Raw genomic sequence first — 56119 nt, forward strand, 5'->3', positions numbered from 1 at the left:
CGTCCGGGTCGACGACGACCTCGTCGCGCGTCAGACGTACCGGACGGTCTGCTGCAGCCGGTCGCGGATGTCGAACACGTCGACGGACCCCTCGGGCGACCACGTGCCGTTCAGCACCTGGGCGAGTGCGCTCCGCCGGACGACGAGCGCGGTGGGCTTGCGGGCGGAGCCGACGAGCTGCACGTCCTCGTCCACCGCGGAGTCCGGCACGACCATGAGCCGCCCGGTGAACTTCACGCGGGTCTGCTTCTGCACGGCCCGGGCGGCACGGACGAGCTCCTTCACCGGCCGCTCCCCCGGAGCGAGGGTCTCCCCGACGACCTCGCCGTGCTCGATCCGGACCGGCGCACCCCAGTCGATCGACTCGACCGCCCACAGACCGCTCGGCGTGAGGACGGCGTGGTCGAGCTTGCCCTCGGCTCCCGCGTCGAGGTCGTGCCACACCGTCACACCGATGCCCATGTCGGACACGACCGCGGCCGTGGCCTCCTCGGCGAGCGCCTCACCGAGCAGCCGTCGGACGTGCCGGGGCGCCGACCGGACGAGCGCGGGGTCGTAGGGGTCCTCGACGGGGTCGCCGAGACCGACCCACTCGCGCTCGGCCTGCAGGAAGACCTCGCGCGACCGACCGCCCGGGTGGCCGTGCGACCGGGCGCGGGGGCGGGAGTCCCGACGCGCTGCCGGGGGTGCGTAGGCGTCGCGGCCGTCGCGTCCCCAGGCCGAGGAGCCGGACGGGCCCGATGCCCCCTGGGGTGCGGACGTCCGTGATCCCGCGTCGTACGCCCGTCGGGCAGCGGGGGTGCCGACACGCTCCCACGCGATCTGCACCTGGCGGAAGCGTCGGGCGTCGCCGCCGAGGTCGGGGTGCGTCTCGCGGGCGGCCCGCCGGTACGCGCGTCGGAGTTCGTCGTCGTCGGCGGTCGCGGGGACGCCGAGGACCTCGTACGGGGTGGCGTCGGCCGGGCTGTCGGTCATGGCCCTGCGACACTACCCGCTGCAGGATCGGAGTCCGCCGCGCGCGGGCTGGGAGCTGCCGGGCCCCACCGAGACGCCGTTCCGTCGTCGAGACGCCGTCCCGTCGACGAGACGCCGCCGGATCCGGCGGCGTCTCGACGACCCGGAGGTGTCACGCGCGGACGCCGGCGTCCCGCCCGGGTCGGGACCGGCGCCGGGACGCGCGGCTCAGCGGCCGGTGACCGCCTCGTGGATCGCCGCCGCGTGCGCCTCGATCCAGCTGACGTCCGCCCGGTACAGGTCGGCGTGCCCGTGCTCGAGGTCGCTGACGAACTTCGGGTTGCCCGCCGCCGCCTCGGTCTCCATCGTCGTCACGAGCGCGACGAGCGAGGCGGTCATCGTCTCGACGAGCACCGCGCGGGACCGCTCGTCGAGGCCGTAGGCGCGGCAGAACTCCGCCGCTCGGTCGAGTCGCTCGTCGAGGTCCGGGGCGGTGCCGCCCTCGACGAGCCCGGTGGTGAAGGGCGCGAAGCGGTAGACGGCACTCGCGACGTCCCACACCCGCGGCCCGGGGTGGGCGGTGTCGAAGTCGATGAGACCGACGGCGGCGATGCCGTCGTACACGCAGTTGTACGGCGCGAAGTCGCCGTGCACGATCGTCTCGACCGGCAGGCGCTCCGCCTGCGACCACACGTCGACCGCGGCGTCCCGGGGGTAGGAGGCCGCGGCGTCGTGGTAGTGCCGCAGCAGACGGGCGGAGGTGACGAGTGCCGCCTCGCTCCCGGTCTCGGCGCTCAACGGGTAGTTGCCGGCGGTCCCCGGCACGAAGGTGACCGTCTCGACCGATTCCCCGACGGCGATCGGTTCGGGCGCCGCGACGAAGCCCCGCTCGTGCAGGTGCGCGAGCAGCCGGTGCACCGTCGGAGTCCACGGCCCTGCCGGGCGGTGGACGCGGTCGTCGGCTCTGGTGACACGCTCCATCGTGACCTCCTGATCGGTACGTCTCCCTCGACGTGAGGGTCAGCGTAGCGACGCCGCGTCGGCGATGTCTCGATCTGGTCACGAACACCGTGTGACGTTTTCGCTCCCGACGGGATGCATCGTTGCATGCAAGCAGTAGGATCGCTTCGCGTGAGCGACACCACCTCCGAGGGATCCGCATCATCCCGGGCCTACGAGCACGTCAGGCGCGCGATCATCCGCGGCGAGCTGCCCGGCGGCACGGCGATCAGCGAGAACGCGCTCTGCCGGGAGATCGGCGTCTCGCGGACACCGGTGCACGAGGCCTTCCTCCGTCTCGCCGCCGAGGAGCTCATCGTGCTCGGCGCCCGCAGGGGCGCCGTGGTCCGCCCGATGTCCCCCAACGAGGCAGCCGACGTGCTGGAGATGCGGGAGGCGATCGAGTCGACCGCGGCGACCCGTGTCGTCACCGACGGCCGCGTGCCGGACCTGGCCCCGGGCCTCCAGGCCGTGCTGCTCGAGCAGGAGTCCGCGGTCGCCGACGGGGACGTCGACCGCTTCGTCGAGAGCGACGCGGCCTTCCACGGAGCCGTGATCGCGGCGTCGCGGAACGCGATCGCCGTGCTGTTCGCGCGCACCCTGCGCGACCGGCAGCAGCGGTTGCGCCACCAGCTCATGCGGCTGCGACCGGAGCAGCTGCAGGCCTCGCTCGACGACCACCGGGCACTCGCGGCCGCGCTCGAGGCCGGCGACGCCGCCCGGTACGCCGCGGTCCTCCGTGCACACGTGGCGTCCCACCGGGGCGCCCTGTGAGCGGCGCGACCGGCAGCGTCCCGACCACGGGGGCCGTCCCGGCGGCGGCGCGTCGGGTCGCACCCTGGACGATGGTCTGGGGCGCCGTCTTCGTGTGCTCGTGGGGCGGCAACCAGTTCTCGCCGCTGCTGCTCATGTACGAGGAGCGCGCGCACTACTCGTCCCTGCTCGTCAACGTCTTCCTCGGCGTCTACGTGCTCGGGCTCGCACCGGCCCTGCTCGTCGCCGGGTCGCTGTCGGACCGGCACGGACGGAAGCCCCTGATGCTCGTCGGCATCGCGGCGGCGGTCGTCGGGAGCGGGCTGCTCGCCCTCGGACCGCTCGGGCCCGGGTTCCTCGCCGCCGGGCGGCTGTTCTCCGGCGCGACCGTCGGCATCGCGATGGCGGTCGGCAACAGCTGGGTGAAGGAGCTGTCCCAGGGCCGGTACGACCCGGCGGCCGACGAGGGCTCCGGGGCGCGCCGTGCCTCCCTGGCGTTCACGCTCGGGTCCGGGATCGGCGCCCTCGTGGCGGGCGGCATCGCGCAGTGGGGCCCGGTGCCCGAGGTCCTGCCGTTCATCGTGCACGTCTGCGTCGCGGCACCCCTCGCGATCGTCGTGTGGCGGGCGCCGGAGACCGCATCGGACGGTGGCCTCGCCGGTCCCTGGTGGCGACAGCTCGCGGTCCCCAGCGCCGGGCACCGCCGGTTCACCCGGGTCGTCGTCGTCGCCGCGCCGTGGATCTTCGGCTCGGCCGCGATCGGGTACGGGTACCTGCCGACCCGGCTCGCGGGAGCCACCGGACCGTGGGGTCTGGTGTTCGCCACCGCCGCCACCGTCGTCGCCCTCGGGGTGTCGAGCGCCGTGCAGCCGCTGGCGAAGCGGGTGCACTCGGTGACCTCCGCGCGGGGCCTCGTCACCGCGGTCGCCGTGGTGACCGTGGGGATCGCCGTGGTGCTCGTGGCGATCGAGCTGCAGTCCGTCTGGATCGGCCTCGCGGCGAACGTCGTGATCGGTGTCGGCATGGGCACCGCGCTCGTGTCGTCGCTGCTCGAGGTGCAGCGCATCGCGGGGACCCGGGACCTGGCCGGGCTGACCGGAGCGTTCTACGCGGTGGCGTACAGCGGGTTCCTGGCGCCCGCGGTCATCGCGGCGATCGCGGGCGGGGCCGGGGTGCCGGTGTCGATCATCCTGGCGGTGGTCGTCGGGCTCGGCGCGGTGTCGTGGGTGGCGTTGCTCGTGTCGTCACGGCGGTACGTGCCGGAGGACTGACGCCGGCGGCCCGTGCCGGGGCTGACGCCGGCTCCCCGTGCCGGGGCTGATGCCGGCGACTCGTGCCGGCAGCTGACGCCGGCGCCGGCCGCCGGTCTACTGCTCGCGGAACCAGCCGGGGCCGCGCACCTCGGCGCCGAGCGCCTGGACGCGCGTCCGGAGCTCCCGGTCCGCCGTCACGACGACCACGGGGCCGTCCCCGGAGCCGAGTGCTGCACGAGCCGCCGCGACGATCGCGTCGTCACCGGACCCCTCGGCCCGGACGACCTCGACCCCCGACGTGTCCGCCGCGTCCCGTGCCCCGCCCTCGAGCACCACGGTCCAGCGCGGCCACCACCGGGCGAAGGGCAGCGCGAGCTCCCCCGACGCCACACCCCGCTCGGCGAGCGCCGCCACGGACGCCAGCAGCCGCTCAGCGGCCCCCGCCCGGTCCCTCCACCAGCCGTCCGGCACGCTGCCGACGACGTTCGCCGCGTCGACCACAACGTGCGGCGTGGTCGTCATCGCGGCCCGGAGCGCGGGCCACGATGCGCCGAAGCCCGGGTGGAGCGGCAGGCCGTCCACCTCGGCGGCCGGCACCCAGGACAGCGCCAGGCTCTCACGGTCGGCGATGACCGGCTCGAAGGGCCGGCGGGCCCGCCCGACCACCGTCGTGTACGTCCAGAACCCGAGGTCGAGCACGGCGGCGTGCCGGAGGTCGATGCCGTCCTCGGGCACGCCCGCTTCCTCGGCGGACTCGCGGAGCGCGGCCGACACGGCGTCCTCGCCCTGGTGCCGCGCCCCGCCGGGGATGCCCCACGTCCCGCCGTGGTGGCTCCACTCGACGCGGTGCTGCAGCAGCACCCGCCCGGCACCGTCGTCGACGAGCAGTCCGGCCGCGCCGAAGCGGCCCCAGGCCTTCGTGCCGTCCGGCCCGACCGCCCAGGCGTCACCGGGGTCGCGGGGACCGGGCGGGGGTCCGGGAGGGGTCGCAGCAGGCACCCGTCAACCCTGGCACACGGCGCCTGCGTCGGGGCCGGAGCGGTCGCGGGACGTCGTGTACGGTTGCGTCCGAGACACGGGGTGCCGCACCGAGCGGCTGAGATCACACCCGTCGAACCTGCTCGAGCTCGTACTCGCGAAGGGATCGTCCATGCACACTGCTGCGCCCGTACCCGGACACACCGGTGACCCGTCCCCGGACTGGGCCGACCGCACCGCCGCACTGCTCGAGGGGGTGCGCGCCCGCGGTCCCCTCGTCCAGTGCATCACGAACACCGTCGTGCAGAACGTCACGGCGAACGTCCTCCTCGCGCTCGGGGCCTCTGCCGCGATGGTCGACGTCACCACCGAGGCCGGTCCGTTCGCCCGTGTCGCGGACGCCCTGCTCGTGAACACGGGGACACCGCACCCGGAACCGCGTGCCGCCTCGCTCGAGGCCGCGTCGGCCGCGGTCGACGCGGGCACCCCCTGGGTCCTCGACCCGGTCGCCGTCGGCTCGTTGCCGGTCCGCACGGCCCTCGCCCGCGACCTGCTCGCGCTCCGGCCGACCGTGCTCCGCGGCAACGCCTCGGAGGTCCTCGCCCTGCTCGGCGCCTCCGACGGTGGGCGCGGGGTCGACAGCACCGCCGGCACCGAGGACGCGCGGGAGACCGCGGTGCGGGCCTCGGACAGGAGGCTCGTGGGCGCCGTCGCCGTGTCCGGTCCCGTCGACCTGGTGGTCGCGCCCGACAGCGGCGTGGTCCGGGTCGCGAACGGCACCGAGCTGCTGACGCGCATCACCGGTGGCGGCTGCGCGCTCGGGGCCGTGGTCGCGGCCTTCACGGCGGTGTGCCCGGACGACCCGGGCGCAGCGGCCGTCGGTGCGACGGCGGTCCACACCATCGCGGCCGAGCTCGCCGCCCGCGACGCCGGCGGCCCGGGGACGTTCCAGCCGCTCTTCCTCGACCGGCTCGCATCCCTCACCCCCGAGGACGTCGTCCGGGAGGCGCGGATCACGACCGGGTCGACGGCGGACCTGGCATGAGCGCCACGACGGGGCTCGGCGTCTACCTGGTCACCGACGGGGTGCTCGCCGACCGGCACGGCAGGGGCGTGCTCGGGGTCGTCCGCGCCGCGGTCGACGCGGGCGTCCGGCTCGTGCAGGTGCGCGACAAGGAGTCGTCCGCCCGTGACCTCCTCGCACTGACCGCCGCGGTCGCCGACGCCGTGGGCGACCGCGCGACGGTGGTGGTCGACGACCGGCTCGACGTGGCCCTCGTCGCCAGGCGCGACGGGCACCGGGTCGCCGGCGTCCACCTCGGGCAGTCCGACCTGCCCGTCGAGGCGGCCCGGTCGCTCCTCGGACCGGACGCCCACGTGGGCCTCACCGCGAACACCCCGGAGCACCTCGACGTCGTCGCCGGGCTCCCCCGCGGCACCGTCGACCTGCTCGGCGTCGGGGTCGTCCACCCGACGACGACGAAGGCCGACCACCCGCCGGCCCTCGGGTACGACGGGTTCGCCCGGATCGCCGGCCTCGCCCGGTCGGTCGACGTGCCGTGCGTCGCCATCGGCGGGGTCGGGCTCGACGACGTCGCCCCGCTGCGCGCGGCCGGCGCCGCCGGGGTCGCCGTCGTCTCGGGCATCTGCGCGGCGGCGGACCCCCACGGCGCAGCCACCGCCTACGTCGATGCCTGGGACGCCCGGTGACCGGGGGCACCCCCCGCGTGCTCAGCATCGCGGGCACGGACCCGACGGGCGGCGCGGGTCTGCAGGCGGACCTCAAGTCGATCGCGGCCCACGACGGGTACGGCATGGGCGTCGTGACGGCGCTGGTCGCGCAGAACACCCACGGCGTGCGGTCGGTGCACGTCCCCGACGTCGCGTTCCTCCGCGAGCAGCTCGACGCGGTGTCGGACGACGTCGTCGTCGACGCGGTGAAGACCGGCATGCTCGGCACGGTCGAGGTCGTCCGCACGGTCACGGCCTGGCTCCGTGCGCACCGGCCGCCCGTGGTCGTCGTCGACCCGGTGATGGTCGCCACGAGCGGGGACCGTCTGCTCGACGGCGCCGCTGCTGCGGCGATGGGCGACCTGCTCGCGCTCGCCGACCTCGTGACGCCGAACCGGGCGGAGCTCGCCGAGCTGGCCGCGCTCGCCGGTGGGACGCCGTCGACGACGGTCGGTGCCGCGCAGTGCGTCGCGCGTCGCTGGGACGTCCTGGTCCTGGCCAAGGGCGGGCACGACGACGGGCCGACCTCGGACGACGTGCTCGTCGGACCGGAGGGTGTGCTGCGGACCTTCAGCGCGCCGCGGGTCGCCACGACGAACACGCACGGGACGGGCTGCTCGCTGTCGAGCGCGATCGCGACGCTGGCCGCCCGCGACGGCGACTGGGAGCTCGCCGTCGCGGGGGCGAAGACGTGGCTGACCGCCGCGCTCGAGGGCGCGGACGCGCTGCAGGTCGGGACGGGCAACGGACCGGTCGACCACGGCGCAGCGGTGCGTGCCGCGCTCCCCCCGGTGTCGTGGACGGACCGCTGGTGGGCCGACGTGCGGGAGACCCTCGACGCGACGATCGCGTGCGACTTCCTCGTCGGCCTCCGTGACGGCACGCTCGACGAGGACGTCTTCGCCGGCTACCTCGCCCAGGACGTCCACTACCTGCGGGCGTACGAGCAGCACCTGGCCCGGCTCGCGGAGGGGTCGACCGGCGACGACGCCGCGTTCTGGTCCGCCGCCGCCCAGGGCTGTGCGGACGAGGCCCGCGACCTGCACCACCGCCGGCTCGCCGGTTCGCACGCCGACGACCCGGTGCACCCGACGTGCGCCGGGTACCTCGCGCACCTGCAGGACGCCGCCGACAGCGGGTCGCCCGGGGTCCTCGCCGCCGCGGTGCTGCCGTGCTTCCGCGTGTACGCCTGGGTCGGCACGCAACTCGGTCACGCCCCCGAGGGGCACCCGTTCGCGGACTGGGTAGGCGCGTACGGCGACCCTACCTTCGCTGCGGCGAGCGCCGAGGCGACCGCGCGTGTCGAGGAACTCGCGGCGGCTGCCGGACCGGCGGAGCGTGGCCGGATGGCCCGTGCGCACCGACGGTCGACCGCGTGGGAGCTCGCGTTCTTCCGCATGCCGCTCGACGCCGAGGCACCGGCCGGGCGGCGGGACCCGTCGCCGGTCTGAGCGACGTCGCTGCCGGACGGTCGCGACGCGGGACGGACGGGAGGCGCGGCGCACGCCCGCACCGCGCCTCCCGTCCGCCACCGGTCGTGCACCCGTCGGCCGCCGACGGGACGTGCCGGGGTCGCACCCGTCGCGCGGGTCCCGTCAGCGCGCCGCCGGCGGCAGACGGACGAGCTCGACCGACAGGTCCCGCCGGTCGACGGTGCCGCGCATCCACGTGAAGTCCGGCTGTCGGCGGCGGTCCGTCGGCGATCCCGGGTTGAGCAGCCGCATGCCGGAGGGCGCGACGGAGTCCCACGGGATGTGCGAGTGCCCGAAGACCAGCACGTCGGTGTCCGGGTGTGCCGCGTCCATGCGTCGCTCCCGGCCCGTGGCGGCGCCGGTCTCGTGCACGAGCGCGAAGCGCAGGTCCTCGACGGTGAAGCGGGCGACGAGCGGGAGCCGGTCGTCGAACGCGGGTCCGTCGTTGTTGCCGCGCACGCCCTCGAACCGGCGCGACCGCCCCTGGACGGCGTCGAGCGTGGCCACGTCCACCCAGTCACCGGCGTGCACGACGAGGTCCGCCGCCTCGACGTCGGCCCAGAGCCCGGCGGGCAGGTCCTTCGCGCGCTTCGGCAGGTGGGTGTCGGAGAGCAGGACGAACGAGGTCGTCACGGCGCGGTGTGCCCCGGCATCGGCAGGCCGGCCTCGTCCGCTGCGCCGAGGCGTTCGAGCAGCCCGGCCAGGAGCGCGACGTCGTCGTCGGACCAGTCGGCGAGCCGTTCCTCGAGGGCGGCGCGGTGCAGACGCACGGAGCGTTCCAGGGCGGCGCGGCCCTCGTCCGTGGCCTCGAGCGGCTTGGCGTTGCCCGCACCGCCGTCGGTCGTGCGGACCAGCCCCGCGGCGAGGAGCCCGGACAGCTGCCGCGAGATCGTCGACCGGTTGAGGCGCAGGTACCGGGCGATGTCGATGGCCATGCAGCCCGGGTGCTGCACGACGAAGTCCACGAGTGACTGGTCGACCACGCTGAGCACGAGATCGTCGCCGCGCGCCCGGATGCTCGCCCGCCTCGTGATGCGGGCGAGTTCGGTGTAGGCGCGGCCGATGTCGCTGTTGCGGACGTCCGAGCTCGGGCTGCTCATCGCGGTCTCCAGCCTGTCACTGCGAGCGCCGGGGACTCGGCGCTGGTGGGTGCAGCCACCATACCGGCGGGCACGAGCTGCTCCCGCTCAATACCTGGCCGCCGCGGGCGGCAGCGCCGGCGAGCGGGACGTGGAGCACGTGGCGGCCTGCTCGGCCTGGCCGTCGGACCGGAGCAGGGGGGTGGTCGTGGGCACGGTGTCTCCCGGGCGGTCGGGCCCGGCGGCGACGCTGCCGCCGGACGGAGGGGGTCTCAGTCCGCGGCGCCGCGGCTGAGCAGGTCGGCCTTCTCCGGGTGCTCGTCGAACCACTTGCCGACGAACCAGCACATCGGGACGATGCGCTTGGTGGTCCGGGCCTCCACGTCGGCGACGGCGTGCTCGACGAGCGCCGCCGCGTAACCGTGGCCGCGGTGCGCCGGCACGGTGTACGTGTGCGGGAACGACACGGCGTCGGTCCCGTCCCGGTAGTCGAGCACGCTCACGAGCTCGCCGTCGACGTACATCGCGTAGCGGTCGCGGTCGGTCTCGTCGCGGAACTCGTGGGCCATGCCGCCATCATGCACCCGCGGGGAATGCGCCGTCCGCAACCGCGTTGGACGCACCCATGACCACCATCGGCATCATCGGAGCAGGCAACATCGGATCCCAGCTCGCACGCCTCGCGGTGCGGCACGGCCACGACGTCGTGATCGCCAACTCGCGCGGTCCCGAGACGCTGCGGGGGCTCGTCGACGAGCTCGGCGAGCACGCCCGCGCGGCGACCCGCGACGAGGCTGCGGCCGCCGGCGACATCGTCGTCGTCACGACCCCGCTCGCCGCGATCGAGACCATCCCCGTCGAACCCCTCGTCGGCAAGGTCGTCATCGACACGAACAACTACTACCCCCAGCGCGACGGCCACATCACGGCCCTCGACGAGGAGACCACCACCACGGCCGAGCTCCTGCAGGACCACCTGCGGGGCGCTCGTGTGGTGAAGGCGTTCAACCACATCGCCGCACCGGCGCTCACGGACGAGGCGACACCGGCCGGTACGCCCGGCCGCCGCGCGCTCGTGGTGGCCGGCGACGACGCCGAGGCGAAGCGCGTCGTGGCCGACCTGATCGACGCGTTCGGCTTCGACGTGGTCGACGCGGGCCCGCTCGCGGAGGGCTGGCGCATCCAGCGTGACACCCCCGGCTACGTCACGCGGTACACCGCCGACGAGCTCCGCACCAAGCTCGCCGAGGCGAAGCGCTACCGCGACATGTAGTCCCCGCGCCACGCGCGACCCCGGAACTGGGGCTGCGCGTCGGTGCATGCGCAGGGATAGAACTGACGATGGATCAGTAGACCGAGGGAGCACGAGTGGCGTCGCACCGCATGCCGGACCGGGACCGGCCGCGTCGAGCAGTTCCCGCATGGGTGGTCGCACCTCCGGAGGACGCCGCCACCGGCCTGGAGGCCCGTCCCGGCCCCGCCCCGCAGGTGCCCGCCGTGGAGACGGTCACGCAGGCCGGTGCGCCCGCGCCGGCCGCCGAGGTCGCCTCCGGCGCCACGGCGGCGTTCGCCCCTGCCGGTCCGCTCCCCGACGGCGACGTGCTCGTGCCCGACTACCCGCCGCAGGAGCACCTGCTCCCGCCGGCCCCGACCTCGCCGACCGTGCAGGTGCCCCCGTTCGACACGGCCCCCCTGCCGGTGTCGCCCACCGACGCCGCAGTCGACGGCACGCTCCGGTCCGTGCAGGAGCGCCCGCGGGTCCCGCTCGCGCCGCCGTCCGACCCGGCGCACCCCGCGGCGGCGCAGCCGACACCGGTGCAACCGACACCGGTGCAGTCGGCATCCCTGCAGCCCGTGCCCGTGCAGTCGGCACCGGCCCGGCCCGCCGCGCCGGTCGTGCCCGTGGTGGGGCAGCCCCGCTTCTCGGTCCCCGGGCTCGAGCACGTCCTGGTCGAGGGAACGGAACCCGAGCCGTCCGGTCCGATCGGCTACCGCACGCCGGCACGCTTCGCACGGCAGCAGGCACCGCGCCCGACGGTCGTCGAGCCCGGGCCGACGCCGTTCGACGCCGTCATCGCTCCCCCCACCTCGGTGACCCCACCGGCCTCGACGACGGTCTTCCCGACCGCGCACACCGCACCGGTGGGCCGCGAGCAGGCGCCGGCGGTCGGGGACCGTGCCGCCAGGACCGGTGTCGCGACCCCGGCACCGGTCGCGGACCGTCCCGAGGCAGCGGTGGGCGGTCCCGACGGGGGCGAGCCGGGCCTCCAGGCCGAGCGCCGGGCACGCCGCGACCGCAGCCGCAGCCGCACCGCGATCGGCGCCACACCGGCCGCCGTCCTCGGGGCGGTCACCGGGGTGGCAGCGCTCGGACTCGCCGCCTGGTGGTTCACCGCGCCCGCGACGGTGCACGCGACCGGCCTGGTGCTCGGCGTACTGGCGCTCGTGCTGTCCGGCACGGCGCTGCGGCACCCCGCCGCGACCTGGCAGCGACCGGCGGGGCTCCTCGGGGCGGTGCTCGGCGGTGTCGGCACCCTCGTGCTGCTCTGGGCGGTCGCCTCGGCGGTGCTGCCGCTCGCCGGTGTGACGCCGCCCGACCTCACGGGCACGGGAGTCACGCCGACGCTGGCTCCGTAGGCGGGTCGTCAGACCGCGCGGACGACCCCCCGTGACAGGATCGCGCTCGTCAGGGCATCGATGGGTTCCCGCTGCACCGTCGGGTTGGCGATGAGCACGTAGTCCACTGCGGGCAGGTCCGGCAGGGACAGGCGCTGGGACACCTTCACGAGGTCGGCCGGGATGAGCGAGTGCGGGAAGACCGCGACCCCGATCCCGGCACGGACCGCAGCGAGCACCCCGTTGACGTCACGTGTGTTGCAGGTGATCCGCCACGTGCGGCCGACGGACTCGAGCGCGTCGATCGCCATCTGCCGACTGATGCTCGGGGCCTGGTAGGCGATGAGCGGGACGGGCTCGCCCGCCTCGAGCGCGATGCCGTCCTGCGCCATCCACACCATCTGGTCGGTCGCCACCCGGGTGCCCTCGGCGGACTCCCCCGCGGCCTGCTTGATGAACACGAGGTCGAGCTGTCCCGCGTGCACGCGACGCAGCAGCGGAGCGGACTGGTTCACCGTGAGCTCGAGGTTCACCTGCGGGTGCAGCCGCCGGAAGTCGCGGAGGATGCGCGGCAGCTGCGTGATCGCGAGGTCGTCCGCCGCGCCGAACCGGAGTCGTCCCCGCGTCGCCGCCCCGGAGAAGTAGGCGTCGGCAGTGGCGTGTGCCGCGAGGATCGAGCGTGCGAAGCCGGCCATCGCGTCGCCGTTGTCGGTGAGGGCGACGCCCCGGGTGTCGCGGGCGACGAGGGTGCGCGCCACGGCGGTCTCCAGACGCCGCACGTGCTGCGACACCGTCGGCTGGCTGACGCCGAGCCGCTGCCCCGCGAGCGTGAAGCTGCCGGTCTCGGCGACCGCCAGGAACGTCCGGAGCAACACGGGGTCGAGCACGGCCACCTCATTCGACATCGCAATGGAGTGATAGCCACCATAGGGGTCTCGAATGGCGCCGCGCCACGTAGTTTCAGATGGGTACCGTTCCCACCAGCGACGAACCGGAGCCCCGCCACCGTGCGTGCGTCATCGACGACCCTCCCTCCGCCCACCGAACCGCTGCCGATCCAGGCCGAACGTCCGCCGTGGCGGCACACCCTGATCGCCCTCTCCGTGCCGAACTTCCGGCTGTTCACGGCCACGAACCTCGTCGCGATGACCGCCGGGTGGATGCAGCGGATCGCGCAGGACTGGCTCGTGCTGCAGCTCACGGGCTCGGTGGCGCAGGTGGGCATCACCGTCGCGTGCCAGTTCGCGCCGATGCTGCTGTTCGGGCTCTGGGGCGGGGTGCTCGTCGACCGGTTCTCGAAGCGTGCGCTCATGATGCTCACGCAGGGCGCCTTCGCGGTGCTCTCCGCGCTGCTCGCGGTCCTCACCCTGACCGGCGTGGTCGAGGCGTGGCACATCTGGGTGATCGCGTTCCTGGTCGGCATGGTCACCGTGATCGACAACCCGGCGCGCCAGGTCTTCGTCACCGAGATCGTCGGCCACCAGCACCTGCGGAACGCCATCAGCGTCAACTCCAGCGTGTTCCAGCTCGGCGGGATGATCGGCCCGGCGTTGTCCGGTGCGCTGCTCGTCGCCGTCGGGGCGGGCTGGTCGTTCGGCGTGAACGCGATCGCCTGCGTCGCCGTCGTGGTGACGCTCGGGTTCCTCCGTACCTCGGACCTGCACCGGACCCCGCCGGCCCCGCGTGCCAAGGGCCAGCTCGTCGAGGGGCTCCGCTACGCCGTCCGGAAGCCGACGATCCTGGTGCCGGTCGTCCTCATGGCGTTCTTCTCGGTCTTCGCCCTGACGATGCCGGTGCTGTTGTCGGCCTTCGCGTCCGAGGTGTACGACGTCGGCGCGGGCGGGTACGGCGTGTTCAACTCCGCCGTCGCGGTCGGGGCCCTCGCCGGGGCGCTCCTCTCGACGCGTCGGGCGGTGGTGCGGCTGCGCACGATCGTCGGCGGGGTGTTCTGGACGGGCGTGCTGCTCGTCGTGAGCGGGTCGATCCCGGTCATCGCGCCGTTCACCGCCGCGCTCGTCGCCGTCGGGATGTCCCAGCTGCTGTTCATGACGGCGTCGAACTCGCTCGTGCAGCTGTCGTCGAACGTCGCGATCCGGGGCCGGGTGATGTCGCTCTACGTGCTCGTGCTGCTCGGTGGCCAGGCACTCGGCGGCCCGCTCATGGGCCAGGTCGTCGACCACTTCGGTGCGCACGTCGGCATGATCGTCGCGGGCGGCGTCCCCGCTGTGGCCGCTGCGGTCGTGGCGGTCGTGCTCGCGCGGCGCGGCGGACTGCACCTGGCGATGCGGATGCGGCACCACGTGCCGGTCCCCGCGATCGTCGACCACCGCTAGCGCCCGGCGCGGCGCTGGGCACGCAGAACACCGGTTCTTCCCGAACGCACCCCGTCCTGCGGGTGTTCGACCGGGAAGAACCGGTGTTCGCGCAGCGGAACGACCGCGGCGGAGACGTCGTGCGGAGCGGAGACCGCGGTCGGGTCAGTACGCGACGCCGAAGCGGGCGCGGTGGTGCGCCGGACGCTCGACCTCGTCGACGAAGGCGATCGCGTAGTCCTCGCCCGAGATGTCCGAGTTGCCCTCGGCGTCGGTGAGCAGCAGGTCGTCCGTCGTCCGGTAGGTGCCCTTCCGCTCGCCCGGGTTGTAGCCGCCGAAGGCCGCTGCCGGGCTCACGTAGAACCAGTCGACGTCACCGGCGTACGCCCCGGAGCGCAGACGGTCGAGGATCTCGCCGTGGCTCTTCGCCTCGCCCTTGAACGCGTCGGGGAACTCGGCGGTGTCGTACAGCGCCGGGCCGCCCTCGGCGACGAGCAGCGAGCCCGCACCGCCGACGATGCCGAGCCTGGCACCCGCTGCCGCCGCGGCGTCGACGAAGTGCTGGAACCGGTCCTTGAGCTCGCTGCCGTCCGCCTGGACCGCGTGCAGCGAGACGACGACGACGTCGGTGCCCTTCGTGACGTCCGACACGAACGACTCGTCGAAGGCGTCGCCCTGGGCGAGGGTCAGGCCCTCGGCGGCGTCGAGCTTGGAGGTGTCGCGGGCGACGGCGGTGACGGCGATGCCGCGGGACAGGGCCTCGCGGACGATGGCGGAGCCGGCGTACCCGGTGCCGCCGAAGACGACGATGCTGGTCATGGGAGTCCTTTCGTGACTGGTGCCACTCACCGTACTAGCGTTACTCTCTTCCGGTAAGTAGGCACCTTCCAGTGCGTAACGGAGGTCACGATGTCAGCGCTCGAGTACAGCCCCTACGCGTCGGACTGCCCATCCCGGCAGTTGCTCGACCGGATCGGCGACCGGTGGAGCGTCCTGACGATCGGCTCGCTCGTCGACGGCCCGCAGCGCTACTCCGTGATCGTGAACCGCGTGCAGGGCGTGTCGCAGAAGATGCTCACGCAGACACTCCGGGCGCTCGAGCGCGACGGTCTCGTCACGAGGACGGTGTTCCCCGAGATCCCGCCGCACGTCGAGTACGAGCTGACCGACCGGGGGCGTTCCCTGCGTGCCGTGCTCGAGCCGCTCGAGGACTGGGCGACCTCGCACATGGCGGACGTGCAGGACTCGCGCGACGCCTACGACGCCCGCTGACGACAGCGGCGCAGCTCCGCGCCGCCGCGACGCGCGCGGGTGCCGGCCGGTGGCAGCCCGGAAGACCCGACGGCGCGCGGGTGTTGCCTGGGGACATGCGATCGATCGTCTACACGAAGCCCGGTGACAGCAGCGTCCTCGAACTGGTCGAGCGGGAGGTCCCGCAGCCCGGCCCCGGCGAGGTCCGCGTCCGCGTGGTGGTCTCCGGCGTCAACCCCACCGACTGGAAGGCCCGCGCCGGCGGCACCTACGGCGACGACCTGCCCTTCCCCGAGATCACCCCGAACCAGGACGGCGCCGGCGTGGTGGATGCCGTCGGCGACGGTGTCGAGGGTCTCGCCGAGGGCGACCGCGTCTGGCTGTACATGGCCGCAGCGAGCCGCCCGACCGGCACCGCGCAGGAGTACACCGTGGTCCCCGCCGAGCGCGCGGTCCCGCTCCCCGAGGGCACGAGCTTCGACGTCGGCGCCGCACTCGGCGTCCCCGCGATGACCGCCCACCGCGCCCTCACCACGCACGAGGACGGTCCGCGTCGCCTCGCCCCCGGAGCGCTCGACGGCCGCACGGTCCTGGTCGCCGGCGGTGCCGGAGCCGTCGGGCACGCCGCGATCCAGCTCGCCCGGTGGGCCGGCGCCACGGTCGTCACGACGATCAGCTCGGACGCCAAGGCCGCCCTCGCGACCGCGGCCGGCGCGCACCACACCGTCAACTACCGCGACGAGGACGCCGCCGCCCGCATCCGCGAGATCGCCCCCGACGGCGTCGACATCGTCGTCGAGGTCTCGATCCCGCAGAACGCGCAGCTCGTCGCCGACGTCCTGGCGAACCACGGGGTCGTCTCGATCTACGCGAACAACGGCGGGGACGACGCGACCCTCCCGATCCGCCCGAACATGTCGGTCAACGCCCGCTACCAGTTCCTGCTGCTGTACACGATCGGTGTCGACGCGCTGTCCGCGGCCGCGGAGGACGTCACCGCCGCACTCCGCGACGGTGTGCTGCCCGTCGGCGAGGACGCCGGCCTGCCCCTCGTCCGCTTCGCGCTCGAGGACACCGCCGCCGCGCACGACGCCGTCGAGGGCGACGCGGTCGGCAAGGTCCTCATCGACGTCGCGTCCGAGTAGGACCACCGGGCGGCCCGTGGTGACCGGGTGACGGACGGGAGGCGCGTGGCGGTCGTGCCACGCGCCTCCTGTCCGTCCGACGGTCACCTGGTACACAGGTGACATGACGGACTTCGCCAGCCCCACGCCCGGAACCAGAGCCCTCGTCCTCGGCGGAGGCGGCGTCGCCGGCATCGCGTGGGAGGTCGGCGTGCTCTCCGCCCTGCAGGACGCCGGCGTCGACCTCGACGCCGCGGACCTCGTCGTGGGCTCGAGTGCCGGGAGCGTGGTCGGGGCCTTCGTCCGCGCCGGAGCGGTCACGCAGGCGTTCGAGCAGCAGCACGCTCCGCTGCCGAGCACCTACGTCGAGCCGGAGCCGATCGCCGGCGAGGACTTCCAGGAGCGGCTCGCCCAGGTGCTGGCGGGGGCGACGTCGGAGCAGGACGCCCGCGCGCGGCTCGGAGCCGTCGCGCAGCGGGTCGTCACCGGTCAGTCCGACGACGAGCGCACCGCGACGTTCGCGGAGACGCTGCCCTCGACCGAGTGGCCGGAGAAGCCGCTCGGCGTCACCACCATCGACGCGGTCGACGGGACGTTCAAGGTGCTCACCGCGACCACCGGTGTGCCGCTCCCCCGCGCCGTCGCCGCGAGCTGCTCGGTGCCGTTCGTGTGGTCGCCGGTCCGGATCGACGGCGTGCCGCACATCGACGGCGGCCTGCGTTCCGCGACGAACGCCGACGTGGTCGCCGGGCACGAGCGCGTGCTCGTCGTCGCCTGCGGGCCCGAGGGGCCGTCCCCGCTCGGGCCGTGGCTCGACCTGGCCGTGGAGGCCCTGCGCGCCGGCGGCAGCTCGGTCGAGACCATCGTCGCGGACAGCGGCGCCCAGCACGCGTTCGGCGACAACTCGCTGTCGCTGTCGACGCAGGCGCCGTCGGCGACCGAGGGGCGCCGGCAGGGCGAGGCCGTCGCCGAGGCGATCGCGGCCTTCTGGGCCTGAGCCACCCGTCCCCGGATCCGACCGGGGCCTGTTGCAGACTGCACGTGTCGCCGTAGCGTGAGGTCATGACGACGCCGTTCTCGGACCTGGACCAGTTCATCGCGCTCCCCCGTGTCGACGGGATCGCGCTCAGCCCGGACGGCGCGCGCGTCGCACTGACGGTGAGCACGCTCCGCCCCGACGCCACTGCACACCACCGGGCCGTGTGGTCCGTGCCGTCGGCCGGAGACGGTCAGCCCGTCCGCCTCACCCGGAGCGCGAAGGGCGAGTCCGGCGCGGCGTTCGCCCGGAACGGCGACCTGTTGTTCGTCTCCGGCCGCCCCGACGCGGACGTCGACGACGACACCGCGCAGCTCTGGCTGCTGCCGGCCGCAGGCGGCGACGCCCGCCCGGTCACCCGGCTGACGGGAGGCGCGAGTGGCGTCGTCGCGGTGGCCAGCGACGCCGACGTGGTCGCGATCACCGCCGACCTGCTGCCGAGTGCGGCCGCCGGTGAGCGCGTCGGGGTCGTGACCCGTGACGCCGCGCTGCGGAAGCGCCGCGACGACGCGAAGGTGCACGCGATCCTGCACGAGACCTACCCGGTCCGGTACTGGGACCACGACCTCGGGCCCGGCGAGCCGCACGTGCTCGCGCTCGACCTCGGCGACCTGACGGAGCCGATCGCCTCGGAACCCGCCACCGGCGTCACCACCGACGCCAGCGCCGGACGACCGTCCGACGCCCCCGCCCCGTACCCGGCGCACCTGCCGGAACCGCTCGACGTCACCCCGGCGCCGGGCCGCTCGCTCGACCATGTCTCCGGCGCACTCACCCCGGACGGCCGGACGCTCCTCGCCGCCGTCGGGGTGCCGACCGCGCGCGGACAGCGCAGCACCATCGTCTCGATCGACGTCGACACCGCGGCACGGACGGTGCTGTTCGACGAGCCGGACGTCGACCACGAACTGCCCACGCTGTCGCACGACGGCACCACGATCGCCTGGGTCCGGACGGTGCGGTCCACCCCGGCCGGTGCGAATCAGCAGGAGGTCTGGGTCGCCGGGCTCGACGGCTCGGACGCCCGCCGGGTCGCGACCGACTGGGACCGCTGGCCCACCGAGCTCGTCTTCGCACCCGACGACACCGCCGTCCTCGCCGTCGCCGACCAGGACGGTCGCGCGCCGCTCTTCCGCATCCCCCTCGACGGCGGAGCCGTCGTCCAGCTGACGGACGACGACTGGGCGTACTCGGGTGTCCGCGTGTCGGCCGCGAGCGGTGTCGTGGTGGCGCTCCGGGCCTCCTGGGCGGCACCGCTGCACCCGGTCCGGATCGACGCCGACGGCACGGTGACCGCCCTGCCGACCCCCGCACCGCTGCCCGCGGTCCCCGGTCGCCTGGAGGAGGTCGAGACGACCGTCGCCGACGGCGCACGCGTGCGCGGCTGGCTCGTCCTGCCCGAGGGCGACGGGCCGCACCCGCTGCTGCTGTGGGTCCACGGCGGTCCGCTCAACTCCTGGAACCAGTGGTCGTGGCGGTGGACGCCGATGCTCGCGGCGGCCCAGGGGTACGCGGTGCTCCTGCCCGACCCGGCCCTGTCGACGGGCTACGGGCTCGACTTCGTGAACCGCGGGTGGAACGCCTGGGGCCGGGCCCCGTACACGGACCTCATGGCGATCACCGACGCCGTGGTCGCGCGGGACGACGTCGACGAGACCAGGACGGCCGTGATGGGCGGGTCGTTCGGCGGCTACATGGCGAACTGGATCGCGGGGCACACCGACCGGTTCCGGGCGGTCGTCACGCACGCCAGCCTCTGGGCGATGGAGCAGTTCGCCGGGACGACCGACTCATCCGACTACTGGCAGTCGATCTTCGACGAGCAGGGACTGCGCGAGAACGACCCGCACCGCTTCGTCGCGGACATCACGTCACCGATGCTCGTGATCCACGGCGATCGCGACTACCGGGTGCCGATCGGTGAGGGGCTCCGGCTGTGGTCCGAGCTCGCGGAGCACCACGCGGCGGAGGACGGCTCGATGCCGCACCGCTTCCTGACCTTCCCGGACGAGAACCACTGGGTGCTGCAGCCCCAGCACGCCGTGGTCTGGTACCGGACGGTGTTCGCGTTCCTCGGGCAGCACGTGCTCGGCGAGGAGTGGGAGCGGCCGGAACTGCTCGGCTGAGGTGCTCCTCGGCTGAGCGCTGCTCGGCCGACGTGGGGACGGGCGGGCGCTGGTGCACCCGCCCGTCCCGATCGTGCTCAGACGAAGGCGGCCTGGCCGGTGATCGCCCGCCCGACGATGAGCGTGTTCACCTCGCGCGTGCCCTCGTACGAGTAGATCGCCTCGGCGTCGGCGAAGAACCGCGCGACGCCCTTGTCGAGGACGATGCCGTTGCCGCCCTGCACCTCGCGGCACCAGCCGACGGTCTCGCGCATCTTCGCGGTCGCGAACGCCTTCGCCATCGCGGAGTGCTCGTCGCCGCCGACGCCCCGGTCCTGCATCGCCGACGCCTGTGTGCACAGGGCGATCGACGCGGTGATGTTCGCGAGGGACTTCACTAGCAGGTCCTGGACCATCTGGTGCGACGCGATCGGCTTGCCGAACTGGATGCGGGTCCTGGCGTAGTCGAGGGCCGCTTCGTAGGCACCGACGGCGATGCCGACCGCCTGCCAGGCCACCTCGGTGCGGGTCAGCCGGAGCACAGCAGCGGTCGCGCGGAACGAGTCGGCGCGCTGCAGCCGGCGCGCTTCCGGCACCCGGACGCCGTCGAGCACGATGTCGGCGTTCTGCACGCCGCGCAATGCGATCTTGTCCTCGATCTTCGTCGCGGTGAAGCCCGGCGTGTCGGTGGTGACGAGGAAGCCCTTCACCTGCTCGTCGGCGACGTCCTTCGCCCAGATGACGACGACGTCGGCGAAGGTCGCGTTCCCGATCCACCGCTTCTCGCCGTCGAGCACCCACGTGTCGCCCTCGCGCCGCGCGGTCGTGCGCAGCCCGCGTGCCGAGTCACTGCCGGACAGCGGCTCCGTCAGGCCGAACGCGCCGATGACCTCGCCGCGCGACATCCGCGGCAGCCACTCCTGCTGCTGCTCGTCGCTGCCCCCGACCGCGATCGCGTTCATCGCGAGACCCGACTGCACGCCGATGAAGGTCGCCACGCTGGCGTCCACACGCCCGAGCTCGAGCGCCGCCCACCCGCGGTACACGGCGGAGTTCTCGAACTGGCGCACGAGCGGGATGCCCGGACCGTACATGCCGAGCTCGGCGAGCGGCGCGATGGTCTGCGCCGGGAACTCGGCGCGGGCCCAGTAGTCGTCGGCGATCGGGCGGACCTCGGCCTCGAGGTACCTGCGCAGCTGCCCGAGCGACTCCCGCTCCCTGGGCGTGAGCCCCTCCTGGAACCGGTAGAAGTCGGATTCGAGCAGAGGCGTGTCGGTGATCGACGTTGACATGGCTCCGATGTTGCATCATTCTCGAAAACGTTGCAAGACCGACGACACCACTCAGGGGGAACGGTGAGGAACCAGTCACTCGGCACGCTCGGCTCGACGCTCGTCCCGAGCGCGCTCGCCGCCAGACTGGAGGCCCACGGCGACTCCCAGCGCGCCTTCCGTTCTGCACGACGTGCGTTCATCGACGGAGCCCGCATCGACATGGGCTCGCTCGCGACGTCGCTCGGCGTGGACCGCACATCGCTCTTCCGGTGGGTCGGCAACCGCGACCAGCTGCTCTCGGAGATCCTCTGGTCGCTGGCCGTCCCGACGCTCGACGCCGCCGGCCGTGCGGCGGCACCGTCCGGAGCGGCCCGGATCGTCGACGTCCTCGACCACTTCACGGCGGACCTCATCCGAGCGCCGTACTTCCGCGCGTTCCTGACCCGCGAGCCCGGTCGTGCCCTCCGACTGCTGACGACGACGGAGTCCGACGTGCAGCGTCGGTTCGTCGCGGTCGTCACGACGGTCATCGCGACCGAGCAGGCCGCCGGGACCTTCGACCCCGCGCCGCTGTCCGCCGAGGAACTCGCCCGCCTGCTCGTGCGGGTGTCGGAGTCCTTCACCTACGCGGACCTGATCTCCGGCGACACCCCGGACCCGGAGCGCGCCCGGACGACGTTCGAGTACATCCTGCGCCCGTGACGATCAAGGCACCCGCCGCTTACGGTTGAGGCTCGTCAGCGCGCGGCAACTGCTACGCGTTCGTTCCGTCGCCAGAACCGATATCGTGGAGCGGGCCATCGGCTCACCCGGGGGGGACCATGAACGACATAGCATTCGACGACGGCATCGCCGGCGCGGTCATCCGTGCCGCTGAGCGCGCGGCGGACGAGCTCCGTGCGCAGGGATCGGCACGACGCACCGCAGCCGAGGACGCGCACACCGACTACTCCGGCGCCTACGCCGACCGATTCATCGAAGCCATCTTCAGTGGTGCGCCTGGGGGCCTCGCATCACGATGATGAACACCAGCAACTCCACCAGATCGATCGCCGCACTCGCGATCGCCGCCTCGGCCGCGCTCCTTCTCGTCGGCTGTACCGGAGGGACTACCATGAACGCCACCCCGAGGCAGACCAGTGACGAAGCCAAGCAGATCGTCGTCGACATCGTCGACCGGTCGACGGCGGCGATCGGCGGGGAATGGACTGTTCGGAGTGGTCCGGCCGTCCAGGCTTGCGCCCTGCCATCCGGAGGCTCCGGTGCTGCCTTCGCCTACATCATCGACCGGGCGGCGGGTGGCGACCCGTCGGCGGACGTCGCGATACTCAAGGCTCTTTGGGAGCGGGAGGGCATCGCCACCGAGGTCTACAAGAACAGCGGTTCGGATCCCGTCGGAGGAATGCGCGGCACAGGCGGTCCGACGACCTCGATCGATCTCTACGCCGATCCGAAGGGCTACACGGTGGAGGGCCTGTCCGTCTGCACCGAGGGCGACGCAGCGGAGATGCAGCGCAACGGCGAGTAGGTTCATCTCGGCACGCCGCTGCAGCTCACCGTTGCGCGGCGAGTTCGAGGTCGGTGTCGTCCGGGTCCTGCACGGACAGGATCACCGGGCCCGCGGTGGAGGTCATCGACGCACCGGACGGAGCCCGAGCGTCTGCCCGTGGAAGGCGAACGAGCGACCGCCGTACGCCGTACGCCGTACGCCGGGCAGCTTCCGGGCGTCACGACGCACTTTCCTCCGCGCGTCCGACGTTCTGGAAAACTCACTGCCCACGCACGGCGGCGTACAGACGCCAGCGCGACGATCCTCGCGCATCGAATCAGGAAGACGACAGCCAACCAGCGCGCAGTGCTGGTTCGATGTCGTTTCCGTGGTTCAACGCGCGCCCACGTTGCCCGGCGGAGCGACCGGGCCGAGCGGCGCAGTGCAGGTCAGATCAGCGCGTCGGTGAGGTGGTTCGGCGTGCCGAAGCGGTGCGCCGTGATCGACACCGCCTGCTCGCGGAGGAACGGGAGCAGCTCGATGCGTCCGGCCTCGGTGACGGGCTCGCCGTACACCGCGACGTCCGGCCGACCACCGATCGCCGTCGTGAGCGCAGCGCTGTCCCCGCCCACGAGCCGGACACGCGTGGAACCGCCACGCTCGATCTGCTTCGCGAACGCCTCGTCGGACTGCCCCTCGGCGACGGAGCGGACGTTCGGCAGCGCCCGGATCGCCGTGGCGACGGAGGACGGCAGCGCAGCGACGGACGACACGTCCACCGTCGTGCCGGCACGGACCGACGCGGCGACCACGCGGACGAGGTCGGCGATCGCGGGCTCCTCGGTCGAGGCCAGTCGGACGTGCACACCCGGGAACGGCAGGTACCGCGCGATGTTCCGCTCGGCGGTCAGTGCGGACACGTCGACCGCGGCGCCGAACAGCGAGGTCCAGGCGTGCTCGTCGGACGACGTGGCCCGGTCGAGCGACTCGGACGAGACGCCCGCCGCCTGGACGAACGACCGCACGGGTGCCGACACGGACGAGCCCGCCGACGCGACCGCGGGCGACCAGGACCCGAGGCCGAGCAGGTAGTTCAACCCGCCGGCCTTCGTACCCGCGCCGACCGCGGACTTCTTCCAGCCGCCGAAGGGCTGCCGACGGACGATGGCGCCGGTGATGCCGCGGTTCACGTAGAGGTTGCCCGCCTCGATGCGGTCGAGCCAGGTGCCGATCTCCGCCGCGTCGAGCGAGTGCAGGCCCGACGTCAGGCCGTAGTCGACCTCGTTGACGATGTCGATCGCCTCGTCGAGGGTCTTCGCCGTCATGATGCCGAGGATCGGCCCGAAGTACTCGGTGCGGTGGAACGCCGAGCCGCGTCGGACGCCGTCGCGGACGCCCGGGCTCCAGAGCTTCCCTGAGTCGTCGAGGCGCTTCGGCGTGACCGCCCAGGTCTCCCCCGCGCCGAGCGACGTCAGCCCCTCGAGCAGCTTGCCTGCGGCGGGCTCGATGACCGGGCCCATCTGCGTCGTCGGATCGGTCGGGTAGCCCACCGTGAGCGACGACACCGCGTCGAGCAGCTGCGAGCGGAAGCGGCGCGAGGTCGCGACGGACCCGACCAGGACCACGAGCGAGGCTGCGGAGCACTTCTGGCCGGCGTGGCCGAAGGCCGAGGCGACGACGTCCTTCACGGCGAGGTCGAGGTCGGCGGACGGCGTGACGATGATCGCGTTCTTGCCCGAGGTCTCCGCCAGCAGCGGCAGGTCGGGCCGGAAGGAGCGGAACAGCTCGGCCGTCTCGTACGCACCGGTCAGGATGACGCGGTCGACCTGCGGTGCGGTGATGAGCTGCTGGCCGAGCTCGTCCTCGGCCACCTGGACGAAGGCGAGGACGTCGGCCGGAGCGCCGTGGGCGTCGAGCGCCGTCTCGATGACCGATGCCAGGACGGCTCCGCAGCGCTCTGCCGGCGGCGCGGGCTTGAGCACGACGGCTGACCCGGCGGCGAGCGCGGCGAGTGTCGAGCCTGCGGGGATCGCGACCGGGAAGTTCCACGGCGGCGTCACGAGCGTCAGCGCGGCCGGCGTGAACGCGGCCCCGTCGACCTCGTCGAGCTGCGTGGCGAGCTCGGCGTAGAAGTGCGCGAAGTCGATCGCCTCGGAGACCTCGGGGTCGGCCTGGTCGATGGTCTTGCCGGCCTCCGCCGCCATCACCTCGACCAGGGCGGCGCGGTTCGCCTCGAGCGCGTCGCCGACGGCGTGGAGCACCGCGCCGCGGGCCGCACCCGACCAGGTGCCCCACTCGGTACCGGCTGCACGGACGCGTCCGAGCACCGACTCGAGCTGCGGGGCGGAGGCGAGCCGCGCCTCCTGGACGGCGCGCTCCCCCAGCGTGGAGGAGGCGACACGGGCGGTGATCGCCGCACCCCACTCGCGCACCGCGGCGACCGAGGGGTCGCTGTCCGGCGTGTTGTCGAAGTGGCCGGGGCGGGGACGCTCGACCGCGGCGTAGCGGTCGGCCACACGGTGCGGTTCCGGGGCGTCGAGCCCGCCCGGCTGCGTGAGCGGCTCCAGCGAGTCACGGAAGCGCGCCTCTTCGCGCGCGAACAGCTCGGGCGACGACGCCAGCGAGAACACCGCCGACATGAAGTTCTCCTGCGACGCGCCCTCTTCGAGCCGACGGATCAGGTAGGCGATGGCGACGTCGAACTCGCCCGGGTGCACGACCGGCGTGTAGAGCAGCAACGAGCCGACGGTGCGGCGGACCGCCTCGGCCTGGCCCTGGGCCATGCCGAGCAGCATCTCGAACTCGATGCCGTCGCGGACACCGCGCTCCCCGGCGAGCAGCCAGGCGTGCGCGACGTCGAACAGGTTGTGCCCGGCGACGCCGACGCGGACGTTCGCGATGCGCTCCGGCGTGAGGGCCCAGTCGAGCACGCGCTTGTAGTTCGTGTCGGAGTCCTGCTTCGTGTGCCAGGTCGCGAGCGGCCAGCTGTGCACGGACGCCTCGACCTGCTCCATCGGCAGGTTCGCACCCTTGACGAGCCGGACCTTGATGTCGGCACCGCCGCGGGCGCGACGGGCGGCGGACCACTCCTGCAGCTGCTGCATCGCGGCGAGCGCGTCGGGCAGGTACGCCTGCAGCACGATGCCCGCTTCGAGGTCGGTGAACTCGGGCTCGTCGAGGAGCTCGGTGAAGACCGCGATCGTCAGGTCGAGGTCCTTGTACTCCTCCATGTCGAGGTTGATGAACTTGCGCGGGCTGCTCTGCACGGCCCGGCGGAAGAGCGGGCGGAGCTTCGCGATGATGTCCTCGACCGCGTGGTCGAACGCCCACGGCGAGTGCGGGTGCACGGTCGACGACACCTTGATCGAGACGTAGTCGACGTCGTCGCGGGCGAGCAGGCGCTCGGTGCCCTCGAGCCGACGCGAGGCCTCCTTCTCGCCGAGGACGGCCTCGCCGAGCAGGTTGACGTTGAGCCGGACGCCGTCCCGCTTGACCCTCGCGATCGCCGGACCGAGCTTCGCGTCGGTCGCGTCGACGATGAGGTGCCCGACCATCTCGCGGAGCACCCGGCGGGCGATCGGCACGACCACGTTCGGCAGCACCGGCGCCATGCCGCCGCCGAGCCGGACGAGCCCGCGCAGCGCCGCGGGGAGGAAGCCCGGAGCGTCCGGCGCGATGGCACGGAGCTTCCGCGCGGCGACCCCGAGGTCCTCCGGACGCACGACGCCGTCGACGAACCCCACCGCGAACGCCAGGCCCTTCGGGTCGGCCAGCACGCCGGCGAGCTGCTTCGCCGAGCCGTCGACCGGGTAGGTCTCGGCCTCGGCCAGCCACTGCCGGACCAGCGCGACGGACTGGTCGGCGAGGTGGTCGGGGACGCCGGCCCCGGCATCGGTGACGGGGTGCTCGTGCAGGTCGGTCATGGCACCAGTGTGGGGCGGCGGACCGTGTAGCGGAAGCGACTCTTCCTGATGCATACCGTTCAGTTCGTCTACTCTTTCTGCATGCTCGACGTCCGGCGCCTCGTCCTCCTCCGTGAGCTGTCGATCCGGGGCACCGTCGCCGCCGTCGCAGAGGCCATGAACTTCACGCCGTCCGCGGTCTCGCAGCAGCTCGCCGTGCTGGAGCGTGAGGCCGGCGTGCCGCTGCTGCGGAAGGCTGGCCGACGGCTGCAGCTCACCCCGCAGGCCGAGGTGCTCGTGCAGGCCGCGGGGCACGTGCTCGACGTGCTCGACCGGGCGCAGGCGCAGGTCGAGTCGTCGCTCCCGACGGTGCAGGGCCGTGTGCGGGTCGCGGTGTTCCAGTCGGCGGCACTCGCCCTGATGCCGAACGCCCTGCACGAGATGGCGGTCGACCACCCGGACCTCCGGATCGAGATGGTGCAGCGCGAACCGGAGACCGCCCTGCACGAGACCTGGGCACGCGAGTTCGACATGGTCATCGCCGAGCAGTACCCGGCGCACACGGCGCCGCACCTGTCCGGACTCGAACGGTCGGACCTGACCAGCGACGAGGTCCGGCTCGCCCTGCCCCCTGTCGAGACGGCCCTCGCCCCGGTGTCGTCGATCGAGGACGCCGAGGCGATGCCCTGGGTGATGGAGCCGCGCGGTACGGCGTCCCGGCACTTCGCCGAGCAGGTCTGCCGACGCTGGGGCTTCGAGCCCGACGTGCGTTACGAGACCGCCGACCTGCAGACGCAGATCCGTCTGGTCGAGTCCGGCAACGCCGTCAGCCTGATGCCGGACCTGATGTGGACCGGCCGGACGACCACGTGCCGGCTCGTGGACCTGCCCGATCGGCCTCGACGCACGATCTTCACCGTGGTGCGCGCCGCGGGATCGTCATCACCCGCCGTCCGCGCACTGCGTGGCGCACTCGGACGGGCCGCCGAGGCTGTCGACCGCTGACGGCACCGGCCGAGTCGTGTCGGGCACGCGCGGCGAGACCACTGCGCGAGACCGCACGCGTGGTGTGGCTCCCCCCAACTCGGGTCACAAGTGCTCGTCGACGGCGTGGTCCGCGCGCGGATACCCCTACTATCCGATCACGTCGAGATCTCTCGGCGGATTCTCACGTTCCGGCACCCGACCGGACACGAACCAGGGGGAAGACGTGCGCCGCAGCACATCCACCGTCCGACGCGCCTGCGCGGTCGGAACGACCATCGCCCTCGTCGGTCTCACGACCGGCCTCGGCATCATGACCGCGAGCACCGCCTCCGCGGCACCGGCCGAGGTCACCACGTCGGAGACCGCCGCCGCGACGACGGGTGGCCAGGCATCGACGGGCGCCCCGGCGACCGACGGTGGCCAGACGACGACGGACGGCCAGCAGCCTGCCGACGGCCAGGCGCCCGCCGGGTCCGACGCGACTGCCGACACCGGCGACGGGAGCACCGGCGAGGAAGGCACCGCGGGCTCGACGCCCGACGGCGCGGCGGAGCCCACCGCGACCGAGCCCAACAGCACCGAGCCCACCGGCACCGACACCCCGGGCGCAGACGCGCCGACCACCGACGCCCCCGTCTCCGCCGAGGCGACCGACCCCGCCGTGGCGATCGTCGGGGACGCGAAGGTCGGCAGCACCCTCGAGGCGAAGCCCACCGGCTTCGACGAGGACGGCGCCTTCAAGTACGTCTGGACGATCGCCAACGAGCCCGGCGCCGCGCCGCTCGCGAAGGTCGACTCGCTCACCCTGGGCGAGGCACTCGCCGGCAAGAAGGTGACCGTGACCGTCACCGGCACGCCCGCCGACGGCTCGCCCGTCCGCACGACGAGTGCGACCTCCGAGACGATCACGCAGACTCCGGTCTTCGTCGACGAGTCCGGGGAGCCGATCACCGAGGGCGCCGACATCGACGATCCGCAGTACATCGACGCCACCGCCGGCGAGCAGTTCTCGTACACGTTCCACGCCGACGGTTTCCCGGCGCCGACCTACCAGCTCGCCTGGTACTACGACGACGAGGAGCTGGACGGCACCGTCGTCTCGACGAAGGCCCAGGAGCTCGCGCAGCGGAACGCCTTCGGCGCGATCGGCGTCGGCTGGGAGGCGGACGAGGGCGACGAGGACGACTTCGGCCCCGAGGTCCAGCTGCCCGAGGGCTTCACCTTCGACGCCACGACGGGTGTCCTCAGCGGGACGACGGAGCTCGCCTCGTGGTACGACTTCGCGGTCACCGCGACGAGCGGCGACGTCACCACGAAGCAGTACGTCGAGCTCACGGTGAACCCGGGCGTCGCGGCCGGTTTCGCCGTCACGGCCGCCGACCAGGCCTCGCTCGAGTCGCGTGAGCCGGTCCTGTGGATCATCACCCCCGAGGGTGACATCATGACGATCCGGCTCGAGGTCGACGAGAACGGCGACCTCTCCGGCGTCTCCGAGCGCGACGGCGGCCGTCCGACGGTCCAGCAGGGTGGCACGCTCCTGGTCGTCGGCCAGCCCGTCGACCGCTTCGGCAACTACGTCGAGGACTACGACGAGGAGGGCAGCCCGCTGATCGTCCAGACGGTCACGTCGGACGTCGCGAGCGACGTCATCAAGCCCTACGACGAGGCAGAGGGCGGCACCTCCGTCACCTTCCCGCACGCGTCGATCCACACCCTGACGGTGTCGGCCGCGTCGCTCCGCAGCACGTCCTTCGCGGTCGAGGTCGTCCCCACCGCCGGTCCCGCCGTGGTCGCTCCGACCACGCCGGTCGCCGCCGCTCCGGCTGCCCGCCCCACGACGGGTCGCCTCGCCTACACCGGTGCAGACGAGACCGCACCGCTCGCCTGGGCCCTCGGCCTGCTCGTCGCCGGTGCCGGACTCGTCGGCGCCCGCACGCTGCGCCGCCGCGCCCGGCGCTGACCCACCGGCTCCCGCCCGGTCCGCCACACCGAGGCCGGACGGGAGGCACCTCCCACGGCCCCGTCGTCCCCTCCCCGGAACGACGGGGCCGTTCCACGTCCGTGCGGACACGGGCGCTCGACCCCACGCCCGACGGCCGCTCACGTCGGTAGCGTGGCCGCATGCCCACGCTGCTGCACATCGACTCCTCCGCCGATCTCGCCCACTCGCGGTCGCGCGCCCTGACCGCGGCGTTCGCGGACGCCTGGCGCGCCCGCGGCCCGGAGTACACCGTGGTGCGCCGGGACCTGCACGTCGACCAGCTGCCGCACCTCGAGACCTCGGCACTGCACTGGGCTGCGGCCGACCGCACCGCCGAGGAGACCGTCGCACCCGAGGCCGAGGCGCTCCGGCAGGAGGTCATCGACGAACTCCTCGCCGCGGACGCGGTCGTCGTGGGCGCCCCGCTGTACAACTACACGGTGCCGTCCACGCTGAAGGCCTGGATCGACCGCGTGCACGTCCCCGGGGTCCTGGCCGGCGACGTCCAGCCGCTCGCCGACCGCCCGGTGGTGACCGTGGTCAGCCGAGGAGCCACCTACGACGCCGGCACGCCGACCGAGACCTGGGACCACGGCTCGCCCGTGCTGCACCTGATCCTCGGCACCGCCCTGGGCATGAAGCTCTACCCGGTCGTCGTGAGCGCGACCCTGGCCGACCGGATCCCGGACCTCGCGCCGCTCGCCGAGCACGCCTCGGCCGAGTTCGCCGACGCCCGGACCACGCTCGAGCGTCTCGCCGCGACGATCGTCTGACCCCGACGACCGCCTCCTCCCGAGGGCGCCGCCGGCCGGCCCGGTCAGGCCGAGCGGATCTCGTCCGCCCGACCGAGCAGGTCGGCGTGGAAGGCCGTCTGCGTCAGCGCACTCGCGAGCAGGAACCCGGTCATCGATCCGATCCCGCCGCTGAACGGCACGCGTGACGCGACCTCGAACAGTGTCGGCGCCGACAGGGCGTCGAGCGCCTCGGCGACGTGCCGGGAGCGCTCCTCGCGGTGCCGGGCGAGGGTCCGAGCACGCGTGACGACGTCGCGGAAGCGGTACTCGTGACCCGGACAGACCTCGAGGTCCGCGTACGGCTCGAGCCGCACCAGGGACGCCAGGTAGTCGCCCAGCGGGTTGGACGACGTGCGCCCACCGAGGCCGATCCCGGGGTTGATCCGGGGCAGGACGTGGTCGCCGGTGAACAGCAGCCCCTCCCGCTCGTCGACGAGGCAGAGGTGCCCCGCGGTGTGACCGGGCGTCCAGAGCGCCCGCAGCTCGCGGCCTGCGACGGGCAACACGTCGCCGTCCTCGACGAACAGGTCAGCGAGCGGCTCCTCCGTCCGGCCGAGCCCGATGCGGCGACCGCTCCCCCATGCCGCGACGACCCCGGCGACGAGCTCCTCGGGCAGCCCCCACGTGGCGATGTCGGCGTCGTTCGCCTCGGCGTCCTCGCGCTCCCGACGCAGGGCATCGACCTCGAGCCGGTGCATCGCGACCCGTGCGCCGCTCGCGCGACGGAGCGCGGCGGCTGCGCCGAGGTGGTCGGCGTGCAGATGGGTCACGACGACCAGCCCGACCTCGTCGACGGAGCGCCCGATCGTCGCGAGGCCCGCGCGGAGGACCTCGAGCCCGTCGTCGGCCGCCCAACCCGGGTCGATGACCGTGAGCGCCCCGTCGGCACCCTCGAGCAGGTAGGACAGGGTCGCGTCGGGCACACCGCCGCGGAACGGCACGACGAGGGTCCAGGTGCCCGGACGGACCTCCTCGACGGGCGGCAGGACCCCGTCGCGGAGCGCGGTGGCCTGCACCGGACTGATCGGTCGCGGTGCCGGCGCTGCCGGCGGGGGCACGGTCGTCACGCCACCACCCTAGGACCCGCGCCCGGACGGGCAGCCGCGCCGCGCCTCCCGTCCGGACCGGCCGACGCGGCGCCCGACGGCGAGCGCGGACACGCCGAGTAGACAGGGCACATGGAGATCGCACCGATGCTCGCGAAGGCCGTCGCCACCGTCCCCGACCCGGACAGCGTCAGGGGCGGCCTGCGGTACGAGCCGAAGTGGGACGGCTTCCGCGGGATCGTGACGGTCGACGGCGACCGTGTCGGGATCGGCAGCCGCGGCGCCAAGCCGTTGACCCGCTACTTCCCGGAGCTCGTGGAGGCGTTCCGGTCCCAGTTCGGCGGACGCGACCACCCGGTGGTGCTCGACGGCGAGGTCGTGCTCCGCTCCGGTGAACCCGGTGCCGAGCGGCTCGACTGGGAGGCCCTGTCCCAGCGCATCCACCCCGCCGAGTCGCGCATCCGGAAGCTCAGCGCCGAGACCCCCGCGCAGTTCGTCGCCTTCGACCTGCTCGCCGTCGACGGGTCGGACCTCGTGGACCTGCCGTTCGACGAGCGGCGCGAGCGGCTCGAAGCGCTCGCGGCCGGCATGACCGACCCGCTGTTCGTCACCCGTACCACCCTCGACGTCGACCAGGCCCGCGAGTGGCTCACCACGTTCGAGGGCGCCGGTCTCGACGGCGTCGTCGCGAAGCCCCGGACGAAGCCGTACGAACCGAACAAGCGCTCGATGCTCAAGGTCAAGCACCACCGCACCGCCGACGTCGTCGCGATGGGGTACCGCGTGCACAAGAGCGGTACCGGTGTCGGCTCGCTGCTCGTCGGTCTGTACGACGACGACGGCGAGCTCCGGCAGGTCGGTGGCGTCTCCGCCTTCACCGACAAGCGGCGGGTGCAGCTGGTCGAGGAGCTCGAGTCCGTCGTGCTCCGCGATGCGGACGGGAGGCCCGTCACCGGCGACGGGGAACGCTCACGGTTCTCGTCGGGTCGCGACACGTCGTTCGTGCGGCTCGACCCGACGCGCGTGCTCGAGGTGCGGTACGACCAGATGGAGGGCGACCGGTTCCGGCACACGGTGCAGTTCGAGCGGTGGCGGCCGGACCGGGACGCCCGGTCGTGCGGGTTCGAGCAGCTCGATGTCCCATCTGCGTACGACCTGCGGGACGTGCTGTCCTAGCGCTTGCACCGTCCGCTGCTCGTCAATATGCTCGCAGTAGTTAGGCTAACTAGTGACTTGCGGACGGGGATCCGCAGCACGCAGGAGACGGGAGCGGGACATGATCATCGACGGCATCAGCGACGCCCACCGAGGCACCTGGTCGCGCCTGACCCGGTTGCACACGGCGAGCGTGACGCTCCCGACCCACACCACGCGCGTGGCGGAGACCGACCGGCGCGAGGACCTCACCGCGGCCTGACCCGCTCGGGCCGGTTCCGCTGGGGTTCAGGCCTTCCTGGCCCGCGACGGCTGGACGCGCGGAGGCTCGCCGGGCATCTTGGGGAAGTCCGGCGGGAACGGCAGCTCCCCGAGCCCGTGGGCGAGGTCGCGCTCCCACCGGTCGAGCAGCGGGGCGATGTCGCCCGGCTCCTCGTGCATGGTCTCCCATGGGTCGCCAGCCGCGGCGAGCCGATCCGGCACGGTCCGCACCGTGAAGGCCGTCGGGTCGGCGCCGTCGAGCTCGTCCCAGGTGATCGGGGTCGAGACGCTGGCGTGCGCGAGGGCGCGCGGGCTGTACGCGCCGGCCATCGTGCGGTCGCGGTTCGCCTGGTTGAAGTCGACGAACACGCGCTGCCCGCGCTCCTCCTTCCACCACGCCGTGGTCACCTGCTCCGGCATGCGCCGTTCGAGCTCCCGCGCGGCGGCGATGACCGCGTGCCGCACGTCGAGGAACTCGTGCTCGGGGCGGATCGGCGCGAAGACGTGCAGCCCGCGGTTGCCGCTCGTCTTGATGAACGCGGTGAGCCCGACCTCGGCGAGCACCTTCCGGAGCTCGTGCGCGACCGGCACGGTGTCGTGGAAGTCGGTGCCCGGCTGCGGGTCGAGGTCGATGCGGAGCTGGTCGGGGTGGTCGGAGTCCTCGGCGCGCGACGCCCACGGGTGGAACACGACGGTGTTCATCTGCGCCGCCCAGACCGCGACTGCGGGTTCGTCGATCACGAGCTGTGGGTGCGACCGGGCGCTCGGGTAGCTCACCACGACGTCGCGGACGTAGTCGGGGGCGCCCTTCGGCGGGTTCTTCGAGAAGAACGAGTCCCCGTCGATGCCCGAGCCGAAGCGCTGGAGCGAGATCGGCCGGTCGCCGTTCGCCCGGACGAACGCGTCTCCGACGGCGACGAGGTACTGCGCGAGCTCGAGCTTCGTGATGCCGACCTCGGGGAAGAGCACCCGCGACGGACTGCTGATCCGCACCTCCCGGTCGCCGTCCGGCCCCGGGACCGTCAGCGTCGTCGCCTCGCTCGCCATGCAGCGGACCGTACACGGACGCGGCGACCGCCGGCCGGAAGCGGGTCGGATCTCGTGCTGGCCCGGTTCCGTGGAGCAGAAGACGTCGAGTGAGCCGGCGGCACTCGACGTCTTCTGCTCCATCGACGGCGCGGCACGGGCGCACACGTGCACGATGGAGCGGTGACGGCGTACCTCGGTGTGGACCTGGCGTGGGGCCTCGGCACCGACCGGAAGCCCGCGAACGAGACCGGTCTCGTGGCGATGGCGGCCGACGGCACGATCACCGACGCCGGCTGGGCCCGCGGGGTGGGTGCCGTGACCGACTGGATCGCGGCGCACCTCGGGCCGCGGACCCTGGTCGCCGTCGACGCTTCGCTCGTCGTGACGAACCCGACCGGCATCCGCGAGGCCGAACGGCAGGTCGGGCAGCGCTACGGCCGGTGGAAGGTCGCCGCGAACCCGACGAACCTCGCGTCCGCCGCGAGCGCCGGTGCCCGGTTGCTCGACCGGCTGACCGGACTCGGCGTCGGGTACGTGTCGTCGACCGCTGCCATGCGGGAGCGCTCCGGGCCGGCGGCGTTCGAGTGCTACCCGTACACGACCCTCGTCGGCGTCGAGGAGCTCGGGTACGACGACGAGCGTCCGCGCTACAAGCGCCTCGACCCGCGGGTGCCTGCGGCCGAGGCCCGGGCGGCCCGCGCCGTGGCGTTCGACGACCTGGTGCGTCGGCTCCGGACGACGCCGCTCGACCCACCGCTGCTGCTCGACTCGCACCCGCTGACCGCCGGGCTCGCTGCACCGTCCGTGCTGCACGGACCGACGCACAAGCACCGGGAGGACCTGCTCGACGGTGCCCTGTGCGCCTGGACGGCCGCGTTCTGGGAGCGGCACGGCGACGACCGGGTGCAGGTGCTGGGTGGTGATCCGGCCCTCCCGTCCGACCCCGTGGACGAGGCGGGCCGCTTGCCCGTCGTGGTGGCGCCCGCGCGCCCGTCGCAGCGGCGACCCGCTCGGTAGGCTTGCCCGGTGAGCACCACCCCTGAACCCCTGCGCATCGGGCTGGTGTCGCTGCACACCTCCCCCGGCGACGAGCCCGGCTCCGGCGAGGTCGGCGGCATGAACGTCGTCGTCCGGCACCAGGCCGAGGCGCTCGCGGACCGCGGGCACCAGGTCGAGATCATCACGCGACGCTCCGCCCCGACGCAGCCGGACAGCGTGTCCCTCGTGCCCGGCGTGTGCCTGCGGTTCCTGTCCGCCGGCCCCGCTCAGCCGGTGCCGAAGGGCGAGCACGACGCGTTCATCGAGCCGTTCCGACGGGGGCTCGAGGCGCTCGGCCCCTACGACGTGCTGCACTCGCACCACTGGTTCTCCGGCGCGGCCGCGCTGCCCGTCGCCCGCGAGCGCGGCATCCCCCACGTGCAGTCCTTCCACTCGATCGCCGCCGACCCGGACACCCCGCTCTCCGAGGGCGAGCGCCCGGAGTCCGCCGGACGCGCAGCGGGTGAGCGGTTGCTCGCACGGGAGTCCGACGCGGTGGTCGTGGTGTCCGCGGCCGAGGCGGACACCGTCCGGAGCCGCCTCGGTGGTGACGACGCACGCACGTGGATCGTGCCGCCCGGCGTCGACGGATCGGTCTTCCGACCCGCGGCGGCCGGAGCGCGCCGCGCTGCGTCGCCCTACGTCGTCGCCGCGGCACGCGTCCAGCCGCTCAAGGGACTGGACCTCGCGATCGAGGCGGTGGCCGGCGTCGGCCGGGAGGCACGACCCACCCTCGTCATCGCCGGGGACGCCTCGAGCGAGGCGGGCGACTACGTGGACGAGCTGCGTCGGCTCGCGTCTGCGCACGGCATCGCCGACCGCGTGACCTTCGTCGGGCCGCAGTCGCGTGCCGACCTCGCGTTCCTGTTCCGCGGCGCGGCAGCCGTGCTCGTGCCGTCGCACTCCGAGACGTACGGCCTCGTCGCGCTCGAGGGTTCCGCGTCGGGGGTACCGGTCGTGGCCGCCGCGGCCGGTGGTCTGCGCGAGGCCGTGGTCGACGGGGAGACCGGGGTCGTGCTCGAGTCGCGGGACCCGGGCGTCTGGGCCGCCGAGATCGAGCACATCCTGACGGACCCGACGTACGCGTCCGGCCTCGCGGCGGCCGGTCGGGAGCACGCCGAACGGCTGAGCTGGGAACGGTCGGCCTCCGGACTCGAGGACGTGTACCGCCGGGTGCTCGGGCGCGCCTGATGGCCCACGGCGCTCGGGCCGGGGCGGGCGGCGCTCGCTTCGACGCGTTCTGGGCGGCGTTGGACGCCGTGCCGGTGGCGGAGGACGCCGAGGCGCTGTACTCCCCCGCGACGCCGGAGGGGCTGCTGCGCCGCGCGAACCTCGTCGCCTACCTCGAGCACGTCGGGGCGGCGGCGGACACCGTCCTCGTCGCCGAGGCACCCGGCTGGCGCGGCATGACGAACACGGGCATCCCGTTCACGAGCATGCGCGAGCTCGGGTCGCTCGGGTTCGACGTGCTCGTGCCACCGGAACCGTCCGCGCCGTGGGAGGCGTCGTCGCGTGTGGTGCACGCCGCGCTGCAGGACTGGAGGGGTCCACTCCCCCTGGCGTGGGCGATCTTCCCGCACCACCCCTTCGTCGCGCCGGACCGGCTGACGAACCGCACCCCGCGACCGTCGGAGGTCCGCGACGGCGCACCGGTCGCGCTCGCGCTGCTGCAGGCGCTGCAGGAGGCCCGTGGCGGCGTGGACTCCGTGCGCGTCGTCGCGGTCGGGCGGAAGGCGCAGGGTGCGCTGGCACTGGCGGGCATCGACGCGGTGGCGGTGCGGCACGCGGCGCAGGGCGGGGCGGCGCAGTTCACCGAGCAGGTCCGGGCGCTGCGATCGTAGCGTGGCCCGGGTCCGCACCCGGGGTCAGGCGGAGCGGACCTCGACGCCCTTCGCCGCCAGTCGTTCGGTCACGTGCGCGGGCAGCGGAGCCGCGGCGTACACGATCGACAGGGCCGGCAGGTCGAGCACGTCGTCCCAGTTCTGCGGGTCGTAGCGGTCGTCCGAGCCGTCCCAGCCCGGGTGCACGTCCTGCAGGACCTCGAGGTCCGAGTCGACCGTCAGCTCGGTGACCATCGCGAGGTGCGACGGCAGCAGGTCGAGGTCGTCGTAGTACTCGCGGGCGCGATCGTCCTGCCCGTCGACGTCGAGGTCCTCGCCGGCGTCCTCGTCGTCGTCGCCGTCGTACGGCTCCAGTACGTCGAGGTCGTAGCAGAGGACGTCGAGCACGAGCAGCTTGGCGTTGAAGTCGGCGAACTCGACGGGTTCTTCGGTGGTGTTGGACTCGTCGTACATGGGTCGGAGCGTAGCGACCGGTGCCCGTGAACGACCGCGCCCGCAGGACACGGGCGTGTTGCGAACAGCAGCGAGCCGCCTGTGGAAGTTGACAGCGCGGCGTCCTCCGGGAAAGGGTGACGCATGGCCACCACCAACACCGACCGACCGCAGCAGGAGCAGCCCACGCTCAAGCGCGTCATCGGCCCCAAGCTGCTGTTGCTCTTCATCGTCGGTGACATCCTGGGCACGGGTGTCTACGCGCTGACCGGCCAGGTCGCGGCCGAGGTCGGTGGAGCGGCATGGCTCCCCTTCCTCATCGCGTTCGCGGTTGCGCTGCTGACGGCGTTCTCGTACCTCGAGCTCGTCACGAAGTACCCGCAGACGGCCGGTGCCGCGCTCTACGTCCACAAGGCGTTCGGCGTCCACTTCGTGACGTTCATCGTGACCTTCATCGTGATGTGCTCCGGCATCACGTCGGCGTCGACCGCGTCGCGGGCGTTCGCGGCGAACCTGGGAGCGGGGTTCGGGCTGGAGCTGCCGAACGGGGTCGTGATGCTCATCGCGATGGGCTTCATGCTCGCCGTGATGGCGGTGAACTTCCGCGGCGTCAGCGAGAGCGTGAAGACGAACGTCGTGCTGACCCTGGTCGAGTTGTCCGGTCTCGTCATGGTGATCCTCATCGGCTTCTGGGCGATCGCCGGCGGCGACGCCGACTTCTCGCGGGTCGTGATGTTCGAGACGCCGGAGGACAAGACCCTGCTGCTGTCGGTGTCGACGGCGACGTCGCTCGCCTTCTTCGCGATGGTCGGCTTCGAGGACTCGGTCAACATGGCCGAGGAGACGAAGGACCCGTCGCGGATCTTCCCGAAGGTGATGCTCACGGGTCTGGGCATCGCGGCCGTCATCTACGTGCTCGTGTCGATCTGTGCCGTGGCCGTGGTGCCGATCGGCGAACTGGCCGGCAACGAGACGCCGCTCGTCACCGTCGTGCAGACCGCCGCGCCGGACTTCCCGATCGCCGACCTGCTACCGTTCATCTCCATGTTCGCCGTCGCCAACACCGCGCTGATCAACATGATGATGGCGTCGCGACTGCTCTACGGCATGAGCAAGCAGGGCGTGCTGCCCGGTTTCCTGTCGCGGGTCTCGCCGACCCGTCGCACCCCGTCGACGGCGATCGTCTTCACCACCGTGATCTCGCTGCTGCTCATCGGCTGGGTGTCGCTCGACCCGGAGTCGCCCATCGTCGTCATCCTCGGCGGCACCACGTCGTTGCTGCTGCTGTCGGTCTTCGCGGTCGTGAACCTGTCGGTGCTCGTGCTGCGCCGCGACCGGGTCGGTCACAAGCACTTCCGCGCCGGCGTCGTGGTCCCCGTGATCGGTGTCGTGACGTGCCTGTGGCTCGTGCTGCCGTTCTCGTCCGGTCGTGACCCGCAGCAGTACGGGATCGCGGGAGCCCTCCTGGCCCTCGGCGTCGTGCTCTGGCTCGTCACGTGGCTCACGCACGGCCGCAAGCAGACCGAGAAGGCGCCGACCGGTCTGGTCACGGAGCCGACCGCGGTGATCCGCCCGGGCACCGGTCACCGCCACCACGAGGACGGCTCGCAGGCGCCGGACCAGCACGCGGAGCCCCGTCGCTCCGACACGGGGCGCGAGGACGACACCCGCCGGGACCGCTGATGGAGGCGGTCGACGTGATCCTCGCCGTCGCCGTCGGGACGATCGTCGTGATCGCACTGTCGGCAGCGGGAGTGTTCCGCCGCCGCTGAGCCGCGGCCGGAAAGCTGCGGCCCCGACACACCCCCGATCGGGCGGGTGCGGTTCCCAGCAGGTGCCCGTACGCTCGTCGTGCTCCGCACCCGATCGTCCTCGGCCACGCCGTCGGACCGCCCCGCCCGGAAGGACCCCACCATGCGCCGCGCCGGCATCACCATCGCCTCGGTGTTCGGCGCCGGCGTGGTCGCGGCCGTGATCGGTGTCGTGGTGGTCGTCGTGATCGCGGTGCACTCGCTCACCGGAGCCGCGAAGACCGTCTCCGCTGCGCCGGCCTGCCCCGAGGTGGCCGCGAAGACGGTCGGCGGCATCGTCGTGCCCGCCGGCCCGGTCGCCGGGTTCTGCCAGGACCGCCTGGTGAACGCCGCCTCCGTCATCCGGGCCGCGCAGGACCTGGGCATCGGACCGCACACGCAGGCCGTCGGCGTGATGACCGCGATCGGTGAGTCCAGCCTGGTGAACCTCGACCACGGTGACGCCGCCGGGCCGGACAGCCGGGGGCTCTTCCAGCAGCGTGACAACGGCGCGTGGGGCACGTACGAGCAGCGGATGGACCCCTACACGGCGGCGACGATGTTCTACACGAAGCTCGTGAAGACGCCCGGCTGGAAGACGATGACGCCGACGCAGATGGCGCACACGGTGCAGATCAACTCGGACCCCGACCACTACGCGAAGTTCTGGCCCGAGGCCAAGGCCGTGGTCGAGGCACTCACCGGTCAGACCGTGCCGGACACCGCGCCGCAGGGCTGACGTCCACCACGGCACTGACGTCGGCCGCTCGGACGCCGCGGTCACGGCGTCACCGTGAGGTCGTGGTCGTGGTCGTGGGCCTCGTCCAGTTCGACCATCGCCGTCCCCGACGCGTGCACGACCACCTGTCCCCGCAACCGCACGGCACGCTCGGCGAAGGCGCACGCGCAGGCGTCGATCCACTCCCAGTCGACCGGGAACAGGTGCGTCTCGCCGGGGCGCTCCCAGACGAGGACGACCTCGGCCGCGGAGTTGTCGGCGCACACCTCGGCCACGAGGGTCGCGAAGTCCTCGACGTGCTCGTCCGGCTGCAGCGGCAGCTCGCTCACGGGCAGGACGAACGGCACGGGCAGCGCCCGTTCGTCGAGGAACAGCACCCAGCACTGCCGTCGGAGGGGTCGTCCGACGACCCCGGTGACGAGGGCGACCACGTCGTCGTCGGTGCGGGCGGGAGTGGTGAACAGACGGTCGAGCGCTTCGGTTCCTGACATGCTCCGACCCTCGCGCGCCGCGCACGCCGAGCGCAGGACGAACCGGCGGACTGTGGACCGTCGGTCCTCAGCACGAGGGTGTGCAGGAGGACGGTCAGAACCCGTGCCGCACAGCGCTGTCGACGAGCAGCAGGGCCGCCGAGAACACGACGACCTGCGCGGCGATCCCGAGGAGCGCGACCGGCCACGCCAGCCGACGCCGCACCAGTCGGAGGGTGCACCCGAGCAGCGTCACGACCAGCACGAGGGCGACGAGCATCGGCCCGACGTACGCGACCGCGCTGCCGAGCCCGACGTCGCAGGTGTTGCCCGGGGCAGCACACGAGTGGAACGCGAGCGACAGGAAGACGATCCCGCCCCCGGCCGCCACCGACTCGACGGCCAGCAGCACCAGCAGCAGGACCGTCGCGACCACGTCGGCGACGCGACGGCGCCCGTGGGTGCCGAGCCGTGCCTCCCGGCCGGCCGTCGCGGGTTCCGCGAGCCCGACCGTCCCGGCCGCGCCGACGGAACCGGACGGCCCGTCCGGGTCGCGTGGCACCGCCGGGGTGGCCATCAGCGCCCCGACGCCGCGGAGCCGCGCGTCGACCAGAGCGCCGCCCAGATGAGCAGGGGCTGCCCGAACAGCCGGGCCACGCGCTTCTCGTCCGAGTCGAGCCCGAAGGCATCGCGTCGGTTCACCCACTGCGACAGGTTGCCCGGGAAGATCGCCGTGAAGAACAGCGCAGCGATCGTGCCGACGGCCGCGCGGCGGCGACGCGGCGTGAGCAGGAGGGCGCTCCCGAGCCCGATCTCCGCGACGCCGGAGGCGAGGACCGTGGTGTCCGTGTCGAGGGGCACGAAGTCCGGCACCTGGGCACGGAAGTCGCGGCGGGCGAAGGTGAGGTGGCTCGTGCCCGCGAAGACGAGCACGAGACCGAGGAGGGCACGGACGAGGGAACGCATGGCTCCATCGTGCTCGCTGCCCGGCAGGGCCGCCCGGCGCGTCGCCCCGACGCGCGCAACGCGGAGGACCGCCCGCGGGAACGCGAGCATCCGTCGGTCGTGAGGGGCACGCGCTCCTCACCGCCGATAGGTTCGGACACATGGCCGTCGTCCGCGACCACGAACCGCCCGCCGCCCTGGCGACGGTCGCCGTGCTCCTCGCTCCCCTGTCACTCTGGATGGGCGTCATCGTGCCCGCCGCCGACATGGCCCGTCACGTCTTCCTCGGCGCCGCGTTCGGCATCGTGGGGGTGCTCTGCGGACTGCGGGCCACCCGGATCGCAGGACGGCGCCGAGCAGTCCGGGTGTGGGCCTGGATCGGGACGGTGCTCGCCGCGCTCGGCCTGGCCATGATGGCGTGGCAGCTGCTCACCTTCGCCACGGGCGGCGGCTTCCCGCCGCCGTTCTGGTCGCCCTACGCCCGACGGTGATCCGGACGGGAGGCGTGGATCGAGCCCGTCTCCCCGCCCCCGTCCGGCGGGTGGTCACCGCGCCACCGGTCGTCGCACGGCCCGGCGCGTGGTGCTCGTCACCACCCGAGCGTGCCCGGACCGCCCTTGAACGGACCGACGACGCGCGAGGTGATCCACCCGCCGTAGAAGTCGCCCTCCTGCGCCTGCACGACCTCGCCACCGACCTCGCACGAGTCCACCGCCGACGGGTAGACCGCCACCCGGTCGCGCAGGTCCTCGTACCCCGGCTCCGGCGTCGGGTAGTTCCACGCCGCCCGCGGCGCGACGACCCCGTCCCCGCCGACGACGTCGAAGTACCGGGCGCGGCCCTTGAACTCGCACATGCTCGACCCCTGCGCCGGCCGCAGGTCGAGCCCCGCCATCGGCACGTAGTAGACCGGCGGGTGCGAGGTCTCGAGCACCCGCACCGCATCGGTCGTGTCGACGACGACGGCCCCGCCGAGCCGCACGACGACCCGCTCCGGCACGGCCGCGACGGCGGGAGGACGCGGGTAGTCCCAGACGGACTCCTGACCGGGACCGGGTTCGACACGAGCGGCACGACGCATGCAGCCGGGTCTACCACCGCCGCCGCAGAAGGAGCAGAGTGAGCGCGTGACGACGACACAGGGGATCTTCCGACGGAAGCCGATCGACACGATCGACGACGAACCCGAGGGCGAGGGCGGCCTCAAACGCCACCTCGGCCTCTGGCAGCTCACCGCGATCGGCATCGGCGGCATCATCGGCGCGGGCATCTTCACCCTCGCCGGTACCGTGGCGAACGGCGTCGCGGGGCCCGCCGTCCTCATCAGCTTCCTGGTCGCCGGCATCGCCAGCGCCGCCGCGGCCCTGTCGTACGCCGAGTTCGCCGGGCTCATCCCGAAGGCCGGCAGCGCCTACACCTACGGGTACGCCGTGCTCGGCGAGGTCGTCGGGTGGTTCATCGGATGGGACCTGCTGCTCGAGTACACCGCGATCGTGGCGGTCGTCGCGATCGGCATCTCCGGCTACGTCGGCTTCCTGGTGGGACAGTTCGGCGTCGACCTGCCCGCTTGGATGCTCGGGGCGCCCGGCACCGGTGACGGCCACGTCGTCGACGTCTTCGCGATCGTGCTCTGCCTGCTCACCGCGTTCGTCCTGACCCGTGGTATCCGCAGCGCCGCGCGCTTCGAACTCGTGGCCGTCGCCGTCAAGGTCGGACTGGTCGTCCTCATCGTCGTGCTCGGGGTGTTCCACATCGACAGCGCGAACTACTCGCCGTACTTCCCGTTCGGGTTCGGCGGGGTGATGACCGGCGCCGCCACCGTGTTCTTCGCGGTGTTCGGGTACGACGCGATGTCGACCGCCGCCGAGGAGTCCACCGACGCCCGGAAGCACATGCCGAAGGCGATCCTGCTCTCGCTCGGCATCGCGATGGTGCTCTACGTGCTCGCCACCCTCGTCCTGACCGGCATGCAGCGGTACACCGACATCGACCCGGCATCGGGCTTCTCGTCGGCGTTCGCGGCGGTCGGGCTCGGCGGGGTCGCGAACGTCATCGCCATCGGGGCCATCGTCGGCATCGTGACCGTGCTGATCACGTTCATGCTCGGCGCCTCACGGGTCTGGTTCTCGATGAGCCGTGACGGCCTCATGCCGAAGTGGTTCGCGAAGACCGACCCGAAGCGGCACGTGCCGACCCGGGTCACCTGGATCCTGGGCGTCGCGTCGGCCGTGCTCGCCGGCGTGCTGCCGATCGGGGTCGTCGCGGAGCTGACGAACATCGGCATCCTGCTCGCGTTCGTCGTCGTCTGCTCGGCGGTGATCGTGCTCCGCTACCGGCAGCCCGACCTCGACCGGCAGTTCCGTCTGCCGTTCATGCCCGTGGTGCCGATCATCGGCGTCGTCGCATCCCTGTGGCTCGTGACGTTCCTGCAGTGGGAGACGTGGGTGCGGTTCGGGATCTGGTTCGCGATCGGGCTCGGGGTGTACTTCGGGTACTCGCGGCGGCACAGCGCACTCGCACGGCCCGCGCAGCCGACACGGTCGCGGTGACGACGACCGCGGGGCGCGACCCGGGCCGCGCTCGCGGGTGCCGCTACTCCGCGACGACCCACACGTGCTGGGCCTGCCACCCCTCCGGCACCGTGTTCCGGTACGCCGCCAGCGCCGCCTCGTAGTCCGGCCCGGACGCCTCGTGCTCCCGCGTCGCGGTCGACCGCGCGGTCGCCTTGATCGTGGTCTCCCCCGTCGCCTTGCTCTCGACGGCGTTGGTCTGCGTCAACGCGAACCCGTCCAGGTCGAGCGCGGCGACCGCCGCCTCCTTCGCCGCGACCACGGAGGTCGCGTAGCCCTCGGCCTCGCGGGTCTCGGTGGAGCGGATCGTGCCTCGCAGTGTCGTCACCGGACCAGTATGGCCCGGCCGCGACGAGCCTCCCGACCCGCTCAGGCGTCGCGCCGGTGCTTGCCCTTCGCCGCCGTCGGGTCGGCCATCGGGTGGTTCCGGAACCAGCGGAGCAGCTCACGCGGCCGGCTCTGGTCCGCGCTCTGGTCCCCCTCGTCGAGGAACGTGCTGAACCCCTCGGGCACCTCGACCCCGTCGGACTCGCGGTCGTACGCCATCGACCACTCCGGGAACCGCCGGGTGTGGACGGACTCCTCGACGAGCAGCCGGATCTCGTCGTGACGGGTGTCCTCGACGATGCGGGCGTACGTCGCCATCACGGCGTCGTACGGTCCCTCGAGCAGCTGCATGAACCGGCCGCCGCGGTGGACGAGCATCCCGGTCAGGCCGTCGGCGGTGTTGCGTGTGCGCGCGTGTTCGAGCACCGCGTCGAGCGCGTCGTCGTCGAACGGCTCCTTCGCGGAGCTCATGTACACCAGTGACTGAAGCATCCTCTTGATCCTGCCCTCGTCCGGCTGGGTCCGCCGCCCCCAGATGACGGGACGTGGCGACGGCGGGCCGCTGGCCGCGTTCAGGCGAGCGGGATCCAGTCGAGGACCTGGCCGTCCTCGGTGCAGTACGTCGTGTCCGAGTCCTCGGTGGTGGTCTTCGACCACGACGGCGACCAGTACGAAGCGTCGATTTCCCGCTGCTTCGGGAAGACCCCGACCACGGTGCCGGCCGACGTGTCCGGCTCACCGGGCACCGGATCGACGTCGAGGGTGTCCGGGTCGAACCACCCGTAGGTGGTCTCCCCGGTGATGCTGTCGAACTCGATGTACATCGAGATGTGGTCGTCCTGCGACTCGGTGCCGAGCTGCACCTGGTACTCCTGCCGCGCCCCGTCGTCGTCCGTCGGCACACCGGACCACTCGACGCGGTACGCGTCGGCGGTCTCCTCGAGCGTGACCGAGCCCGTGCCGGACGCCAGGTCGCAGGCTGCCCTGCCCGGCGTCGCGGTCTCCGTCGCGCTCGGGCTCGGCGCCTCGGCCGTGCGTGATCCCCCGCCGACGCACCCCGACAGGAGCACCGCCGTCACGAGTGCGCCCGCCGCCACGGCTCCGCCGCGTGTCTTCATCCCCATGCGATCCCCCTCGTGTCGTGCGCCCTCCGGCGCCCGTCCACGCTAGCAGCGGGGGTCGGCGGTGCCTGGCACGATGGACGCGTGCCCGCCGCCCCGATGATCGACGCCGTCGACGTCATCCGCTTCGTCGGGCCGCAGGCGTTCGGTCGTGCCCGCGACGTCGTCCGCGCCGGCCTGGTCGAGGACGCCGCCTGGCACGATGACGACGGCACCGTCACCGCGACCGTGTCCGGCTCCGCCGACGAGCCGTACGAGCTCCGCGTCGAGACGACCGTGGCCCGTGGCGAGTTCGTCCGCCCCGTCCGCAGTACCTGCGCCTGCCCCCTCGGCGGCGACTGCAAGCACGTCGCGGCGGCGCTCCTCACCATCAACGCGCGCGCCCTCGCCGCGGCCGCCGGTCCTCGCACCGCAGCGCCCACGAGCGCTCCACCCGCTCCGGACTGGAGGCACGACCTCGCCCGCCTCGCCGGCGACGACGCGCAGGTGCTCACCCCGCAGGGCACGCCGATGGGCCTGCAGTTCGAGTTGCGCGACGCGGTGCCCGCCGCGCTCGCCTCACGTGCGCGTGCGGCAGGCCGAGCGCTCCCGTCGCGCGCCCGCAGCGTCCGGCTCGGGGTGCGACCGGTCACCCGCAGCGCCGCCGGCAACTGGGTGCGCGGGCAGCTCACCTGGGGCACGCTCCCCTACTCGATGAACCGGCTCGGCATCGCACCCGAACAGCACGCCTGGTTCCTGCAGTTCTCCGCCCTGCACCGCGCGGGGCAGCTCGCCGGACTGCCGGGCGAGAGCGACTGGGTCCACCTCGACGAGTTCGGCAGCCCGCTGCTCTGGCCGCTCCTGCGGCAGGCCCCGGGACTCGGCATCGCGTTCGTCACCGGCAAGCGCGAAGGCGGAGCAGTCCTCGGTGCCGAGGCACGAGTCCTCCTCGACGCGGCCCGGCACGACGGCGCGCTCGTCATCGGTGCGAGCGCGGTCGTCGACGGCCGCCCGGTGCCCGAGGGCGCGGCTCGCACGATCGGCGACCACGGCGTGTACGCGTTCCGCGAGAGCCCGGAGTTCCACGTCTCCCTCGCCCCGTCGCCGGCGCCCGTGCCCGAGGACCAGCGCCGCATGCTCGTCGACGGTGCCCGGATCACGGTTCCGGCAGAGGCGGTGGACGAGTTCCTGGCCGACTGGTCCCCCAAGCTGCGCGGTGCCCTCGGACTGGTGAGCTCGGACGGCTCGGTCGAACTGCCCGAGCGGACTCCGCCGGAACTCGTCCTCACGGCGACGTTCGAGCCTGCCCGGGCGCCTCGGACCGACGACCGCGTGCACCTGCAGTGGCGGTGGCACGTCGACGGCCGGAAGGACCCGGTCGCCCTGCACGGGCCACTCCCCGACCTGACGGGCCTGCACGCGGCGGACGAGACCGAGACGTCGGGACCCGGCGGCAGCCTGGACTGGTTCGAGGACGGCACGTTCGACGGCGCGGACGTCGCCGTGTTCGCGCACGAGCTGCTACCGGCACTGCCCGGACTCGGCGTGCGGACCGTCGTGCAGGGCGAACCGGGCGACCACGAGCGGCTGACCGGCCGACCGCACGTCCGGGTCACGACGATGCCGTCCGACAAGCACGACTGGTTCGACCTCGGCATCTTCGTCACGGTGAACGGCAGGCAACTCCCCTTCACCCCGCTGCTCCGTGCGCTCGCGAACCGGGACCGCCGGATGAAACTCATCGACGGGTCCTACCTGTCGTTGGCGGACCCGGCGTTCGACCGGCTCAAGAAGGTCATCGAGGAAGCGCGCGAGCTCGACGAGTGGGAGCCCGACCAGCCCCTCACGGTGACGCCGCTGCAGGCCGGGATCTGGTCGGAGTTCGACCAGCTCGCCGACGAGACCGAGCACGACGAACGGTGGCAGCGGATCGCCGCAGGGCTCCTCGACGCGACGCCGCCGGCCGACGTCCCCGTTCCCGTTCCCGTTCCCGACACCGTGCACGCCGAGCTCCGACCGTACCAGCACGCCGGGTACACGTGGCTCCGGTTCCTCCGCGAGCACGGCATCGGCGGGGTGCTCGCCGACGACATGGGGCTCGGCAAGACGCTGCAGGTCCTCGCGATGGTCGCCGCCGCCCGGGCAGCGGAGCCGGACGCCGCCCCGTTCCTGGTCGTCGCACCGACGTCGGTCGTCGGCAACTGGGCGGACGAGGCGGCACGCTTCACGCCCTCGCTCCGCGTGACGACGATCACGGCGACGTCGCTGAAGGACCATTCGCGGGTCGGCCGTGCCGCGGCGGCGGCGGACGTGGTCGTGACCTCGTACGCCCTGCTGCGACTCGACGCGACCGAGTACACGGAGCTGCCGTGGTCGGCGCTCGTGCTCGACGAGGCGCAGTTCGTGAAGAACCCGCAGTCCCAGACGCACCGCGTGGCGGCCGAGCTGCCCGCGCCGGTGAAGTTCGCGATCACGGGCACGCCGCTCGAGAACGGGCTCACCGACCTGTGGGCGCTCTTCCACATCGTCGCCCCCGGGCTGCTGTCGTCGTGGTCCCGGTTCGGTGACGACTACGTCAAGCCGCTCGGCTCCCCCGACCTGCGCGGCGAGGCCCGCAAGGAGCTCACCGCGCGGCTCCGGCGGCGCATCCGGCCGCTCATGCTCCGACGGACGAAGGAGAGCGTGGCCGCCGATCTGCCGCCGAAGCAGGAGCAGGTCGTGCGGGTGACGCTCGACCCGGCACACCGGGCGCTGTACGAGACGACGCTCAACCGGGAGCGGCTGAAGGTCCTCGACCTCATCGACGACCTCCCGCGGAACCGCATGATCGTCTTCCGGTCGCTGACGCTGCTCCGGATGCTCGCGCTGTCCCCGGGCCTCGTGCAGGAGTCCGGCGATCCCGGTCTCGACCGGGCCCCGGTGCCCTCGGCGAAGCTCGACCTGCTGCTCGACGAACTCGAGCAGCTCGCGGCCGAGGGCCGTCGGGCGCTCGTGTTCAGTCAGTTCACGACCTTCCTGCGCATGGTCGCGGACGCACTCGATGCGCGCGGCATCGGGTACGAGTACCTCGACGGGTCGACCCGGAAGCGCCCGCAGGTCATCGAGCGCTTCCGGACCGGCACTGCGCCCGCGTTCCTCATCTCGCTCAAGGCGGGCGGGTTCGGGCTGACCCTGACCGAGGCCGACACGGTGTTCGTGCTCGACCCCTGGTGGAACCCGGCCGCCGAGGCACAGGCCGTCGACCGGACGCACCGCATCGGGCAGACCCGCTCGGTGAACGTGCAGCGCTTCATCGCCGAGGACACCATCGAGGAGAAGGTCCTGGCGCTCGCGGCGAAGAAGGCCGAACTGTTCGCCACGATGATCGACGACGACGCCCTGTTCGCCGACGACCTGACCGCCGAGGACATCCGTTCCCTGCTCGCCTGAGCGCGCGAGCCGAGTCCCGCGGCGGTGCGCCGGGGAGGCTCAGCGCCCCAGGCCGTCGATCCGTGCGACCTCCTCCGCCGACAGCTCGATGTGGGCACCTGCCGCGTTCGACCGGATGCGCTCCGGGTTCGACGACTTCGGGATCACGACGAACTCGTGCGCGACGTGCCACGCGACGATGACCTGGGCGCTGTCGGCGTCGTGCGCCTCGGCGATCTCGACGAGGGTCGGGTCCTGCAGGTTGCTCGCCTTGAAGGGGCTGTACCCCTCGAGCACCACTCCGCGCTGCTGCAGCCCCGCGGCGACCTCGGCGTCGTACTCGGCCGGGCTCCAGCGGATCTGGTTCACGGCCGGGGTCGTCCCGGTCGCGCTCACGAGCTCGTCGATCTGCGCGAGCGAGTAGTTGCTCACGCCGACCGCGCGGGTGAGGCCGTCGGCCCGCGCCTGCACGACCTGCTCCCACACGTCCGGGCGGGCCTCGCCGTTCGGCGGCCAGTGCACGAGCCACAGGTCGAGGTGGTCGAGCCCGAGCTGCTCGAGGCTCTCCTCGATGGTCTGCCGGACCCGGTCGGCGTTGTCCGGCGGCAGCTTCGTCGTGACGAAGACGTCGTCGCGTGCCAGGCCCGAGTCGGCGAGCGCCCTGCCCACGCCGCGCTGGTTCGAGTAGCCCGTCGCGGTGTCGATGTGGCGGTAGCCGGCCTCGAGCGCCGCTCCCACGGCGGCGGGAGCGTCGGCGTCCGGGATCTGCCAGGTGCCGAAGCCCAGGAGCGGCATCGACCCACCGGTGACGGACACGGAGGGGTTCGCATGATCAGTCATGCCCCGTGTCTACGCCCGGGCTCCCCGACCGCTCGGAGGGACAGCCGCTCGGAGGTACGGCCGCTCGGAGGGACGGCCGCTCGGCGCCCCCGTGTCACGCCCGGCAACGTCGGCGCTGCACGGCAAGATCGACGACGGCCCGTCCGGGCCCGCACTACGCAGCACCGAAGGTCCTCCCCATGCCGTCCCGTCGACGTCGTCCCCGTTCCACCCGCACCCGCTCCTCGCGACGGTCCTCCCGGTCCACCCTGACGTCGCTCGGCGTGGTCGTCGCGGTCGCCATCGCCGGCTACGTCCTGCACGCGACCGGGGTGCTCCCCACCGATGCGGAGGGCGCACCGCAAGCGACGGGCGGACCCGACACGAGCGCACGCGCCGCGACCGCACGTCAGCAGCTCGAGGCCCTGCCGGTGAAGGGCAAGGCACCCGCGACCGGCTACGACCGCGAGGGCCGCTTCGGCACCGCCTGGCTCGACGTCGACCACAACGGCTGCGACACCCGCAACGACGTGCTCGCGCGCGACCTGACCGACACCGAGCGGCAGGGCCCGTGCAAGGTGCTGCGCGGCACCCTCGTGTCGCCGTACACCGGCGAGCGGGTGGACTTCGTGCGGGGGAACCGGACCTCGACCCTCGTGCAGATCGACCACGTCGTCGCGCTCGAGAACGCCTGGCGCACCGGGGCGCAGCAGCTGTCGCAGACCGAGCGCGAGGCCCTGGCGAACGACCCGACGAACCTGTTCGCCGTCGACGGGCACTCGAACGCGCAGAAGCGATCGGGCGACGCCGCGACGTGGCTGCCCGCGCACACGGCGTTCCGCTGCACCTACGTCGAGCACCAGATCGCGGTGAAGACGACCTACCGACTGTGGGTGGCACCGGCGGAGCACGACGCGATGGCACGGGTCCTGGACCGCTGCTGACACGAGCCGTTCAGGCGACACCTGTAGCGTAAATCGGGTCGGTGCAGCCGCGCCGACCGGACTCGCCGGAGCATGCGCCGCCGTCGCGGTGCCGCTGCAGCCCGAGCCCTTCACCGTCGAAGACCGCAGGAGGCTCTCCCTTGCCCGAGACCAACACCACCACCACGCGCTTCACCGACCGCGTCGTCCTCATCACCGGCGGCGGTTCCGGCCTCGGTCGCGCGACCGCCGTCCGCCTGGCCGCCGAGGGCGCGTCGCTCTCGCTCGTCGACGTCTCCGCCGAGGGGCTCGAGGCCACGAAGGCCGCCGTTCTCGACGCCGCCCCCGACGCCCAGGTCCTCACCACCGTCGCCGACGTCTCCGACGAGGCCCAGGTCGACGCCTACGTCACCGCCACCACCGAGCGCTTCGGTCGCATCGACGGCTTCTTCAACAACGCCGGCATCGAGGGCAAGCAGAACCCCACCGAGTCCTTCACCGCCGCCGAGTTCGACAAGGTCGTGTCGATCAACCTGCGCGGTGTGTTCCTCGGCCTCGAGAAGGTCCTCGGGATCATGCGCGAGCAGGGGTCGGGCATGGTCGTCAACACGGCGAGCGTCGGCGGCATCCGCGGTGTCGGCAACCAGTCCGGCTACGCGGCCGCGAAGCACGGCGTCGTCGGCCTCACCCGCAACTCCGCCGTGGAGTACGGCCAGTACGGCATCCGCATCAACGCCATCGCCCCGGGTGCGATCTGGACGCCGATGGTCGAGAACTCGATGAAGCAGATCGACCCGGACAACCCGCGCAAGGCCGCCGAGGAGTTCATCCAGGTCAACCCGACCAAGCGCTACGGCGAGGCCCCGGAGATCGCGGCCGTCGTCGCGTTCCTGCTGTCCGACGACGCCTCGTACGTCAACGCGGCGGTCGTCCCGATCGACGGCGGGCAGTCGGCCAAGTACTGAGCGACTCCCCTCCGGCGCCCGGCCCGCAGCGTGCGGGTCGGGCGCCGTCCGGTCTGGAGGCACGGCGCACCTCCGCCACACCGGTCACCCCGTGCGCCGCACCCGTCGCCGCCGAGTGCGTTCGGATCCGGTCGCCCCACGTGGGAGCATGGCCGGGCACACCACGGCGGAGGGAACCCCATGAGCAGCAACGACACGAGCGGGTCGGCCTTCGGTCCCGGTGCCGGCAGGACCGAGTCGCCCGCCGGAGCGCTCCGGCGCCGGATGGCCTCGTCGGCCGAGGGGTTCCTCGGTAGTGCCGCGTGGGTGCCGTGGAAGCCCGCGGGTGATCCGGAGGGCGGGAGCATCGCGCACGTGATGATCCGCGACCTGCCGTTCGTGCCGGTCTTCACGGACCCCGCCGAGCTCACCGAGGGCGTCCCCGGCACCGAGGCCCGTCCCGTCCGGATGGCGGAGCTCGTCACCGCCGTGCCCGAGGAGTTCGGCATCGTCGTCGACCCGACCAGCGCCGAGGCGGCGAACTTCCTGCACGCCGACGTGCTCGCCGGGATCCGGGCGCAGATGCGCGGCGAGATCCCCGCCGAGGGCACCGACGACGGGGACCCCGCTCAGGGCTAGCCTGGCGTTCTCGCACCGAGCTGGGGAGGAGCTCTCGATGCTGACACTCACCGCACTCGCGGTCGCTGCTGTGTACGTCCTGGTGGTCGCCGTCGTCGCGATCGTTCTCGTCCAGCGGCGGCGGCGTCTGCCCGCTGCCGATCGTCCGTCGCCCGGACCGCTGCTCGGGCTGCTGATCGGCGCCGTGCTCGTCGCGCCGGTCGTCTGGGGTGTCGCGACCCTGGCGACGGCGGGCATCGCCGACCTGCTGACCTCGATCCGCGGCTGACGATCCCGGTTCGTGGTCCGCGGCGATCGCGAACCGGAATCGTCAGCGGCGCGGCTCGACCAGCTCGATGAACCGTGACAGCAGCGACAGCCCGCTGATCGACGGCGGCAGCCCCGTGGTGAGCGCCGGCGAGTAGACGAGGTACGCCGCCCACTGCGCCCGGGACAGCGCCACGTTGAGCCGGTTGGGCATGAGCAGGAAGTCGAGGCCGCGCGGGATGTCCGCCGCGCTCGAGGCCGCCAGCGAGGTGATCGACACCACGGCCTCGCGCCCCTGGAACATGTCGACCGTGCCGACCTGGGTGCCGCGGAGTCCGGCGCGGTCGAGGGCCTCGCGGATCAGGGCCCCCTGCGCGTTGTACGGCGCGACGACGATGACGTCCTCGTCGGTCAACGGGCGCTCGACCTCGCCGTCGACCCACCGGCGGCCGATCAGGCTCTGCGCGAGTTCGACGACTCGGACTGCTTCCTCCTCGGACGACGTCGTGTTGCCGCTGTGCACGACCGGCACCGGGTGGACGCCCGGGTCGAGGTCGTCGAGGTGCCGCCCACTCACGATCGACGTCAGCTGCCCGTCGTACGACAGGCCCGACACCGAGGCGGTCAGCGCGGGCTCCATGCGCCGCGTGTGCGCGAGGAAGTAGCCGAACTCCGGCGGGAGCACGTGCTCGCCGTCCGCCAGCCAGCCGAGCGCCGATTGGTCGACCGGCTCCGGGTGCGATCCCTGCGACACCTGCGGGAGCTGCTGCGGATCGCCGAGCAACAGCAGGCGCTGCGCCGCGATCGAAGAGGCGATCGTCGGCGCGAGCGAGAACTGCCCGGCCTCGTCGACCACGAGCAGGTCGAGGGAGCGCCGCGGGATCGTGCCCTCGTTCGCGAAGGTCCACGCCGTCCCGCCGACGACTCCCCCGGTGCCGGTCTCGGCGCACGACGCCAGGAACGCCGAGACGGCCGCGTTGTTCTTCACCGGAGTCCACGCGGCGGCCTCGAGCTCGTCCTCAGTCGCACCGGACTTCGGCACCTTCACCACGCGGTCCGCGGGTACCCCGGCGCGGACGACCGAGGACAGGAAGTTCTCCGAGGTCGCGTGGGACTGGCCGACGACGCCGACGCGCCAGCCGTGCTCGCGGACGAGCCGGGCGACGACGTTCGACCCGACGTAGGTCTTGCCCGTGCCGGGAGGGCCCTGGATCGCCAGGTACGACCGGTCGAGCCCGAGCAGTGTCGTGACGACCGCGGAGACGGTGTCGTCCCCGGTCACGGGAGCGAGCGGGCCGCGCGGTGGCACTCGACGGAGCAGGTCGAGCGCCGGATCGGGCAGCATCTCTGGCAGGGCGTCGAGGACCTCCTGTCCCCACTCGGCGATCGCCTCGGGCTGCGGCTTCGCCCGCGGCGGGGCGGCCGGCGCGAGGGCGACCGGGAAGTCGGAGTGCGGCTCCCCGCCGCCGACCGGCAGGCTCTCCTTCACCAGGACCTCGAACGCGTCGCCGTTGTCGGCCGCTTCCAGCACGATCGCGCGAGCCGACGCGCCCTTCGAACCCGGCGCAGGAGCGGTGACCGACGGCGGGAGTGGGTCGTCGTAGACGAGGTGAGGCGTGCCTCCCGGCCGGATCCGCGAACCGGGCGCGAGCGTCCCCGACAAGCGAATTTCTCGTGACTGCGAGCGGGCACGCGGCAGCGTGTCCCAGTCCCGCTCGACGGACGCGCGCTCGACGACGAGGACGTCGCGGGTGTCGGCCCAGTCGTCGACGGGGTTGCGGAGGCGGTCGAAGTGATCCTGCCAGAAGGTCTTGGCCTCGCGGCGGTGGTAGTCGATCGCGGCGGCGGCGAGCGCCAGGGCTGTCTGGTCGGCGTCGCGGTCGAGGGGGTCGACGTCCGCGATCTGCGCGGCGAGCGCCGTGTACACGGGGTTCGGCTCGCGCTCGACGGGGATCGGCGGGAGGATCGGCTCCTCGCTCGGCTCCTCGGTGCGCGGGGGCCGGAGCGACAGCAGCCAGTCGCGGAGCCGCAGCGTGGAGCGGCAGTCGTAGGCGTTGTAGTCGGCGACCTGGTCGAGCATGCGCTGACCCGTGGCGGGGTTGCCGTTGCGGAGTTCCTCGATGGCCTCGACGTACGCGGTGATGCTGTCGGCGGCGTTCGTGACATCGCTCAGGCGGAGGTCCTCGCCCATGTACAGCGGCTCGACCTTCTTGATCGAGTAGCTGTGGCTGCCGACGACCAGGGCCTTGCGGACGATCGGGTACAGGTCGACGAGGACGCCCGCGCGGAGCAGGTCGTCGACGTCGTCCTCCCCCACGCCGTGCCGGGCCGCGAGGGACAGCAGGTGCGTCCGCTCGTACGCCGCGTAGTGGTAGACGTGCATGCTCGGGTGCTGCGCGCGACGTTCCTTGACGAAGGCGAGGAAGTCGACCAGCGCCTGCCGCTCGTCGCGGATGGTGTGCGCCCAGAAGGCGGTGAACTCGGCGCGGTCGTCGACCAGGCCGAACAGGTAATCGAGGCCCCAGTGCACGCCGTCCTCGGTGTGCAGGGGATCGCCCTCGAAGTCGAAGAAGACGTCGCCCGGGTCGGGCTCCGGGATCGCGTCGAGGGCGCGGGGGTCGTGGAGTTCGAAGCGGGGCTTGGCTGCTCCCTTCTTGGCGTCACTTGCTTGCTGCTCGGCTTCCGTCTCGGTCTGGAGGCGCGCCTGACGCACCAGCCGATCTTGCGTGGATCGCGACATGCCGGGCACGGCCGCCGTGCGATCCGCCAGGTCGTCGATCGTCCGCACCCCCTGCCGGATCAGCTTCGTGCGCTGGTCGAGGCGCATGCCGGCGACGAGGACCAGGTCACGGTGCCGCTGCACCTGGGTCTGGCAGATAATGCAGCGGCCGCAGCTGGAGTAGCGGGGGTCGCCCCACTGCAGCTCCTCGTGCTCCTGCATCCGCTCGGCGATCACCCGTTCGAGCTCAGCACGCTGCGTGCGGTACACCGGGGCGATGTCGGCGAGGTCGTGCGTCGTCGTCGTCCGGTCGCCGAGGACGAGGTGAACCTGCTCGCCGGTGGGAATGCCGTGCGCCTGCATCTGCTCGGCGTACGCGGCGAGTTGGAGCAGGGCGCTGATCTTGGCGTGGCGGGCGAGCTTGGTGTCGTAGACCTCGTACTCGCCCTGGTTGTTGCGGAGGATGAAGTCCGCGAAGCCGATGAAGCCCGGGTGCTGTGGGGTGGGCGGCTCGTGGAAGGTCGGTTGGTAGACGACGTCGGCGCCGTTGTTGAAGGCGTCTAACGCTTGTTGCGCTGCTGTCTTGTAGTCGCGCGGAGCGGGTCGGTCGAACTCGATGACATCGCGCGTCTGCTTGAGGATGTCGAGGTAGTCGAGCTCGTGCTGGTCCCCCAGGCGGCCGGTGCGCTCGAGCATGTTGTCGTGTTCGTCGGGCAGGAGGCCGCCGCGGCCGAGCTTGGCGTCGAGGCGACGGAGGAACGCCCACTCGCAGGTCGCCCACGTGCTGAGGTCGCTCGGGCTGAGCAGGACCTGACGGTCGGTGGTGATCTGCATGGGCTCCCCGGTGTCGTCTGGTGCGCTCCGAGCCTAGGGGTGGGGGCCGACAGCTCGCCTTTTCGCGAGCGCGGACAGCTGCCATTTCAGATGTTACGTTCGAGTCAGACCAACCCAACTGGAGGAAAAATGCTTGCTCACCACGTGCGCATCACTGCGACCGTCTTCGTCTCCGCCGCACTGCTCGTCGCTCATGCGCTCCCCGCGGCAGCATCGAGCGTCGCGACCTCGAGGGAATCTCTGGAGGACCTGCCAGCGATCTCAGCACCACTCGGAGCCGAGAACGGCACGCGCGGGGTCAGCCCCGCGGGCTGTGGTGGAACGACGGACTACGCCCACAAGAGCGGGAGCGATGCCTCGGTGCACGGGCGGACCAAGTGCAAGCGCGCGGTTTCGAAGGTCGGCGTGACCACCATCCTGCAGAAGAAGGGTTGGGTCATCTGGGAGTCCATGAAGTCCGACACCTCGTCCCGAACGGGCGCGAACAACTCGCAGGACGCGCATCCGCACTGGCGTTGCTCAGGCTGGGGCACGCAGTCTTACCGCGGGTACTCCTCGCACTATTCGATCGAGTCGGGCAGGACGTACACCACGGCGACCGCCAGCCCGGAGAAGCGCTTCGGGTGCTGAGCCGCAGAACGGTTGCGCTCGGACTGCTCGGCCCGACTCTTGCTCTCGTCTCCGCCGGGTGCGCGCCTGTCGAGCACAGCCCCGAGGACGCGCTGGTCGAGCTGCAGGCTCCTCCCCCGGGGCC

At 72.9% G+C, this 56119-nt stretch carries 56 protein-coding genes and 1 riboswitch (1 of these 57 running past the window's edge); of the genes, 34 read left to right on the forward strand and 22 right to left on the reverse strand.

From position 1 onward, the window contains the following. Positions 1-30: 30 nt before the first annotated feature. Both DEJ23_RS09865 and DEJ23_RS09870 read right to left on the reverse strand, forming a co-directional pair. On the reverse strand, positions 31-975 hold the full coding sequence (locus DEJ23_RS09865) for a DnaJ domain-containing protein (protein ID WP_111240096.1): 945 nt from the start codon (positions 973-975) through the stop codon (positions 31-33). Between the two features lie 207 nt (positions 976-1182). After that, positions 1183-1935 carry a phosphotransferase enzyme family protein gene (locus DEJ23_RS09870; protein WP_111240097.1) on the reverse strand — a complete coding sequence of 251 codons (753 nt, stop codon included), beginning with the start codon at positions 1933-1935 and terminating at the stop codon, positions 1183-1185. Positions 1936-2085: 150 nt separating this feature from the next. On the opposite strand from DEJ23_RS09870, the gene DEJ23_RS09875 reads away from it, so the two are divergent. Then, the gene (locus DEJ23_RS09875; RefSeq protein WP_220034210.1) at positions 2086-2727 is read left to right on the forward strand and encodes a GntR family transcriptional regulator; all 642 of its coding nucleotides are present in this window, start codon (positions 2086-2088) and stop codon (positions 2725-2727) included. After that, entirely contained in the window at positions 2724-3977 is a 1254-nt protein-coding gene (locus DEJ23_RS09880; protein ID WP_220034211.1) for an MFS transporter, read from the forward strand. Before DEJ23_RS09875 ends, DEJ23_RS09880 begins: the two co-directional genes overlap by 4 nt. Positions 3978-4073: 96 nt before the next feature. On the opposite strand, the gene DEJ23_RS09885 is transcribed toward DEJ23_RS09880, so the two are convergent. Then, positions 4074-4958, reverse strand: coding sequence for an NUDIX domain-containing protein (locus tag DEJ23_RS09885; protein WP_111240099.1), 885 nt, complete (start codon positions 4956-4958; stop codon positions 4074-4076). A 67-nt stretch (positions 4959-5025) separates the two neighbouring features. Further along, a riboswitch (TPP riboswitch) is annotated at positions 5026-5121 on the forward strand. Here DEJ23_RS09885 and thiM point away from each other — a divergent pair. The 3 genes from thiM to DEJ23_RS09900 all read left to right on the forward strand — a co-directional run bounded on the left by thiM (position 5110) and on the right by DEJ23_RS09900 (position 8119). Further along, positions 5110-5982 (forward strand): hydroxyethylthiazole kinase, encoded by an 873-nt coding sequence (thiM, locus tag DEJ23_RS09890; protein ID WP_111240167.1) that lies wholly within the window; start codon positions 5110-5112, stop codon positions 5980-5982. Its footprint overlaps the riboswitch before it by 12 nt. Continuing rightward, positions 5979-6647, forward strand: coding sequence for a thiamine phosphate synthase (gene thiE / locus DEJ23_RS09895; protein ID WP_111240100.1), 669 nt, complete (start codon positions 5979-5981; stop codon positions 6645-6647). Before thiM ends, thiE begins: the two co-directional genes overlap by 4 nt. After that, a complete protein-coding gene (locus tag DEJ23_RS09900; RefSeq protein ID WP_111240101.1) occupies positions 6644-8119 on the forward strand; it encodes a bifunctional hydroxymethylpyrimidine kinase/phosphomethylpyrimidine kinase in 1476 nt (491 codons plus the stop codon). The genes thiE and DEJ23_RS09900 overlap by 4 nt, the downstream gene beginning before the upstream one ends. Before the next feature lie 144 nt (positions 8120-8263). Here the strand turns inward: DEJ23_RS09900 and DEJ23_RS09905 are convergent, their stop codons facing one another. From DEJ23_RS09905 to DEJ23_RS09915, 3 genes are all read right to left on the reverse strand, one after another. Beyond that, on the reverse strand, positions 8264-8773 hold the full coding sequence (locus DEJ23_RS09905) for a metallophosphoesterase (protein ID WP_111240102.1): 510 nt from the start codon (positions 8771-8773) through the stop codon (positions 8264-8266). Beyond that, positions 8770-9240, reverse strand: a complete 471-nt coding sequence (locus tag DEJ23_RS09910) for a MarR family winged helix-turn-helix transcriptional regulator (RefSeq protein ID WP_111240103.1) — start codon at positions 9238-9240, stop codon at positions 8770-8772. The genes DEJ23_RS09905 and DEJ23_RS09910 overlap by 4 nt, the downstream gene beginning before the upstream one ends. Positions 9241-9491: 251 nt before the next feature. After that, positions 9492-9788: a GNAT family N-acetyltransferase gene (locus DEJ23_RS09915; protein ID WP_111240104.1), complete on the reverse strand. Its 297-nt coding sequence runs from the start codon at positions 9786-9788 to the stop codon at positions 9492-9494. Positions 9789-9844: 56 nt separating this feature from the next. Here DEJ23_RS09915 and DEJ23_RS09920 point away from each other — a divergent pair, with 56 nt between their 5' ends. Further along, a complete protein-coding gene (locus tag DEJ23_RS09920; protein ID WP_111240105.1) occupies positions 9845-10492 on the forward strand; it encodes an NADPH-dependent F420 reductase in 648 nt (215 codons plus the stop codon). A gap of 152 nt (positions 10493-10644) precedes the next feature. After that, complete coding sequence (locus tag DEJ23_RS09925) at positions 10645-11856, forward strand: hypothetical protein (protein WP_111240106.1); 1212 nt, start codon at positions 10645-10647, stop codon at positions 11854-11856. Positions 11857-11864: 8 nt separating this feature from the next. Here DEJ23_RS09925 and DEJ23_RS09930 read toward each other — a convergent pair whose 3' ends face one another. Next, positions 11865-12722, reverse strand: a complete 858-nt coding sequence (locus DEJ23_RS09930; RefSeq protein WP_111240168.1) for a LysR substrate-binding domain-containing protein — start codon at positions 12720-12722, stop codon at positions 11865-11867. Between the two features lie 120 nt (positions 12723-12842). Here DEJ23_RS09930 and DEJ23_RS09935 point away from each other — a divergent pair, with 120 nt between their 5' ends. After that, the gene (locus tag DEJ23_RS09935) at positions 12843-14168 is read left to right on the forward strand and encodes an MFS transporter (RefSeq protein ID WP_181429209.1); all 1326 of its coding nucleotides are present in this window, start codon (positions 12843-12845) and stop codon (positions 14166-14168) included. A gap of 144 nt (positions 14169-14312) precedes the next feature. Here the strand turns inward: DEJ23_RS09935 and DEJ23_RS09940 are convergent, their stop codons facing one another. Then, positions 14313-14966 (reverse strand): NAD(P)-dependent oxidoreductase, encoded by a 654-nt coding sequence (locus DEJ23_RS09940; protein ID WP_111240107.1) that lies wholly within the window; start codon positions 14964-14966, stop codon positions 14313-14315. A 90-nt stretch (positions 14967-15056) separates the two neighbouring features. On the opposite strand from DEJ23_RS09940, the gene DEJ23_RS09945 reads away from it, so the two are divergent. From DEJ23_RS09945 to DEJ23_RS09960, 4 genes are all read left to right on the forward strand, one after another. Continuing rightward, a complete protein-coding gene (locus tag DEJ23_RS09945) occupies positions 15057-15419 on the forward strand; it encodes a helix-turn-helix domain-containing protein (RefSeq protein WP_111240108.1) in 363 nt (120 codons plus the stop codon). 95 nt (positions 15420-15514) lie between these two features. Further along, a complete protein-coding gene (locus tag DEJ23_RS09950) occupies positions 15515-16543 on the forward strand; it encodes an NADPH:quinone reductase (RefSeq protein ID WP_111240109.1) in 1029 nt (342 codons plus the stop codon). 103 nt (positions 16544-16646) lie between these two features. Continuing rightward, positions 16647-17519, forward strand: a complete 873-nt coding sequence (locus DEJ23_RS09955) for a patatin-like phospholipase family protein (RefSeq protein WP_111240110.1) — start codon at positions 16647-16649, stop codon at positions 17517-17519. Between the two features lie 65 nt (positions 17520-17584). Next, a complete protein-coding gene (locus DEJ23_RS09960) occupies positions 17585-19684 on the forward strand; it encodes an alpha/beta fold hydrolase (RefSeq protein ID WP_111240111.1) in 2100 nt (699 codons plus the stop codon). A gap of 77 nt (positions 19685-19761) precedes the next feature. Here DEJ23_RS09960 and DEJ23_RS09965 read toward each other — a convergent pair whose 3' ends face one another. Then, positions 19762-20955, reverse strand: a complete 1194-nt coding sequence (locus DEJ23_RS09965; protein ID WP_111240112.1) for an acyl-CoA dehydrogenase family protein — start codon at positions 20953-20955, stop codon at positions 19762-19764. A gap of 63 nt (positions 20956-21018) precedes the next feature. Between DEJ23_RS09965 and DEJ23_RS09970 the strand changes: the two genes are divergently transcribed. The 3 genes from DEJ23_RS09970 (at position 21019) to DEJ23_RS09980 (ending at position 22465) form a co-directional block, all read left to right on the forward strand. Then, positions 21019-21639 carry a QsdR family transcriptional regulator gene (locus DEJ23_RS09970; RefSeq protein ID WP_181429210.1) on the forward strand — a complete coding sequence of 207 codons (621 nt, stop codon included), beginning with the start codon at positions 21019-21021 and terminating at the stop codon, positions 21637-21639. A gap of 119 nt (positions 21640-21758) precedes the next feature. Continuing rightward, the gene (locus DEJ23_RS09975) at positions 21759-21959 is read left to right on the forward strand and encodes a hypothetical protein (protein WP_111240113.1); all 201 of its coding nucleotides are present in this window, start codon (positions 21759-21761) and stop codon (positions 21957-21959) included. Further along, positions 21959-22465 carry a hypothetical protein gene (locus tag DEJ23_RS09980; RefSeq protein WP_111240114.1) on the forward strand — a complete coding sequence of 169 codons (507 nt, stop codon included), beginning with the start codon at positions 21959-21961 and terminating at the stop codon, positions 22463-22465. The genes DEJ23_RS09975 and DEJ23_RS09980 overlap by 1 nt, the downstream gene beginning before the upstream one ends. Positions 22466-22875: 410 nt before the next feature. Here DEJ23_RS09980 and DEJ23_RS09985 read toward each other — a convergent pair whose 3' ends face one another. Beyond that, the gene (locus DEJ23_RS09985; RefSeq protein WP_111240115.1) at positions 22876-26349 is read right to left on the reverse strand and encodes a bifunctional proline dehydrogenase/L-glutamate gamma-semialdehyde dehydrogenase; all 3474 of its coding nucleotides are present in this window, start codon (positions 26347-26349) and stop codon (positions 22876-22878) included. A gap of 81 nt (positions 26350-26430) precedes the next feature. On the opposite strand from DEJ23_RS09985, the gene DEJ23_RS09990 reads away from it, so the two are divergent. From DEJ23_RS09990 to DEJ23_RS10000, 3 genes are all read left to right on the forward strand, one after another. Continuing rightward, entirely contained in the window at positions 26431-27333 is a 903-nt protein-coding gene (locus tag DEJ23_RS09990; protein ID WP_111240116.1) for a LysR substrate-binding domain-containing protein, read from the forward strand. A 205-nt stretch (positions 27334-27538) separates the two neighbouring features. Continuing rightward, positions 27539-29275: a putative Ig domain-containing protein gene (locus DEJ23_RS09995; RefSeq protein ID WP_111240117.1), complete on the forward strand. Its 1737-nt coding sequence runs from the start codon at positions 27539-27541 to the stop codon at positions 29273-29275. A 161-nt stretch (positions 29276-29436) separates the two neighbouring features. Next, a complete protein-coding gene (locus DEJ23_RS10000) occupies positions 29437-30069 on the forward strand; it encodes an FMN-dependent NADH-azoreductase (RefSeq protein WP_111240118.1) in 633 nt (210 codons plus the stop codon). Positions 30070-30113: 44 nt separating this feature from the next. On the opposite strand, the gene DEJ23_RS10005 is transcribed toward DEJ23_RS10000, so the two are convergent. Beyond that, positions 30114-31157, reverse strand: a complete 1044-nt coding sequence (locus tag DEJ23_RS10005) for an MBL fold metallo-hydrolase (RefSeq protein WP_111240119.1) — start codon at positions 31155-31157, stop codon at positions 30114-30116. 111 nt (positions 31158-31268) lie between these two features. On the opposite strand from DEJ23_RS10005, the gene DEJ23_RS10010 reads away from it, so the two are divergent. After that, positions 31269-32312 (forward strand): ATP-dependent DNA ligase, encoded by a 1044-nt coding sequence (locus DEJ23_RS10010; protein ID WP_111240120.1) that lies wholly within the window; start codon positions 31269-31271, stop codon positions 32310-32312. Positions 32313-32412: 100 nt separating this feature from the next. Beyond that, complete coding sequence (locus DEJ23_RS15705) at positions 32413-32553, forward strand: hypothetical protein (protein WP_181429211.1); 141 nt, start codon at positions 32413-32415, stop codon at positions 32551-32553. A 26-nt stretch (positions 32554-32579) separates the two neighbouring features. Here DEJ23_RS15705 and ligD read toward each other — a convergent pair whose 3' ends face one another. Then, the gene (gene ligD / locus DEJ23_RS10015; RefSeq protein ID WP_181429212.1) at positions 32580-33599 is read right to left on the reverse strand and encodes a non-homologous end-joining DNA ligase; all 1020 of its coding nucleotides are present in this window, start codon (positions 33597-33599) and stop codon (positions 32580-32582) included. 162 nt (positions 33600-33761) lie between these two features. On the opposite strand from ligD, the gene DEJ23_RS10020 reads away from it, so the two are divergent. Genes DEJ23_RS10020 through DEJ23_RS10030 form a run of 3 tightly spaced genes read left to right on the forward strand, consistent with a single transcriptional unit; the run spans position 33762 to position 36460 of the window. Further along, a complete protein-coding gene (locus tag DEJ23_RS10020; RefSeq protein WP_111240121.1) occupies positions 33762-34598 on the forward strand; it encodes a DUF429 domain-containing protein in 837 nt (278 codons plus the stop codon). 9 nt (positions 34599-34607) lie between these two features. After that, positions 34608-35810 carry a glycosyltransferase gene (locus DEJ23_RS10025; RefSeq protein ID WP_111240122.1) on the forward strand — a complete coding sequence of 401 codons (1203 nt, stop codon included), beginning with the start codon at positions 34608-34610 and terminating at the stop codon, positions 35808-35810. Continuing rightward, on the forward strand, positions 35810-36460 hold the full coding sequence (locus tag DEJ23_RS10030) for a uracil-DNA glycosylase (RefSeq protein ID WP_111240123.1): 651 nt from the start codon (positions 35810-35812) through the stop codon (positions 36458-36460). The genes DEJ23_RS10025 and DEJ23_RS10030 overlap by 1 nt, the downstream gene beginning before the upstream one ends. Positions 36461-36484: 24 nt before the next feature. Here DEJ23_RS10030 and DEJ23_RS10035 read toward each other — a convergent pair whose 3' ends face one another. Next, positions 36485-36913 carry a DUF6892 domain-containing protein gene (locus tag DEJ23_RS10035; RefSeq protein WP_111240124.1) on the reverse strand — a complete coding sequence of 143 codons (429 nt, stop codon included), beginning with the start codon at positions 36911-36913 and terminating at the stop codon, positions 36485-36487. A gap of 123 nt (positions 36914-37036) precedes the next feature. Here DEJ23_RS10035 and DEJ23_RS10040 point away from each other — a divergent pair, with 123 nt between their 5' ends. Together DEJ23_RS10040 and DEJ23_RS10045 are read left to right on the forward strand one after the other, a co-directional pair. Then, positions 37037-38575, forward strand: a complete 1539-nt coding sequence (locus DEJ23_RS10040) for an APC family permease (RefSeq protein WP_258375429.1) — start codon at positions 37037-37039, stop codon at positions 38573-38575. Between the two features lie 168 nt (positions 38576-38743). Next, entirely contained in the window at positions 38744-39421 is a 678-nt protein-coding gene (locus DEJ23_RS10045) for a hypothetical protein (RefSeq protein WP_146240252.1), read from the forward strand. Between the two features lie 41 nt (positions 39422-39462). Here the strand turns inward: DEJ23_RS10045 and DEJ23_RS10050 are convergent, their stop codons facing one another. The 3 genes from DEJ23_RS10050 to DEJ23_RS10060 form a co-directional block, all read right to left on the reverse strand. After that, positions 39463-39912 (reverse strand): hypothetical protein, encoded by a 450-nt coding sequence (locus tag DEJ23_RS10050; RefSeq protein WP_111240126.1) that lies wholly within the window; start codon positions 39910-39912, stop codon positions 39463-39465. A gap of 94 nt (positions 39913-40006) precedes the next feature. Then, on the reverse strand, positions 40007-40468 hold the full coding sequence (locus DEJ23_RS10055; protein ID WP_111240127.1) for a DUF6264 family protein: 462 nt from the start codon (positions 40466-40468) through the stop codon (positions 40007-40009). Continuing rightward, positions 40468-40857: a MauE/DoxX family redox-associated membrane protein gene (locus DEJ23_RS10060; RefSeq protein ID WP_111240172.1), complete on the reverse strand. Its 390-nt coding sequence runs from the start codon at positions 40855-40857 to the stop codon at positions 40468-40470. Before DEJ23_RS10060 ends, DEJ23_RS10055 begins: the two co-directional genes overlap by 1 nt. 140 nt (positions 40858-40997) lie before the next feature. Between DEJ23_RS10060 and DEJ23_RS10065 the strand changes: the two genes are divergently transcribed. Continuing rightward, positions 40998-41327 carry a hypothetical protein gene (locus DEJ23_RS10065; protein WP_111240128.1) on the forward strand — a complete coding sequence of 110 codons (330 nt, stop codon included), beginning with the start codon at positions 40998-41000 and terminating at the stop codon, positions 41325-41327. 98 nt (positions 41328-41425) lie between these two features. Here DEJ23_RS10065 and DEJ23_RS10070 read toward each other — a convergent pair whose 3' ends face one another. Next, complete coding sequence (locus DEJ23_RS10070; RefSeq protein WP_111240129.1) at positions 41426-41917, reverse strand: DUF427 domain-containing protein; 492 nt, start codon at positions 41915-41917, stop codon at positions 41426-41428. On the opposite strand from DEJ23_RS10070, the gene DEJ23_RS10075 reads away from it, so the two are divergent. Further along, the gene (locus DEJ23_RS10075) at positions 41916-43385 is read left to right on the forward strand and encodes an amino acid permease (protein WP_111240130.1); all 1470 of its coding nucleotides are present in this window, start codon (positions 41916-41918) and stop codon (positions 43383-43385) included. The genes DEJ23_RS10070 and DEJ23_RS10075 overlap by 2 nt on opposite strands. 43 nt (positions 43386-43428) lie before the next feature. Here DEJ23_RS10075 and DEJ23_RS10080 read toward each other — a convergent pair whose 3' ends face one another. From DEJ23_RS10080 to DEJ23_RS10090, 3 genes are all read right to left on the reverse strand, one after another. Beyond that, positions 43429-43734: a hypothetical protein gene (locus tag DEJ23_RS10080; RefSeq protein ID WP_111240131.1), complete on the reverse strand. Its 306-nt coding sequence runs from the start codon at positions 43732-43734 to the stop codon at positions 43429-43431. 41 nt (positions 43735-43775) lie between these two features. Next, on the reverse strand, positions 43776-44225 hold the full coding sequence (locus DEJ23_RS10085) for a BLUF domain-containing protein (protein WP_111240132.1): 450 nt from the start codon (positions 44223-44225) through the stop codon (positions 43776-43778). 80 nt (positions 44226-44305) lie between these two features. After that, positions 44306-44857, reverse strand: coding sequence for a hypothetical protein (locus DEJ23_RS10090; RefSeq protein ID WP_111240133.1), 552 nt, complete (start codon positions 44855-44857; stop codon positions 44306-44308). 81 nt (positions 44858-44938) lie between these two features. On the opposite strand from DEJ23_RS10090, the gene DEJ23_RS10095 reads away from it, so the two are divergent. Further along, positions 44939-48262, forward strand: a complete 3324-nt coding sequence (locus tag DEJ23_RS10095) for a DEAD/DEAH box helicase (RefSeq protein WP_111240134.1) — start codon at positions 44939-44941, stop codon at positions 48260-48262. 39 nt (positions 48263-48301) lie between these two features. Here the strand turns inward: DEJ23_RS10095 and DEJ23_RS10100 are convergent, their stop codons facing one another. Continuing rightward, the gene (locus DEJ23_RS10100; RefSeq protein ID WP_111240135.1) at positions 48302-49081 is read right to left on the reverse strand and encodes an aldo/keto reductase; all 780 of its coding nucleotides are present in this window, start codon (positions 49079-49081) and stop codon (positions 48302-48304) included. Between the two features lie 179 nt (positions 49082-49260). On the opposite strand from DEJ23_RS10100, the gene DEJ23_RS10105 reads away from it, so the two are divergent. The 4 genes from DEJ23_RS10105 to DEJ23_RS10120 all read left to right on the forward strand — a co-directional run bounded on the left by DEJ23_RS10105 (position 49261) and on the right by DEJ23_RS10120 (position 51834). Beyond that, positions 49261-50004: an HNH endonuclease family protein gene (locus tag DEJ23_RS10105; RefSeq protein ID WP_111240136.1), complete on the forward strand. Its 744-nt coding sequence runs from the start codon at positions 49261-49263 to the stop codon at positions 50002-50004. Positions 50005-50144: 140 nt separating this feature from the next. Next, the gene (locus DEJ23_RS10110) at positions 50145-50948 is read left to right on the forward strand and encodes a glucose 1-dehydrogenase (protein ID WP_111240137.1); all 804 of its coding nucleotides are present in this window, start codon (positions 50145-50147) and stop codon (positions 50946-50948) included. A gap of 180 nt (positions 50949-51128) precedes the next feature. Further along, entirely contained in the window at positions 51129-51566 is a 438-nt protein-coding gene (locus DEJ23_RS10115) for an SseB family protein (protein WP_111240138.1), read from the forward strand. 37 nt (positions 51567-51603) lie between these two features. After that, on the forward strand, positions 51604-51834 hold the full coding sequence (locus tag DEJ23_RS10120; protein WP_111240139.1) for a hypothetical protein: 231 nt from the start codon (positions 51604-51606) through the stop codon (positions 51832-51834). A 42-nt stretch (positions 51835-51876) separates the two neighbouring features. Here DEJ23_RS10120 and DEJ23_RS10125 read toward each other — a convergent pair whose 3' ends face one another. Continuing rightward, positions 51877-55365 (reverse strand): TM0106 family RecB-like putative nuclease, encoded by a 3489-nt coding sequence (locus DEJ23_RS10125; RefSeq protein ID WP_111240140.1) that lies wholly within the window; start codon positions 55363-55365, stop codon positions 51877-51879. A 405-nt stretch (positions 55366-55770) separates the two neighbouring features. Between DEJ23_RS10125 and DEJ23_RS15430 the strand changes: the two genes are divergently transcribed. Both DEJ23_RS15430 and DEJ23_RS15435 read left to right on the forward strand, forming a co-directional pair. Next, a complete protein-coding gene (locus DEJ23_RS15430; RefSeq protein ID WP_146240253.1) occupies positions 55771-55995 on the forward strand; it encodes a hypothetical protein in 225 nt (74 codons plus the stop codon). Further along, positions 55989-56119: the 5' end (the start) of a hypothetical protein gene (locus DEJ23_RS15435; RefSeq protein WP_146240254.1), read on the forward strand. Its footprint extends 445 nt past the window's final position; only the first 131 of its 576 coding nucleotides appear in the window; the start codon lies at positions 55989-55991; its stop codon lies off the right edge, out of view. Before DEJ23_RS15430 ends, DEJ23_RS15435 begins: the two co-directional genes overlap by 7 nt.

Source organism: Curtobacterium sp. MCSS17_008 (assembly GCF_003234185.1).
Taxonomy (GTDB): domain Bacteria; phylum Actinomycetota; class Actinomycetes; order Actinomycetales; family Microbacteriaceae; genus Curtobacterium.

Coding starts and splice junctions, on each gene's coding strand:
- DEJ23_RS09865 (WP_111240096.1), bottom strand. CDS start 975: ATGACCGACAGCCCGGCCGACGCCACCCCGTACGAGGTCCTCGGCGTC.
- DEJ23_RS09870 (WP_111240097.1), bottom strand. CDS start 1,935: ATGGAGCGTGTCACCAGAGCCGACGACCGCGTCCACCGCCCGGCAGGG.
- thiM (WP_111240167.1), top strand. CDS start 5,110: ATGCACACTGCTGCGCCCGTACCCGGACACACCGGTGACCCGTCCCCG.
- thiE (WP_111240100.1), top strand. CDS start 5,979: ATGAGCGCCACGACGGGGCTCGGCGTCTACCTGGTCACCGACGGGGTG.
- DEJ23_RS09910 (WP_111240103.1), bottom strand. CDS start 9,240: ATGAGCAGCCCGAGCTCGGACGTCCGCAACAGCGACATCGGCCGCGCC.
- DEJ23_RS09915 (WP_111240104.1), bottom strand. CDS start 9,788: ATGGCCCACGAGTTCCGCGACGAGACCGACCGCGACCGCTACGCGATG.
- DEJ23_RS09920 (WP_111240105.1), top strand. CDS start 9,845: ATGACCACCATCGGCATCATCGGAGCAGGCAACATCGGATCCCAGCTC.
- DEJ23_RS09940 (WP_111240107.1), bottom strand. CDS start 14,966: ATGACCAGCATCGTCGTCTTCGGCGGCACCGGGTACGCCGGCTCCGCC.
- DEJ23_RS09945 (WP_111240108.1), top strand. CDS start 15,057: ATGTCAGCGCTCGAGTACAGCCCCTACGCGTCGGACTGCCCATCCCGG.
- DEJ23_RS09950 (WP_111240109.1), top strand. CDS start 15,515: ATGCGATCGATCGTCTACACGAAGCCCGGTGACAGCAGCGTCCTCGAA.
- DEJ23_RS09955 (WP_111240110.1), top strand. CDS start 16,647: ATGACGGACTTCGCCAGCCCCACGCCCGGAACCAGAGCCCTCGTCCTC.
- DEJ23_RS09960 (WP_111240111.1), top strand. CDS start 17,585: ATGACGACGCCGTTCTCGGACCTGGACCAGTTCATCGCGCTCCCCCGT.
- DEJ23_RS09965 (WP_111240112.1), bottom strand. CDS start 20,955: ATGTCAACGTCGATCACCGACACGCCTCTGCTCGAATCCGACTTCTAC.
- DEJ23_RS09975 (WP_111240113.1), top strand. CDS start 21,759: ATGAACGACATAGCATTCGACGACGGCATCGCCGGCGCGGTCATCCGT.
- DEJ23_RS09980 (WP_111240114.1), top strand. CDS start 21,959: ATGAACACCAGCAACTCCACCAGATCGATCGCCGCACTCGCGATCGCC.
- DEJ23_RS09985 (WP_111240115.1), bottom strand. CDS start 26,349: ATGACCGACCTGCACGAGCACCCCGTCACCGATGCCGGGGCCGGCGTC.
- DEJ23_RS09990 (WP_111240116.1), top strand. CDS start 26,431: ATGCTCGACGTCCGGCGCCTCGTCCTCCTCCGTGAGCTGTCGATCCGG.
- DEJ23_RS10000 (WP_111240118.1), top strand. CDS start 29,437: ATGCCCACGCTGCTGCACATCGACTCCTCCGCCGATCTCGCCCACTCG.
- DEJ23_RS10010 (WP_111240120.1), top strand. CDS start 31,269: ATGGAGATCGCACCGATGCTCGCGAAGGCCGTCGCCACCGTCCCCGAC.
- DEJ23_RS15705 (WP_181429211.1), top strand. CDS start 32,413: ATGATCATCGACGGCATCAGCGACGCCCACCGAGGCACCTGGTCGCGC.
- ligD (WP_181429212.1), bottom strand. CDS start 33,599: ATGGCGAGCGAGGCGACGACGCTGACGGTCCCGGGGCCGGACGGCGAC.
- DEJ23_RS10030 (WP_111240123.1), top strand. CDS start 35,810: ATGGCCCACGGCGCTCGGGCCGGGGCGGGCGGCGCTCGCTTCGACGCG.
- DEJ23_RS10035 (WP_111240124.1), bottom strand. CDS start 36,913: ATGTACGACGAGTCCAACACCACCGAAGAACCCGTCGAGTTCGCCGAC.
- DEJ23_RS10040 (WP_258375429.1), top strand. CDS start 37,037: ATGGCCACCACCAACACCGACCGACCGCAGCAGGAGCAGCCCACGCTC.
- DEJ23_RS10050 (WP_111240126.1), bottom strand. CDS start 39,912: ATGTCAGGAACCGAAGCGCTCGACCGTCTGTTCACCACTCCCGCCCGC.
- DEJ23_RS10055 (WP_111240127.1), bottom strand. CDS start 40,468: ATGGCCACCCCGGCGGTGCCACGCGACCCGGACGGGCCGTCCGGTTCC.
- DEJ23_RS10060 (WP_111240172.1), bottom strand. CDS start 40,857: ATGCGTTCCCTCGTCCGTGCCCTCCTCGGTCTCGTGCTCGTCTTCGCG.
- DEJ23_RS10065 (WP_111240128.1), top strand. CDS start 40,998: ATGGCCGTCGTCCGCGACCACGAACCGCCCGCCGCCCTGGCGACGGTC.
- DEJ23_RS10075 (WP_111240130.1), top strand. CDS start 41,916: ATGCAGCCGGGTCTACCACCGCCGCCGCAGAAGGAGCAGAGTGAGCGC.
- DEJ23_RS10070 (WP_111240129.1), bottom strand. CDS start 41,917: ATGCGTCGTGCCGCTCGTGTCGAACCCGGTCCCGGTCAGGAGTCCGTC.
- DEJ23_RS10085 (WP_111240132.1), bottom strand. CDS start 44,225: ATGCTTCAGTCACTGGTGTACATGAGCTCCGCGAAGGAGCCGTTCGAC.
- DEJ23_RS10090 (WP_111240133.1), bottom strand. CDS start 44,857: ATGGGGATGAAGACACGCGGCGGAGCCGTGGCGGCGGGCGCACTCGTG.
- DEJ23_RS10100 (WP_111240135.1), bottom strand. CDS start 49,081: ATGACTGATCATGCGAACCCCTCCGTGTCCGTCACCGGTGGGTCGATG.
- DEJ23_RS10105 (WP_111240136.1), top strand. CDS start 49,261: ATGCCGTCCCGTCGACGTCGTCCCCGTTCCACCCGCACCCGCTCCTCG.
- DEJ23_RS10115 (WP_111240138.1), top strand. CDS start 51,129: ATGAGCAGCAACGACACGAGCGGGTCGGCCTTCGGTCCCGGTGCCGGC.
- DEJ23_RS10120 (WP_111240139.1), top strand. CDS start 51,604: ATGCTGACACTCACCGCACTCGCGGTCGCTGCTGTGTACGTCCTGGTG.
- DEJ23_RS10125 (WP_111240140.1), bottom strand. CDS start 55,365: ATGCAGATCACCACCGACCGTCAGGTCCTGCTCAGCCCGAGCGACCTC.